Raw genomic sequence first — 51,096 nt, forward strand, 5'->3', positions numbered from 1 at the left:
CGGGATCCCCGGGCGGTCCCGAGCCTGGTCGCGATCGACCTCGACCTGTTCAAGCAGGTCAACGACCGGCACGGCCACCTCGCGGGCGACCGGGCGCTGGTCCACCTGGTCTCGGTCCTGCGCGCCGGCCTGCGCGAGGCCGACACGATCGGGCGGGTCGGCGGCGACGAGTTCCTGGTCCTGCTCCCCGGGACCGATGCCGACCGGGCGCAGGCGGTGGCGGCGCGCCTGCGCGAGGCCCTGCGCCGCGCTCCGCTCAGCCTCGACGACGGCACGGTGCTCCTGCTGTCGATGTCCTGCGGCGTCGCCCCGCACCGGGACGGGATGGGCTTCGAGGACCTGGTCCACGCCGCCGACATGGCGCTCTACGGCGCCAAGCGCGCCGGACGGGAGACGTGGATGCTGTCGGCGTGATCCGCGCCCGGCCGGCGGGCCGACCGGCCCCCGGGCGCGGCCGAGGCGGGCGACGACGAACGGCCGCGCCGGCCGGAGGCCGGGATCATCCGTTCGTCTCATAGTATTTCGTCGTAGGGAGCAAGAGTTGCAGGGGGACGGCCCCTGCTACCGATCCCCGCTTTACCGTTACGAATCTATGCCGTTCGACCTATGGCTAGGCCGTCGCATCGTTAGATGACCGTCATCGAGTCCGCTAAAATCTTATGCACGAGAGGTCGGGCAGCGCCGTCGGTCACGGCCCTGGTCCCAAGAGTCGATCGATGACGGACAGACGGACTGCGTGCCTCGTCGGATTCCTGTCCTTCCTGCTGGCCGCCGGCACGATCCACCTCACCAGCGACGGCCGCGACATCGCTACGGTGTGGCCGGCCAACGCCGTCGTCCTCGCCGCCCTGCTCGACCGCCGCCCCGGGGCGTGGACAGGCCTGCTCGGCGCCGGCTACCTCGCCGGCGTGGCGGCGAACGCGGTGACGCGCGGCCTCGGCGCCGGCCCGCTCCTCTTCGGCGCGTGCAACCTCCTCGAACTCTACGTCGCGGCGAGCCTGCTCCGGCCCGCGCTCGAGGGGGAAGGCCCGTCGAGCCGAGGACCGTCGGGCGACGACCTCCTGGTCACGCCCGCGATCGTCGGCCGCTTCATCGTGGTCTGCGGCCTGGTCGCTCCGGTGCTGAGCGGGCTCGGCGGCGCGGCCACCGCCCGGCTGCTGTTCGGGCAGGATCTGGAAACGGCGTTCCTCACCTGGGTCCTGAGCGACGGGCTCGGCCTCCTGATCTTCACGCCGTTCTTCTTCGCGCTCCTGCGCGGCGACTACCGGCGGTACTTCGCCAGCAAGGACTGGCGCCAGCGCGCGGAGGCGGTCGGGCTCCAGGTCCTGGTCGCGGCGGCGACCTACGGGGCGTTCTTCGTCGCCGTGCGGCCGCTGCTGTTCGCGCTGTTCGGCCCGGTGATGCTGGTGACGTTCCGGGTCGGGCGTCTCGGCACGAAGGCCGCCGTGATGGTGATCGCGGTGATCGGCACGCTCGCGACCCTGCGCGGCCAGGGGCCGATCGCCGCGGTCACGCCGGATCCGCACGAGCAGGCCGCCCTGTTCCAGGGCTTCCTCGCCGTCCTGCTGCTCACCTGCCTGCCGGTGGCGGCGGCGCTGTCCGCCCGGGGCGCCCGGTTCGCCTCCCTGTCGCAGAGCGCCGAGGCCCTGCGGGCGCAAGGGGCCGAGCTGGCGCGGATCGCCGCCACCGACGGCCTGACCGGCGTGCTCAACCGCACCGCCTTCCGCGAGACGGCCCTGGCGGCGATGCGGGATCCCCGGGCGGTCCCGAGCCTGGTCGCGATCGACCTCGACCTGTTCAAGCAGGTCAACGACCGGCACGGCCACCTCGCGGGCGACCGGGCGCTGGTCCACCTGGTCTCGGTCCTGCGCGCCGGCCTGCGCGAGGCCGACGCGATCGGGCGGGTCGGCGGCGACGAGTTCCTAGTCCTGCTCCCCGGGACCGATGCCGACCAGGCGCAGGTGGTGGCGGCGCGCCTGCGCGAGGCCCTGCGCCGCGCCCCGCTCACCCTCGACGATGGCACGGTGCTCCTGCTGTCGATGTCCTGCGGCGTCGCCCCGCACCGGGACGGGATGGGCTTCGAGGATCTGGTCCACGCCGCCGACATGGCGCTCTACGGCGCCAAGCGCGCCGGGCGGGACGCGCGGGCCCGGCAGGAGCACGCCGCCCAGCGCCCCGCGCGCCGACCCCGCCGCGCCGCCCTCAGCGGTCGTGCTTGATGTAGGCGAAGCGCGGATCGGTCGGCGTGCCCTCCAGCGCGCCGCCCTCCAGCCCCGGCTGCCAGCCGACCACCTCCTCGATCTTCTTGGCCAGGGCAAAATCCTTCTCGGTCAGGCCCTTGGCCGAGTGGGTGGTGAGCCGCACCTCGACCCAGGCATAGGAGGCGGTGAGGTCCGGGTGGTGCCAGGCCGCCTCGGCGAGGTGCCCGACGGTGTTGATCACCATCAGGGTGCCCTTCCAGCTGTTCGTCCGGTAGGTGCGGGTGATCCAGCCATCGGCTTCCGTCCAGCCCGGCAGGGCGGCGAGGTGCGCGGCGATCGCCTCGGGGGCGAGGACGTCGTCTTTGTCGTTCGGCATGAGGCACGGTCTCCGTCCCGGCCCGCCGCCCGACGAGGGTCCAAGAGAGGACAAGGGTCCAAGAGAGGACGAGAGTCCAACAGACGGCGGCGGCCGATCCGCCGAGGGTGCGGCCTCGCGCCCCCGCAGGCAAGCGGTGGACGCCGCCGCCCGCGCCGCCTACCTCTGGCGGGGTAAAGACCGGCGGCAGGCAAGACCGGCGACGGGCCGGGCAGGAGGGAGGGGCGCCCATGCTCTCACGGCGTGGATTGATGGCGGCGGCCGGGCTGTGGCCGCTGGCGCCGCTGCTGCCCTCGGCCGCGCGGGCGCAGGGGGCGCCCGCCAGCCTGAAGGTCGGGCTCCTGCCCTTCGGCACCGTCTCCTGGGAGGCGGCGGTCATCAAGGCGGAGGGGATCGACGCGGCGGAGGGCCTCGACCTCGAGGGCGTGCGCCTCGCCGGGAGCGACGCCGCCCGCATCGCCTTCCAGGGCGGCCAGGTCGACACCATCGTGTCCGACCTGCTCTGGGCCGCCCGCCTGCGGGCGGAGGGCCGGGCGGTGAAGTTCCTGCCCTATTCCTCGACCGAGGGCGCCCTGATGGTGCCGGGCGACAGCTCCCTGACCACCGTCGCCGGCCTCGCGGGCAAGCGCCTCGGGGTGGCGGGGGGCCCCCTCGACAAGAACTGGCTGCTCCTGCGCGCACGGGCCCGCGAGAAGGACGGGTTCGACCTCGAGCGCGAGGCGCGCCCCGTGTTCGGCGCCCCGCCGCTCCTGATGCGCAAGCTCGAGACCGGCGAGCTCGACGCGGCGCTCCTCTACTGGACCTTCTGCGCCCGGCTCGAGGCCAGGGGCTTTCGCCGCCTGATCGGCGCCGACGGCATCGCGGCGGCGTTCGGGGTCACGGGGCCGATCGCGCTCCTCGGCTACGTCTTCGACGAGGCGCTGCTGCAGCGCGCGCCGGCCGCGGTCGCGGGCCTTGCCCGCGCCTCGTCGCGGGCCAAGCGCGCCCTGGAGGCCGGGGACGCCGCCTGGGCGCCCGTGCGCCCGCTGATGGCGGCCGAGGACGAGGCGACCTACGCCACCCTCAAGCGCGCCTTCCTGGAGGGCATCCCGCGCCGGCCGGCCGCCGCGGAGCGCGCCGATGCCGAGCGCCTCTACGCGGTGCTGGCGCGGCTCGGCGGCGAGCGCCTGGTCGGAGCCGCCACGACCCTGCCGGCCGGGCTGTACTGGGACGGCGGGCCGAATGGCTGAGCGACACGGCAGCCCCTCTCCGGCGCACGAGGCCACGCTCGTCCCGTCCCACCCGCGACCTCGTCCTGAGATGCGGAGCGATCGCGGATCGCGCAGGCTCGGAGGAGGGCTCAGGAGGACGCTGCGATCCCTGGAGCCCTCCTTCGAGGCTGCTTTGCAGCACCTCAGGATGAGGTCGCGGAGGGGAGGGTCGAGGATGGCACCGGTCGGCTGGCCGATCGTGGGGCGGCTCGCTTGACGGCGCTCCTCGCCCGACTCGCCTCGGCCCTCCTGCTGCTGGCCTGCTGGTGGCTGGCGAGCCGGTTCGTCGATCCCCGCACCCTGCCGTCGCCCGAGGCGGTGGCGGCGTTCGTGGGGCGGGAGGCGGCCTCCGGCGACCTGTTGCGCAACGTCGGCATCACGCTGTGGCGGGTCGTGGCCTCGTTCGTCCTCGCCATGGCGACCGGCGCGGTGCTCGGCATCGCGCTCGGGCGCTCGCGGACCGCCGACCGGCTCCTCGACACGCCGCTGCTCGTGCTCCTCAACACCCCGGCGCTGATCGTCACGGTGCTGGCCTATATCTGGCTCGGCCTGACCGAGACCGCGGCGATCCTGGCAGTGGCGCTCAACAAGATGCCGAACGTCGCGGTGATCCTGCGCGAGGGCGCCCGCGGGCTCGATCCCGGCCTCGAGGAGATGGCGCAGGCCTTCCGGTACGACCGCCGCACCTGGATCCGCCACGTCCTCCTGCCCCAGCTCGAGCCCTTCGCGGTGGCGGCGACGCGCTCGGGGATCTCGCTCGCCTGGAAGATCGTGCTGGTGGTCGAGCTGCTCGGGCGGCCGGACGGCGTCGGCTACGCCATCTCGTACTACTTCCAGCTCTTCGACGTCGCGGCGCTGATCGGCTACAGCCTCGTGTTCAGCGCCGTGATGCTGGCGGTCGACGCCCTCCTGCTCCAGCCCCTCGACGCCCATGCCCGCCGCTGGCGATAAGGTTCCCGCCGCCGGGCTGCGCCGCGAGGCGGCGGCCCCGATCCTCACCCTGACGGTGCGCCGCAAGGTCTACCGCCCGGCCGGTGCCGCGCCGGTCGAGGCGGTGCGCGACCTCGCGGTGTCGGTGCGGCGGGCCGAGACCCTGTGCCTGATCGGCCCCTCGGGGGCGGGCAAGACCACCACCTTGCGCATCCTGCTCGGCCTCGACCGCGACTTCGAGGGCGACCTCGCGACCGCGCCGGACCTGCGCATCGGCATGGTGTTCCAGGAGCCGCGGCTCCTGCCCTGGCGCAGCGTCGAGGAGAACGTGCGCCTCTCCCTGCCGCGGGCCGAGCGCGGCCGCTCCCTCGACGCGCTGTTCGACGAGCTCGGGCTCGCCGAGTGGCGCGACCGCTACCCGCGGGCGCTCTCCCTCGGCATGGCCCGCCGGGTCGCGCTCGCCCGCGCGCTCGCCCTGGCGCCCGGCCTCCTCGTCCTCGACGAGCCCTTCGTCTCCCTCGACGACGCGTCGGCCGCGTCCCTGCGGGCCGCCGTGTTCGGCAGCGCGGCCGCCCGCGGCGCGGCGGTCCTGATGGTGACCCACAACGTGCCGGAGGCGCTCGCGGTCGCCGACCGGCTGCTGCTGCTCTCCGGCCGGCCGGCGCGCCTCGCGGGAGAGGTGGCGCTGCCGATCCCGCGGGCGGAGCGCGGCCGCGGCTGGATGGAGGCGACGCGCCGGGACCTCGCGGCGCGCTTTCCCGGGACGGTGGCGGAGGGGTGAGCGGAAGCGGGCGGGGGTTGCATCCCGATCGCTCCTCGGCGATCCGCCCGGCTGCTACGACTCCCGGAAAGCCAAGCCGATTCGGCCGAGCCGTTCAGTTGGCGAAGCCATCCGGCCAAGACGAGTCGAGGAAACGCCCGTGACCCGCCCGATGCCCGCCGACGGGCTCGATTCCGCCGCCGCCTGGCGCCGCCTCGTCGTCTCCGTCCTGCTGACCACCATCGGGGGCGTCGGGATGTGGTCGGTGGTGGTGGTGCTGCCCGCCGTGCAGGCGGAGTTCGGCGCCGCCCGGGGTGCCGCCGCCTTGCCCTACACGCTGACCATGATCGGCTTCGCCTTCGGCGGCGTGCTGATGGGCAAGCTCGCCGACCGGTTCGGCATCCTGGGCCCCCTGGCGCTCGGCGCGGTCTGCCTCTGCCTCGGCTACGGCGCCACCGCGCTCTCGACGAGCCTGTGGCAGTTCGCCCTCGCGCACGGAATCCTGATCGGGCTCCTCGGCTCGTCGGCCGCCTTCGGGCCCCTGATGGCCGACATCTCGCTGTGGTTCGCGCGCCGGCGCGGCATCGCGGTCTCGGTCTGCGCCGCGGGCAACTACCTCGCCGGCACCCTGTGGCCGCCGCTCGTCCAGCACGCGGTCTCGGCCTATGGCTGGCGCGCCACGCAAGCCGGCATCGGGGTGTTCTGCCTCGCCACCATGCTGCCGCTGGCGCTCCTGATGCGCCGGCGCCCGCCGGTCGCGGCGGTGGAGCGCGCCGGGGTCGCGGGGGCGGGCGGGACGCTCGGGCTGCCGCCCAACCTCCTCCAGGGCCTGCTGGTGGTGGCGGGGCTCGCCTGCTGCGTCGCCATGTCGATGCCGCAGGTCCATATCGTCGCCTATTGCGGCGACCTCGGCTACGGCGTCGCCCGTGGTGCCGAGATGCTCTCCCTGATGCTCGGCTTCGGCATCGTCAGCCGGATCGCCTCCGGCTTCCTCGCCGACCGGATCGGGGGCCTGCGCACGCTCCTCGTCGGCTCGGTGCTGCAGGGGGTGGCGCTGCTCCTCTACCTCGCCTTCGACGGGCTGACCTCGCTCTACGTGATCTCGGCCCTGTTCGGCCTCTTCCAGGGCGGCCTCGTGCCGGCCTACGCGATCATCGTGCGCGAGCTGTTTCCGGCGAGCGAGGCCGGCGGCCGGGTCGGGGTGGTCATCATGGCGACCCTGTTCGGCATGGCGCTCGGGGGCTGGCTGTCCGGCGTGATCTTCGACCTCAGCGGCACCTACGCGGCGGCCTTCGCCAACGGCATCGGCTGGAACCTGCTCAACGTCGCCATCTCGCTCTGGCTGGTGCAGCGCCAGGCGGGCCAGGCCCGGCCGGTCCCGGCCTGACGCGGCGGCGGGATCCGGTCCGCCCGGATCCCGCGCCAGGTCCGGGAACAGTCGAGGGCCGGCTCGTCTGGTGCGCCGGCCGCGGGATACCGGCATGGAACCGGGACGGAACTCTCGGGGACTTGCGCGGTTCGAGGTCCAGCCCAGTCGATCGCGACCGGGGCGACAGTCGAGGGCCGGTCCGGCCTTGCCGATGCGTAAGTTGCGCGACCGGGTGCGGAATGTCACCGCGGCGTCGCACCGCCGTGTTTACCGTTTTGTGGATCGACGCGCCTGGGCGGCGCAACTCTTCGGGCGCTCGCGACTTATCCATGGCAAGAGAGAGCGGTCAGAGAGCGAGCGGTCCAGGGCCACTCCGCCCGACATTGCCGCTCGGCATTCAACCGATGGGATCACCGACCATGCGCGCGCGCCCCTGCGCCCGACTGCCCCTGCTCGCCGTGCTGGCCACCCTGGCCGCGGGCGTCGCCCCGCTCGGCGCCGTCGCCGCGCCGGCGGTCGACAAGGCGCCGAAGGCCGCCACGGGTACCACCCGCGACGTCGCCGCCACCGCGAGCGTCACCGCCCCGGAGGCGGACGACGCCCAGTGCTTCACCGCGCGCCGGAAGCTCTTCGTCGACGGCGAGGGCTGGATCGTGCGGCGGATCACGACCTGCCGGTGACCGCACGCGCCTGAACGGTGCTGGGGGCCCGTCTCGGGGAGGCGGGCCTTTTTTTCGTGGAGGGGCCGTTCCCTTGCCATCGCCGGTCCCGGCTTTCGCGCGACGGTCTCGAACCCCTCCGAGGCGTCCCGGGGCCGCGCAGTCGGGAACCCGGGACGATGTCCGAGGACGGGAGCGGCGTCGGTTCCCCTTGCGGGGATGTCCCGAAAGCGGGAGGGGCGCCCGCAGCCTTCGCCGCGGACGCCCCTCCCGTCGCATCATCCCCGACGTCAGTGCGCGGCGGTATCCCGCTCGTCGAAGATGTCCCGGTCCTTGGTCTCGGGCACCAGCAGCAGGCCGAGCACGAAGGTCATCAGCGCGATGACGATCGGGTACCAGAGGCCGTAATAGATGTCGCCGGTCTGGGCCACCATCGCGAAGGCGGTGGCGGGCAGCAGGCCGCCGAACCAGCCGTTGCCGATATGGTAGGGCAGGGACATCGAGGTGTAGCGGATCCGGGTCGGGAAGAGCTCGACCAGGGCCGCGGCGATCGGGCCGTAGACCATCGTGACGAAGAGCACGAGGACGAAGAGCAGCCCGATCACGCCGGCCACCTGCGGCCGGAAGATGTCGAACGGGTTCGCCATCTTGACGACCTGGGCGTCGCCCGCCTTCGGGTAGCCCGCCGCCTGAAGCGCGCCCGCCGCCGCCTTGTTGAACTCCGCCGCCGGAGCGCCCGCCGCGAACGGGACCTCGGTGCCGTTGATCCGCACGACCGTCGGCTGGCCGGCCGGCGCGGCCTCGGTGGTGTAGCGCACCGAGGACTTGGCGAGGTAGTCGCGGGCGAGGTCGCAGGGCGCCGAGAACACCCGGGTGCCGACCGGGTTGAACAGGCTGCCGCACTGGGCCGGATCGGCCACCACGGTCACCTTGACGTTCTCGATCGCCTTCTCGAGGGCGGGGTTGGCGAGCGTGGTGATCTGCTTGAACACCGGGAAGAAGCTCAGCGCCGCGATCAGGCAGCCGGCCAGGATGATCGGCTTGCGGCCGATCTTGTCCGAGAGCCAGCCGAAGACCACGAAGAAGCCGGTGCCGAGCAGCAGCGCCCAGGCGATCAGGAGGTTGGCCGTATAGCCGTCGACCTTCAGGATCGATTGCAGGAAGAACAGGGCGTAGAACTGGCCGGTGTACCAGACCACGCCCTGGCCGGCGACGAGGCCGAGCAGCGCGATCAAGGCGATCTTGGCGTTGCGCCACTGGCCGAAGGCCTCGGTCAGCGGGGCCTTCGAGGTCTTGCCCTCGTCCTTCATGCGCTGGAAGGCCGGCGATTCGCTGAGCTGCAGGCGGATCCAGAGCGAGATGCCCAGCAGCAGCACCGAGACCAGGAACGGGATGCGCCAGCCCCACTCGGCGAAGGCGGCCTCACCCGTGAAGGACCGCACCGCCAGGATCACCACCAGCGACAGGAACAGGCCCAGCGTCGCCGTGGTCTGGATCCAGCTGGTGTAGAAGCCGCGCCGGCCGTGCGGCGCGTGCTCGGCGACGTAGGTCGCCGCCCCGCCGTACTCGCCGCCGAGCGCCAGGCCTTGGGCGAGGCGCAGCACGATCAGGATGATCGGCGCCGCGATGCCGATCTGCGCGGCGTTGGGCAGGATGCCGACGATGAAGGTCGACAGGCCCATGATCAGGATGGTGACGAGGAAGGTGTACTTGCGCCCGACGATGTCGCCGACGCGCCCGAACACCAGGGCGCCGAACGGCCGCACCAGGAAGCCCGCCGCGAAGGCGAGCAGCGCGAAGATGTCCCGGGTCGCCGGCGGGTAGGACGAGAAGAACTGCGCGCCGATGATGCCGGCGAGCGAGCCGTAGAGGTAGAAGTCGTACCACTCGAACACGGTGCCGAGGGAGGAGGCCAGGATGACCTTCTTCTCCTCCCGCGTCATCGGGCGCGCGGCATCGCCGCTTTGCCCGAGGGCGGCTGAGCTTGCCATGGGGTGTTCCTCCTGTGAGGGCGTTTCCTGTGACGGACGTCACGCTTCGCCCGCGCGAGTCTTCGCCGCGTCGGGACCGTCGCGTGGAGGGTGAACCGGGTATCGGGCGGCGCCTTCTCCGCCGGGCGGGGGGATTGAGACCGCCCGCTCGCGCGTGATCCGCCGCCGGAACAAATCGTTAAGCGAGCCGTGGGCCGGCGCCCATCCGACAATTCGTCGTGAGACTTAGGTCGTGCGACTTCCGTCGGGGGCTCGACATGGTCGATCAAACCACCTGAACGACAGCTCAACGCAATGATGAATTTTCGGAGGCGGGTGCAAGCATTTAATTTACATCGCCAGGGCATTTCCCGACAAATCGGACACCGGTTTGTCGGAGAAAATGCGGCAAAAAATATCTAGATTATCGTCCGGTCGCGATACGATCGATCAATACTCTAGATAGTGACATTCTTAGGATAGCCAAGCCTACGTCGGATAGAATTTATGGCACCTTGCTCGTCTTCGCGAAATATTGGCATTGCCAATTCACGATTTTGAGCGCGCTGAAAATTCTTCCGCTTTATATTACGCATCTCTGGATCCTCTATGAGTGCTATAACTTCAAAATCTCTGCGGTCCATTTGCCTCTGTTCCATTTGCAATAAAAGAGCCTCATTTAATTTATCGTTTGAGTTTACAAAATAAATCGCCCCCGTTCGAGCTTTTTTTCGAACTCTGGGCGTGGTTTTATAATTATATCCGGCGGAAAATCTTTGAGATCCTTACTAATTGGCTCATCTTCAACGATATTTGCTGCCTTTCCCAAGGCGATGACAAGCGCGCGCGTTGCATCTTCTCTGAACGTCGAGCGAATGACATCGCGCGTCAGCAACTCCAAATCACGCACACGAATCATACTTGAAATAAAATCAATTACCCGAAGCGGTATGTCTGCGTCAAAAAACTCTCCTGTACGAATTTCATAAGTATCACGATCCCAATATGCATTTCCCGATAAAAGAATAGCATCCAGAAGCTGACCACGCGTGCCCTGATCTATCGCGATGTCTTTTGCGATCAAATGCGCGAGATAACCACCATCATCTTCAATAATATATTTTTCTCCATCTGCGTGAGTAAGATAGAAGCTGATAGGGTCGCCTAGACTATCCTCGAAAGCTGAACTTATGGCATAGCCAGTTGGAACGGGATGGACAGAAATGCCACCGCAGAAAGTCGTGCAAAGTGTTTTTTTCAGATCTTCAGGGCGCATCGAGGTCCAGAACTCCTTGCTCCTCTCTCACGCAGAAGAACCGCTTTGCGGCTTCCCAGAAAGTCGTTTCAGTCCAGGCATTTGTCCGCCGGTGCCGTGCCCCGATAGGCGGGATGCGAGCGAGATTATCAAGCCCAGTCGCTCCCGTCTCTAGCCTCCTCGGTCGCAGTGAGCATGCACATGCAAGCCAGGATGGCTTGCATGTGACTCGAAACGGGCGACAACGGAAAATCCGTCGACCGTTTCACGGATAAGCTTCGCGTTCCAATTTCCGCGGCCAGGGTTGCATTCCGCCAGCAAAATATAAATCTCGCCACCCGAAACAACTTTTGAAGATCGCCATTGCCACCCCGCGCGGATCGGCTTTGTTTTGGCATAGATCGGCGCATATCGTGGCTGAAGGTCCTTTGCTGACCATTGCCCGGCAGATTCTGTAATTTTTTCCTTTTTTACCAAACGTCTTATGCGCATGTTTCATTCCATCCCCGCGCAGATGTGCGAGACTAGATCGTGAAGTTTTTTATGTCATCATTTTTTCGCAGATCGGAGCCGATGCGCAGTCCGAGGAAAAGGCGCCGTTTTCCTCAGCTAGCAAAAATTCGGTTTGGTCGGAACCAAATGCCCACATTATCAAGCTGATCGAGTGATCATCTCAGGCCTCCGTACTCTGCCACGGCTGGCGCGGCTCCCCCACGGGAACGAGGATGGCACCCCGGCATTGAACCTGCGAGTGCCGGGAGCCGGGAAGACACACCATGCGTCGCGACCTGATCGTCCTCACCCTCGCCGCCGCGGCCCTCGCGGGGACGGGCGCTGCGGCGCAGCCGCTCGGCGGCGCCGGCCGGGCGGGCGCCGGGCAGCCGCATGTCGGGCCGCAGGGCGGCCGCGCCGCGGTCTATGACGTGCGCGGGCGGCACGGGCGTATCGGGGCGCTGCGCGAGCGGGGCTTCGCGGGCAGGGGCTATGCCGGCCGGAGCTTCGCGGGTCGGCGGTTCGCTGCCTACGGCGGCACCACCTTCGCCGGTCCTCTCGGGCTCTACGGCGCCAACGGCGTGCTGGAGCCCGGTCTCGTCGCCGAGCCCTACTTCAAGCTGCCGCGCCCGAGCGAGCTCGTCCCGTCGGCCTGGGGCGAGGGGACCTACGGCATCCCGACCGTCGCCGGCATCCCGCCCCAGCCGAAGGCCGATCCGGTGCTCTACGTCATCAACGGCGGCGAGCGGCGGGTCGGGGGCGCGCGGGTGATCTCGGTCGACGCGCCGCGGCGCTGACCCGCGACCTTCTCTCGCAGGAACCGGAGCGGGAAGGACCCTTCGGGCATGCGGGCGGGCGCTCGCCTGCCCGGCCGCGATTTGTTATGCCGTGCGGGTGATGCCGACCTCGCCCCCCACGCCGTCGAACCGGACAGCCTGCCGGTTTCCCGGCCGGACGCCTCCCGTCGGGAGCGGACGGCCGCGCGCATGAGCGGGGCGGAGCGAATCCTGGCCGAGACGGCGGAGGCCGACGAGGCCGCCGCGTTGCGCCGGGAGGTCGGCGCCCTGCGGCGCGCCCTGTCCGAGCGCGACGCGTTCCTGGCCGGCGTGGCGCACGAGCTGCGCAACCCGATGACCCCGATCCTCGGCCAGGTCGAGCGCCTGCGCGCCGCCGCCGAGCGCGACGCGCCGGAGGGCCGGGTGGCGCAGGGGCTGGCGCAGCTGCACTGGCTCGTCGAGCGCTACATCCGCCGGGCCACCACCCTCCTCGACGTGTCGCGGGCGCAGGCCGGGCAGCTCGCGCTGCTGGCCACGCCCGTGCCGCTGGCCGAGGTGGTGGACGAGGTGGTGGAGAGCCTGCGGCCGATGGCGGCGCATGCCGGCAGCGCGATCGCGGTCGCGGTGCCGGACGACCTCGTGCTGTCCTGCGAGCGGCTCGCCCTCGACCAGATCCTCGACAACCTGATCACCAACGCGATCAAGTACGGCGACGGCGGCGCCATCGCGGTGGCGGCGGCGCGGGACGGCGCGGTGGCGCGGATCCGGGTGAGCGACCGCGGCGTCGGCATCCCGGCGGCCGACCAGGGCCGGATCTTCGAGCGGTTCGAGCGCGCGGTGGCCGATCCCGGCACGGCGCCGACCGGCTTCGGGGTCGGGCTGTGGCTGGTGCGCCGCCTCGCCGAGGCGATGGGCGGGAGCGTCGCCCTCGAGAGCCGCCCTGGCGAAGGCGCGACCTTCACGGTAACGCTTCCCCTGCACGGGTAGGCGATCACGGCGGGGATCGACGATCCCGCGCGGGGTCGATGAGTTCCACACGAGGCCGAGAGCGCGGATGACGGGGGCGGGACCGAGCATGGGGCAGGCCGGGGCCTATGGCGGGCTGGAGCGGGTTCCGACGGGAATCGCCGGCCTCGACGAGATCCTCGGCGGCGGGCTGTTTCGCGGCGGCGTCTACATCGTCCAGGGCACGCCGGGCTCGGGCAAAACCATCTTCGGCAACCAGGCCTGCTACACCCATGCGGGCGCCTCGCCCGCCTACGAAGATATGGGCGCCTCGCCCGCCTACGAGGATAGGGGCGCCTCGCCCGCCACATGCGATCCGGGCGCCGCGCCCGAGCATCGGGCGCTCTACGTCACGCTGCTGGCCGAGAGCCACGCGCGGATGCTCGGCCACATCGCGCCGCTCGGCTTCTTCCGGCCCGACCTGATCCCCGACCGGATCACGTATCTCAGCGCCTTCCGCACCCTGCAGGACGGGGGACTGGCCGGCCTCCTGACCCTGCTGCGGCGGGAGACCTCCCAGCGCGAGGCGAGCCTCGTCGTCCTCGACGGGCTGGTGGCGGCGGAGGAGACCGCCGCCTCGACCCTCGAGTTCAAGACCTTCATCCACGAATTGCAGACCCAGGCCGCCGCCACCGGCGCCACCGTGCTGCTCCTCACCAGCGCCTCGGCCGGGGCCGATCTGGTGGCGGCCGAGCACACGATGGTGGACGGGCTCATCGTCCTGTCGAGCCGCCTTGCCGGGTGGCGGGCCGAGCGCGAGATCGAGGTGCGCAAGTTCCGCGGCGGCGGCTTCCTGCGCGGGCGCCACGCCTTCCGCATCACCGACGACGGGGTCCGGGTGTTTCCCCGCATCGAGGCGCGCCTGCGGGTGCCGAGCCGGCGCGACCCTGTCGAGGGGCCGGCGCTGACCACCGGCCTGCCCCCCCTCGACGCGATGCTGGGCGGCGGCCTGCCGCACGCCTCCACCACCCTGGTCGGCGGTCCCGCCGGCATCGGCAAGACCACGCTCGGCCTGCAGTTCCTCGGCGCCGACCCGGAGGCGCCGGGCCTGCTCTGCGGCTTCTACGAGAGCGAGGCGGCGCTCCTCGCCAAGGCGCGGGCGCTCGCGCTGCCGGTCGCCGGCCTGATCGAGCGGGGCCGGGTCGGGGTGATGTGGCAGCCCGCCACCGAGGGGCTGATCGACGAGGTCTGCGACGATCTCCTGCGCGATATCCGGAACCGGGGGGTCCGGCGCGTGTTCATCGACGGTCTGGACGCGATGAGCCGGATCGCAGGGGATCAGGACCGGATCGTCCGCATCTTCGCCGCTCTCACGGCGGAGCTGAGGGCGCTGGGCGTGACGGCGATGTACACCCGAGAAACCGATCTGCGCGGCACCTTCGTCGATGCGCCCTCCGGCAGTGGCTCCCTGCGGCAGACCTCCAGCGTCGCCGAGAACGTGGTGCTGATGCGCTCCTGCGCCCTGCGCTCCGGCCGCCACCGCCTGATCGCCGTTGCCAAGGTCCGGGACGCCCGGATCGACCCCCGCCTGCGCGTCTTCGACATCCGCCCCGGCGGCCTGGCGATCGACGACGGCCCCGATCGCGCCGAGGCGATCCTGGCCGACCGGGACGCCCCGAGCCGCGGCGGGGAGTAGGCCCGTGGCGAGGGTGCTCATCGTCGACGACGAGTTCGGCATCGCCGAGCTGCTGGACGCGGTCCTGTCCGACGACGGCCACGCCGTGGCGACCGCCGCCAACGGGCGCCAGGGCCTCGCCCGCGTCGCCGCCGACCCGCCCGACCTGATCTTCCTCGACTTCATGATGCCGGTGATGGACGGGCCCGCGATGCTGGCCGCCCTCGCGGGCGACCCGGGCACGCGGGGCATCCCGGTCGTGCTGATGAGCTCGATGCCCGAGGAAACCGTGCGCGAGCGCGCCGGCGGCCACGCCGCCTTCCTGCGAAAACCGTTCCGGCTCAAGCAGGTGCGCAACCTCGTCGCGGCACTGGCACCGCGCGACGAATAGTTGACTCAGTCAATCGATCGGACGATCCTGCCGGCCTGAGCGGAGGCGGGCGGCGATGCGGGACGAGGGTGGGGACGTCGACGAAGCGATGGTCGGGGCGGTGCGGGCCTTCGGCCGGTTCTACACCCGCCAGATCGGCCTCCTGGAGGAGGGGCTCCACCGCAGCGCCTTCTCGCTCACCGAGGCGCGGGTGCTCTACGAGCTCGCCCACCGCGATCACCTGACCGCCTCGGTCCTCGGCCAGGATCTCGGCCTCGATGCGGGCTATCTCAGCCGCCTGCTCAAGCGCTTCGAGGACCAGGGCCTGGTGACCCGCCGGGCCGCGCCGGAGGACGGGCGGCGCCAGGTCCTGGCCCTGACCGAGGCCGGACGGGCGGCCTACGCGCCGCTGGACGCGGCCTCGCGCGCCGAGGTGCGGGCCCTGCTCGCCCGGCTGCCCGCCGCCGACCGGGCGCTCCTCGTCGGCGCGATGGCGCGGGTGCGCGGCCTGCTCGGCGACCCGGCGTCGGACGCGCCGACGATCCTGCGCGACCTGCAGCCCGGCGATCTCGGCTGGATCGCCCACCGCCAGGGCCTGCTCTACGCCGCCGAGTACGGCTTCGACACGGGCTTCGAGGCGCTGGTGGCCGAGATCCTGGCCGGCTTCGTGCGCGACCTCGACCCGGCCCGGGCCGCGGCCTGGATCGCCGAGCGGGACGGCGCGGTGGCCGGCAGCGTCTTCCTGGTGCCCGCGGGCGGCGCCGAGGGGGTGGGCAAGCTGCGCCTGCTCTACGTCGAGCCCTCGGCCCGCGGCCAGGGCCTCGGCCGGCGCCTGACCGATTCCTGCATCGCGGGGGCCCGGGAGCGCGGCTACCGGCAGCTCACGCTCTGGACCAACGACGTGCTGACGAGCGCCCGGCGGATCTACGCGCAGGCGGGCTTCCGCCTGGTCGAGGCGGCGCCGCACCGCTCCTTCGGGCAGGACCTGGTGGGGGAGACCTGGATGCTGGACCTGTGAGGGCGTACCCTCATACGAAATCCGATCGATTGCTTCGCGATGCGGATTTCAGCTTCGCTCAAGCGCCGCGCGGGCTGGTGATATGGGATCCGGAAGCAATCTTCCGGATCCCATATCACACCTTCTCCAGCGCCATCTCCAGGAAGCCGAGCGCGTCCTCGACGGCGCAGCGGCGGACCTCGGAGCGGCCGAGGTCGCCGTAGCGGCGCTCGATGTGTCGGGTCGCCCGGCCGGCGGCGACGAGGCCGAAATGGACGAGGCCGATGGGCTTGGCCGCCGTCGCGCCGGTGGGACCCGCGATGCCCGTGATGGCGAGCGCCACGTCGGCGCGGGAATGGGCCAGCGCCCCCTCGGCCATCGCCCGCGCCACCGGCTCGCTCACCGCGCCGTGGGCCGAGATCAGGTTGAAGTCGACGCCGAGGATCTCGGCCTTGGCCTCGTTGGAATAGGTGACGAAGCCGCGCTCCACCACCTGCGAGGAGCCCGCCACCTCGGTGAGCAGGGCGGCCACCAGGCCGCCGGTGCAGGATTCCGCGGTGACGAGGCGGGCCTGGCGCTCGCGATAGGCGGCGATCAGCACGCTCGCCCGGGTGATGAGGGCGGCATCGAACATCAGGCGCGCGCCTCCGGCAGGCGGATGGTGGCCGCCGCCTGGGCGGCGAGGCCCTCGGCCCGGCCGACGAAGCCGAGCTTCTCCGTCGTCGTCGCCTTGATCGACACCGCCGAGAGCGGCACGCCGGCGATCTCGGCGATCCGGCTGCGGATCGCGTCGCGGTGGGCGCCGATCCGGGGCGCCTCGGCCAGCACCGTGATGTCGAGGTGGTCGATGACGCCGCCGCGCTCGCTCACCCGCCGCACCGCGTCGGCGAGGAACTGGTCGGAGGAGGCGCCGCGCCAGCGCGGGTCGCTCGGCGGGAAGTGCACGCCGATGTCGCCGTCGGCGAGCGCGCCCAGGATCGCGTCGGTGAGCGCGTGCAGCACCACGTCGCCGTCCGAATGGGCGAGCACGCCGCGATCGGCCGGGATGCGCACGCCGCCGAGCCAGACGTGGTCGCCTTCCGTGAAGGCGTGCACGTCGAAGCCGGTGCCGAGGCGGGTCAGGAGGGTCATGGCGGAGTCGCTCTCGGAGGGGGGCGAAAAGGCGCGGTCGGCCTCGACGAGGTCGGCGGCCTGGGTGATCTTGCGGTTGCGCAGGTCGCCGGGGAAGACCGCCACCGGCAGGCCGGCCCATTCGGCGAGCGCCCCGTCGTCGGTGAAGCCGTCGTGCCCCTCCGCCGCGGCGCGCGCGTGCGCCTCGGCGAGGAGCGCGAAGCGGAAGGCCTGCGGGGTCTGCACCGCCCGCAGGGACTCGCGCTCGGGGGTCGCGCGCACCCGGCCGTCCGGCTCGACCACCTTGATGGTGTCGCTCACCGGCACGCCCGGCACGGCGGCGCCGTGGTCTTGCGCCGCCGCGATCGCCCGGTCGATCAGCGCGTCGTCGACGAAGGGGCGGGCGGCGTCGTGCACCAGCACCAGTTCCGGCGCGGCCTCGCGCGCCAGCGCCGCGAGCCCGGCCCGGACCGAGGCCTGCCGGGTGGCGCCGCCTTGCGTCGGCCGGGCGAGCTTGGCCTGCGCCGCCGGCGGCAGGTCGCCCAGGCACTCGTCGTAGAAGGCGGCGGCGTCGGCCGCGATCACCACCTGGATCCGGCCGACGCCCGGATGGGCGGCGAGCGCCGCCAGGGTCCGGGTCAGGACCGCCTGGCCGCCGACGCGGCGGTACTGCTTGGGCGTGTCGCCGCCGACGCGGATGCCGCGCCCCGCGGCGACGACCACTGCGGCGATCTGGGGAAGTGTCAAAGAGGTCGCTCCCGGGATTGCCCGCTCCTTAGCGACGCGCACCCGTCGACGCAAATGCACTGGGGGAAGGGCGGTGCCGCGCGGGAATGGGACATCTCACCGTCATCAGGCCGGATCGGGCTGCAGGCCCGCCGGCCCCGCGCTGCGGGGTTGCGTGGGGCGCATGCAGAACCGGAGACGGCGCGGCGCCCGGCCGACGGTTCGGCCCCGGGATGCTGCCCTGCACTGCAGCAAAGTCCGGGGTTACGGCGCTTCCAATTCCGCGCCATGCCCCGCTATCCTGGGCCGGGCGATCCGATCCGACGTTAGGGAAGGTTTCGCACGACGCCCGCCGGCCCCGCGGAACCGCGGAAGGGACGGCCCCGACGCAAATCGGACGCGAATCGCCGGTCGGGGAGGGAACGCGCTTGCGTCCGACCGGGTTTTGGCTATTTGCTGAGCACAATGACGACTGACCATTATTTGAGCGCCGAGGGGCCGGGGGCGGCCACGGGGGTGCGGCCGGCAGCGCTGCCACGGATGGCGGCGCACGATGCTGCGCCGCACGCGCAGGGCGCGCTGCTGGCGCCGCTCTCCGGCGTCACCGACCTGCACATGCGCCGCATCGCCCGCCGGCTCGGGGCCACCGCGACGGTGTCCGAGATGGTGGCGGCGGAGGATTTCGCCCGCGGCACCGAGGAGGCGCGCCTGCGGGCCGAGGGGGAGGGCGTGCTGCCGCACGTCGTCCAGCTCGCCGGCTGCGACCCGCGCTGGATGGCCGAGGGCGCGCGGCTGGCCGAGGCGAACGGCGCCGACGTGATCGACGTCAACATGGGCTGCCCGGCCAAGGCCGTGACCGGCGGCCAGGCCGGCTCGGCCCTGATGCGCGACCTCGACCATGCCGAGCGCCTGCTCGCCGCGGTGCGCGGCGCGGTGTCGGTGCCGGTCACCGTCAAGATGCGGCTCGGCTGGGACGACGCCACCCGCAACGCCCCCGACCTCGCCCGCCGGGCCGAGCGGCTCGGCTACGCCGCCGTCACGGTGCACGGCCGCACCCGGCAGCAATTCTATACCGGCCGGGCCGACTGGGCGGCGATCCGCCTGGTCCGCGAGGCGGTGGCGATCCCGCTCGTCGCCAACGGCGACGTGGCGAGCCTCGCGGACGCGCAGGCCTGCCTGGCGGCGTCGGGCGCCGACGCCGTGATGGTCGGCCGGGCGGCGGTCGGGCGGCCCTGGCTCGTCGCCGCCATCGCGGCGGGGCTCGCCGGCGAGACGGTCGCGGAGCCGGACGACGCCGCCAAGGCCGAGCTCGCCGCCGAGCATTACGACGGGCTCATCGCCCTCTACGGCGCCCGGATGGGCGTGCGCCACGCCCGCAAGCACCTCGCGGCCTATGCCGACCATGCCGGCGGGCTCGGGCCCGACGAGCGCATCCGGCTTCTCACCACCACCGACCCGGCGGAGGCCGCGCGGCTCCTGCGGCGCGCCTTCGAGGGCCGGTCCGCGCAGCCCGCCGCACGGCCCGAGCCTCGGGCCGCACGGTCCGAGATTCGGGCCGCATAGGATGAGCGATGCACCCCCTGCCGCCCGCACCCGGAAGGCCTCGCTCATGAGCGACCCGACGAGCGAGATGATCATCAACGCCCTGCCGCTGCCCGTCCTGACCATCGGTCCGGACGAGCGGATCCTCCAGGTCAACATGGCGGCGGAGCACTTCTTCGACTACTCGCGCCGGATGATGCAGCGCCAGCGCCTGCGCGACATCATCCCGTTCTCCTCGCCGATCATCGCGCTCGTCGACGAGGTGCGCCGGCGCCGCGCCAGCGTCAGCGAGTACCGGGTCGAGCTGGCCTCGCCGCGCACCGGTGTCGAGCGCAGCGTCGACGTGTTCGCGACCCATCTCGACGACGACCTCGTGGTGCTGATGCTCCAGGAGCGCACCATCGCCGACAAGATGAACCGCCAGCTCACCCACCGGGGCGCGGCCCGCTCGATGGTGGCGCTCGGCGCGATGCTGGCCCACGAGATCAAGAACCCGCTCGCCGGCATCCGCGGCGCCGCCCAGCTCCTCGAGCAGTCGGCCGCCGAGGACGACCGCCTCCTGACCCGGCTGATCTGCGACGAATCCGACCGGATCGTGCGCATCGTCGAGCGGATGGAGCTCTTTGGCGACGAGCGCCCGGTCGAGCGCGGGCCGGTCAACGTCCACGGCGTCCTCGACCAGGTGAAGCGCTCGGCCCAGTCGGGCTTTGCCCGCCACATCCGCTTCGTCGAGACCTACGATCCCTCGCTGCCGCCGGTGCTCGGCAACCGCGACCAGCTGGTCCAGGTCATCCTCAACCTCGTCAAGAACGCCGCCGAGGCGATCGGCGCCGACGCGGTCGACGGCGAGATCGTCCTCTCCACCGCCTTCCGCACGGGGCTTCGCCTCCAGGTGCCGGGCTCGCGCGAGCGGGTGAGCCTGCCGATCGAGGTGGCGGTGCGCGACAACGGCCCGGGCGTCACGGCCGAGCTGCTGCCGGACCTGTTCGACCCCTTCGTGACCACCAAGGCGCAAGGGTCGGGCCTCGGCCTCGCGCTGGTCGCCAAGATCGTCGGCGACCACGGCGGCATCGTCGAGTGCGATCCCGCCCCCCGCCGCACCGCCTTCCGCGTCCTCCTGCCGATGTCGCATGCCCGCGACGGGCGCGAATCCTCCGCCGAGACCGAGTGAGCGCCATGCCGAACGGACACATCATCGTGGCGGACGACGACGCCGCCATCCGCACCGTGCTCAACCAGGCCCTGTCGCGCGCCGGCTACGAGGTCCGCTCGACCGGCAACGCCGCCACCCTGTGGCGCTGGGTGGCGCAGGGCGAGGGCGACCTCGTCATCACCGACGTGGTGATGCCCGACGAGAACGCCTTCGACCTCCTGCCCCGCATCAAGCGGGTGCGGCCGGACCTGCCGATCATCGTGATGAGCGCGCAGAACACCTTCATGACGGCGATCCGGGCCTCCGAGCGCGGCGCCTACGAGTACCTGCCAAAGCCCTTCGACCTGAAGGAGCTGACCGCGATCGTCGGCCGCGCCCTGTCGCGCCCGCGCGGCGCCGCGGCGCCGGGGGCTCCGCCCGAGAACGAGGACATCCCGCTCGTCGGCCGCTCGCCGGCGATGCAGGAGATCTACCGGTCGCTCGCCCGCCTGATGCCGACCGACCTCACGGTGATGATCACCGGCGAATCCGGCACCGGCAAGGAGCTGGTGGCGCGCGCCCTCCACGATTACGGCCGGCGCCGCTCGGGCCCGTTCGTGCCGGTCAACATGGCGGCGATCCCCCGCGACCTGATCGAATCCGAGCTGTTCGGCCACGAGAAGGGCGCCTTCACGGGCGCCACCGCGCGCTCGGCCGGCCGCTTCGAGCAGGCCGAGGGCGGGACCCTGTTCCTCGACGAGATCGGCGACATGCCGATGGAGGCCCAGACCCGGCTCCTGCGGGTGCTGCAGCAGGGCGAGTACACCACCGTCGGCGGCCGGGTGCCGATCAAGACCAACGTCCGCATCATCGCGGCGACCAACAAGGACCTCAGGGTCTCGATCCAGCAGGGGATCTTCCGCGAGGACCTGTTCTTCCGCCTCAACGTGGTGCCCTTGCGCCTGCCGGCCCTGCGCGAGCGCTCCGAGGACGTGCCGGACCTCGTGCGCCACTTCTTCGTGCTGGTCGAGCGCGAGGGCCTGACGCGCAAGCAGCTCGACGGCGACGCGATGGAGAAGCTCAAGCGCTACCGCTGGCCCGGCAACGTGCGCGAGCTCGAGAACCTGGTGCGGCGCCTCGCGGCGCTCTACCCGCAGGAGACGATCACCGGCCCGGTGATCGAGGCCGAGCTCGACACCCTGCCGCTCGCCGCGCCCGCCCAGGGCGGGACGGGGCGCAAGGGGAACGGGGAGGCGGAAGGCCTCTCGGCGGCGGTGGAGCGGCACCTGTCGGAGTATTTCTCCAACTACCGGGACACGCTGCCGCCGCCCGGCCTCTACCACCGGGTCCTGCGCGAGATCGAGGGTCCGCTCATCGGCGCGGCGCTCGCGGCGACCCGCGGCAACCAGATCCGCGCCGCCGAGCTGCTGGGGGTGAACCGCAACACCCTGCGCAAGAAGGTCCGCGACCTCGACCTGCAGGTGTTCCGCACCCCGCGCTGACGGCGGCCGGGCGAGGCCGGAGGCGGAACCGGGGGGACAACCCGCCTGGTCCAGCGCGGCATTCCGACGCAACTTCTTGTCCCCCGACGATGAGGGGGGTACCAAAGGCCAAGATGCGGGATAATCCGGCAAGGCCGGATCGTTGCGGCGCCGGTTCGAGGGTACTGTCCCCCGTATCGGCCCCTCCGAGTACAGGCGCTTCCCCCCGCATGGCTCGGACGAAATCTTGCCGCCGCGCCTGCGCCCTGAGTTTCCGATGCGTCAGGGTGGGTTCTGGACAATGGAAGATCGTCCATACCGGACATATTGATCAGTCGATCCGGCAGGCTGCGCGCGGCTGACGTCTCGTTAGATCTAGCGAATGCCGCACCGGACCGTGATCGGAGGCGGCCGCGGGCGAAATCGCAGCGGGATGACACGATTTCGAGCGATCAGCCGCGGTCGCCGTGGTCGGCCCGGCGGCGCCTGGATTGGGTCTCTGCGCGGGGTTTGGCCAGAAGACGAACTATTGTTTTGTAGTTTTTACCAATTGTTAAGTGACGCCCCCGCGCCGGTCCGGCGGTGCCCGCCCCCCTCCGGGAGGTCCGGACCGGGCCGGGCGACCGGCCGCGGGCGGCATACCAAGCCCTTGTCCCCAAAGATCTTTCCTTCTTCGCCGTGGCGGCTCGCGCAAGCCTCCGCGGCGGCCGGCAGCGGAGTCCCGCGGCGGCGGACCGCCCGGCACCCGCCGCTACGGAAAAAGACGGTCAAAGCAGAACGATCCTTTATGTTGACCGAGACAGCTTGCAGTTGACGCAGACCGGCGTAACATCCATCACCTCGGACAGGGGGCGGCATTTCTAGAGGACCACATGAGTACACATGACCACGGCGAAGAGCCCCAGATGATCGGATTGGTGTCCGATATTGTGTCGGCTTACGTGTCGAACAACAGCGTGCCGGTGAGCGAGCTGGCGAGCCTGATCCGCAGCGTCCACGAGGCGGTCGCCCGCCTCGGCACGGCCGCCCCGGCGGAGCCCGAGCGGCTGACCCCGCCGGTGCCGATCAAGAAGACCGTCTCGCCCGACTACCTGATCAGCCTCGAGGACGGGCGCCGATACCGGACGCTGAAGCGCCACCTGGCTGGCCGCGGGCTCACCCCCGAGCAGTACCGTCAGAAGTGGGGCCTGCCGCCGGACTACCCGATGGTCGCCGCCAATTACGCAGCCCAGCGCTCCGAGCTCGCCAAGAGCATCGGGCTGGGCCAGAAGCCGGTCGTCCGTCGTCCGCGCTCGACCCAGGCCGCCTGACGACGCGCAGCCCGGTCCCGATCCCGCAGCGGGCCTGATCCCCGAGGACCGATCCCATACGGGCCGATCCGGTGGCTCGACCCCGCGCGGACCCGACGCCGCCGGCGGCCCTTATGACCGCCGCGGCGGCATCCGTATTAATTTCGCCACACTGTAGTGGCCTTGCACCACGGATGCTGTTCACACGACGCCCCCGGGCTCCGGCGCCCCCTTCCGGTCCGGCCGGCCACCTCGCCGGACCGCTCCCGCCCGGATCGGTTCCGGACGCCGCGCCGCGGGGTCCGGGCTGGTTCGGGGCGCTGGCGGTCAGCGTCGCCCTGGCGCTGGCGCTCGTCACCTTCCTGATCCTGGTCGGCGCCACCGCGATCGCGCCGACCCACACCGTGGTGGTGGCGCTGCTGCTCAGCAACGTCGCCCTGGTGCTGCTGCTCGTCGTGGTCATCGCCTGGGAGGCGCGGGTCTTCCTGCGGGCCCGGCGTACCAACGCGGCGGCCGCCCGGCTCCACACCCGCATCGTCGGCCTGTTCAGCCTGATCGCGACCCTGCCGACGGTGCTGCTCGCCGTGGTGGCGTCGATCACGCTGGAGCGCGGCCTGTCGCCCTGGTTCTCCGACCGGATGCGCAACGTCGTGCTGATGTCGGTCGACGTGGCCGACGCCTACCTGACCAACCAGTGCCAGAGCCTCGCCCGCGAGGCGCGGATCCTCTCCGACGATCTCACCCGGGCGCGGCCCGCCTTCGACGTCGAGCGGGCCTGGTTCGAGAGCTTCATGACGGCGCGCGCCGCCTCGCTCGGCCTGCCGATCGCCCGGATCATGCGCTCGCCGACCGAGACCGTGGCGCGGGCCAACATCGACATCCTGAAGGACCCGCCGCTGCCCTCGGCCAGCGACTTCGAGGAGGCGGCGAAATCCCCCGATGCCACCTGCCTGCTGCCGCGGGAGGGGCGGGTCTTCGGCACGCTGATGAAGCTGCCGGCCTACGACGACGCCTTCCTGCTGGTCGAGCGCGAGGTGACGCGGCTCGCCGTCGAGTTCCCGGGCGTGTCGCGGGCCGCCGCGACCGAGTTCCTGACCATCGATGCCGGGCGGCGCAGCGTGCAGATCGCCTTCGCGACGATGTTCGCGCTGATCGCGCTGATCGCGCTCCTGTCGGCGGTGTGGTTCGGGCTCAACTTCGCCAACCGCTTCGTGACGCCGATCCGCCGGCTGATCAACGCCGCCGACCAGGTCGCGTCGGGCAACTACTACGCCCAGGTGCCGTTCCGGAAGACCGAGGGCGACCTCCAGCACCTCGGCGAGAGCTTCAACAAGATGACCCAGGAGCTCAGCCGCCAGCGCGCCACGCTGATCGAGCAGAGCGAGCAGATCGACAGCCGCCGCCGCTTCACCGAGGCGGTGCTCGCCGGGGTGCCGGCCGGCGTGATCGGCGTCGACGGGCGGGGCGTCATCACCATCGCCAACCCGTCCGTCGAGCGGATGCTCGGGCGCTCCGTCGCCGACCTCGTCGGCGAGCCCCTCGAGGCGGTGATCCCCGAGCTCGGCGGCCTGCCGGGGGATTCCCGCGCCCGCCCGACCCAGCAGCAGATCCAGATCGCCCGCAACGGCCGCGAGCGCACCATCGACGTGCGCACCACGAGCGAGCAGTCGCAGGACGGCGACCGCGGCTACGTCGTCACCCTGGACGACATCACCGACCTCGTCACCGCGCAGCGCACCTCGGCCTGGGCCGACGTCGCCCGCCGCATCGCCCACGAGATCAAGAACCCGCTGACCCCGATCCAGCTCTCGGCCGAGCGCATCCGGCGCAAGTACGGGAAGGTGATCACCGCCGACAAGGAGATCTTCGAGCAGTGCGTCGCCACGATCGTGCGCCAGGTCGACGACATCAAGCGGATGGTGGACGAGTTCTCGTCCTTCGCGCGGATGCCCAAGCCCGCCATCGCCCGCAACGACCTGACCGAGATCGTCAAGCAGAACCTGTTCATGATGCGGGTGGCCCATCCCGACGTGGCCTTCACGCTGCAGGAGGGCGAGGCCCGGGTCAGCGCCGCCTTCGACACCCGGCTCCTGTCGCAGGCGATCACCAACATCCTCAAGAACGCCGTCGAGGCGGTGCAGGCGGTGCCCGAGGACGTGCGGGGCGAGAGCCTGGTCGCGGTGCGCCTCTACGAGGAGGGCGAGGCCGCGGTGATCGAGATCACCGATACCGGCAAGGGATTCCCGCAGGAAGGGCGCCAGCGGCTGCTCGAACCCTATATGACCACCCGCGAGGGGGGCACGGGCCTCGGATTGGCGATCGTGAGCAAGGTCTTGGAAGAGCACGGCGGCGGCATCGAGCTGAACGACAATCCGCGCGGGCGCGGCGGCCAGGTGCGGATGCGCGTCCTGCGGGAGATGCGCCGCGACGCGCCGACGGAGGCCGGCACCGCCCGGCCGGCCCAGGTCCCGGAGACCCCCGCCACCTCCCCGGAGCCCGCCGCGTGACGCCCCGGCCCGCGCCGGGAGCGCCGGACCACACCCACCGATTCGACAGCCCAATTCGATACAGCACCGGGAGCGGGGCCCTCAGGCCCGCCGCCCGCGTCGCGGGGAGGCCTTGAAGCCATGAGCGCCGACATTCTGATCGTCGATGACGAGGCCGACATCCGTGAGCTCGTCGCCGGCATCCTCGACGACGAGGGCCACCGTACCCGTACCGCCGGCTCCTCCGACGAGGCGCTGGCGGCGATCGAGGCGCGCCGCCCGCACCTCGTCTTCCTCGACATCTGGCTCCAGGGCTCGCGCCTCGACGGGCTCCAGGTGCTCGACGTGATCAAGGCCCAGGCCCCGGACCTGCCGGTGGTGATGATCTCGGGCCACGGCAACATCGAGACCGCGGTCTCGGCGATCAAGGCGGGCGCCTACGACTTCATCGAGAAGCCGTTCAAGGCCGACCGGCTGATCCTGGTCGCCGAGCGGGCGCTCGAGGCCTCGCGCCTCAAGCGCGAGGTGCGCGACCTCAAGGCGCGCTCCGGCCAGGCGAGCCGCATCGTCGGCGCCTCGGTGGCGGCCAACCAGCTGCGCCAGACCGTCGAGCGCGTGGCGCCCACCAACGCCCGGGTGATGATCGCGGGCGCGCCGGGCTCCGGCAAGGAGCTCTCGGCCCGCACCATCCACGCCGCCTCGTCGCGGGCCAACGGCCCCTTCGTGGTGATCAACGCCGCCACGATCACCCCCGAGACGATGGAGGCCGAGCTGTTCGGCGTCGAGGCGGCCGACGGCAGGCCGCGGCGGGTGGGCGCGCTCGAGGAGGCCCATGGCGGCAGCCTCTACATCGACGAGGTCGCGGACATGCCGCGCGAGACCCAGAACCGCATCCTGCGGGTCCTCGTCGACCAGAACTTCCAGCGCGTCGGCGGCACCACCCGGGTCCATGTCGACGTGCGGATCATCTCGTCCTCCTCGCGCGACCTGGCGGAAGAGATCGCCGGCGGGCGCTTCCGCGAGGACCTCTTTCACCGCCTCAGCGTCGTGCCGATCCGGGTGCCCTCGCTCGCCGAGCGGCGCGAGGACGTGCCCGAGCTGATCACGTTCTTCATGGAGCAGATCTCGGGCGCCACCGGCCTGCCGCAGCGGCGCATCGCCGCCGACGCCATGGCGGTGCTGCAGTCGCACGACTGGCCCGGCAACGTCCGCCAGCTGCGCAACAACGTCGAGCGGCTGATGATCCTGACGCAAGGGGATCCCGAGACCGAGGTGACGACCGAGATGCTGCCGAGCGAGGTCGGCGCGCTGGTGCCCACCACCCCGAGCGGGGCGGGCGGCGAGAAGCTGATGAGCCTGGCGCTGCGCGAGGCGCGCGAGATCTTCGAGCGCGAGTACTTGGTGGCACAGATCGCCCGCTTCTCCGGCAACATCTCCCGCACCGCCGAGTTCATCGGCATGGAGCGCTCGGCCCTGCACCGGAAGCTCAAGTCCCTCGGCATCGGCGCCTGAGCGCGTCGCGGTCGCGCCGGCCCGCTTTTGACGGTGCCAAGCCCCGGGCGTTCTGCTAGGCGGGCCTGTGGCCGGGACGCGACGGGGCGCGGGCAAAGGACGGTTGCGGCGGTTCGGCGGCCCGGGGAGCTTTCCCTGCGGCCAGTCTGCACTTGCGCCCGGGCGAGCTTCACCGTGATAATGGGGCGGCCGGTTCCCGGGGCGGCGCGCCGCGCCTCCCGCAGCACAACAACACGGACCGACCCGTCAACAGGGACTGGCAGCGGGTTCAAAGGACAAGAAGAATGGCGGGCGAACGCGCTCAGAATCTGCAGGACACCTTCCTCAACCACGTTCGCAAGAACAAGATTCCGCTGACGATCTTTCTGGTCAACGGCGTGAAGTTGCAGGGTGTCGTGACCTGGTTCGACAACTTCTGCGTGCTGCTGCGGCGCGACGGGCACTCGCAGCTCGTCTACAAGCACGCGATCTCGACCATCATGCCGGGCCATCCGGTGCAGCTGTTCGAGCAGGGCGAGGAGGGGGCCGAGAAGGCCTGATCCCGCCGCCGGCTCGCGGCCAGCACCCCGCGCGGCCGGGCCTCGCCGGCCCGCCGCCGCGCCTCCGTGCCGCCCGAGCGGCACGCCGACTTCATCCAGGCCGCCGCGTGCGGCCTGTTTTTCGTCGGGCGCACCCCCGCCGGCGCTTGATTCCGGCCCCGCTCCATCCAACCTCTGTCCGATGGACTCCCGGCCTTTTTCGGGAGCAGCCGGAGACACGATGGAACCGCGGACACCGGGCGAGATCCGCCTGCAACGCCAGGCCGAGCCGGAAGCCGCGATCGCGGCCGAGACCCGCACGCTGGTGATCGGCCCCTACCAGACCCGGCGCGACGCCGGAGCCGAGCCCCGGGCGCCGCTCGCCCGCCTCGACGAGGCGGTGGGCCTGGCCGCCGCGATCGAGCTCGACGTCGCCGACCGGCTCCTTGTCACCGTGCAGCAGATCCGGCCCTCGACCTTCCTAGGCAAGGGCCGCGTCGAGGAGATCGCCGGGCGGATCGAGGCCGACGGCATCCGCCTCGTGGTGATGGATTGCGCGCTCTCGCCGGTGCAGCAGCGCAACCTGGAGAAGGCCTGGGGCGTCAAGGTCATCGACCGGACCGGCCTGATCCTGGAGATCTTCGGGCGGCGCGCCTCGACCCGCGAGGGCACGCTGCAGGTCGAGCACGCGCACCTCGCCTACCAGCGCAGCCGGCTGGTGCGGTCCTGGACCCACCTCGAGCGCCAGCGCGGCGGCTTCGGCTTCCTCGGCGGCCCGGGCGAGACCCAGATCGAGGCCGACCGGCGGATGATCCAGGAGCGGATGACCCGGATCGAGCGCGAGCTCGAGACCGTCACCCGCACCCGCGGCCTGCACCGCCGCTCCCGGCGCCGGGTGCCGTACCCGATCGTGGCGCTCGTCGGCTACACCAATGCCGGCAAGTCGACCCTGTTCAACCGCCTGACCCGGGCCGAAGTGCTGGCCGAGGACATGCTGTTCGCCACCCTCGACCCGACGGCGCGCGCCATCAAGCTGCCGCACGGCGAGACCGCGATCCTGTCCGACACCGTCGGCTTCATCTCCGACCTGCCGACCATGCTGATCGCCGCCTTCCGGGCGACGCTGGAGGACGTGATCGAGGCCGACATCCTGCTCCACGTGCGCGACATCGCCCACGAGGACGCGGAGGCTCAGGGCGCCGACGTCGCCCAGGTGCTGACCGAGCTCGGCATCGAGCCGAACACCGACCGGGTGATCGAGGTCTGGAACAAGGCCGACCTCCTCGACGAGGCGGAGCGCGAGCGCCTGCTCAACCTGAGCCGGCCGAACGGGGGGCAGAGCGCGGGACCGGTGCTGCTCTCGGCGCTCACCGGCGAGGGCATCGACCGCCTGATGAGCCGGATCGAGGCCCGCATCGCCGAGGCGCGCACCAGCTTCGCGGTGATCCTGGAGCCGGCGCAGGGCGCCGAGCTGCACTGGCTCTACGAGAACGCCGAGGTCCTCGACCGCCGCGAGGACGGCGAGGGGGCGACCCACCTCGTGGTCCGGATCGCCCCCGAGAAGGAGCCGCGCTTCCTCAACCGGTTCGGCGGGGCGCGGCGGTTGCGGGGGGGCGGGTAGGAGAAGCCCGCGAGGCCCTCACCGTCATGCCGATCCACCGCCTCGCCATTGCCGGCTACCGCTCCCTGCGCGACATCGTGCTCGGCCTCGACCGGCTGACCGTGGTGACGGGCGCCAACGGCAGCGGCAAGTCGAGCCTCTACCGCGCGTTGCGGCTCCTCGCCGAGGTGGCGCAGGGGCGGGCGATCCCGTCGCTCGCCCGGGAAGGCGGCTTCGCCTCGGCGCTCTGGGCCGGGCCGGAGACCTTCGGGCGCCGGGTCCTCGACGGCTCGCAGCGGGTCGAGGGCACGGTGCGGCGCCGCCCCGTCGAGCTGAAGCTCGGCTTCTCCGACGACGATGTCGGCTACGCCATCGCCCTCGGCCTGCCGCCGCCGTCCTTTGCCGGCACGTTCTTCTCCCACGATCCCGAGATCAAGGCCGAGAGCGTCTGGAACGGGCCGATCGTCGGGCGGGCCAACGTCTTCGCCGAGCGCCGCGGACCCTTGGTGCGCCTGCGCGACGGCACCGGCACCTGGACCGAGGCGCTGGGCGACCTGCCCGCCTACGACAGCCTGATGACCCACGGCGCCGATCCCCGCGACGCCCTCGACGTGCTGCGCTTGCGCGAACGGATGCGGGCCTGGCGCTTCTACGATCATTTCCGCACCGACCGCGACGCGCCGGCCCGCCGGCCGCAGATCGGCACCCGCACGCCGGTGCTGGCCGGCGACGGCGCCGATGTCGCGGCGGCGATCCGGACAATCATCGAGATCGGCGACCGGGACGCCCTCGACGCGACCATCGCCGAAGCCTTTCCGGGGGCGGAGCTGTCGGTGGCGAGCGGCGAGGACCACTTCACCCTCGAATTCCGCCAGCACGGATTGCTGCGCCCCTTGCGCGGCGCGGAGCTCTCCGACGGGACGCTGCGCTACATCCTGCTCGCCGCCGCGCTCCTGTCGCCGCGCCCGCCCGAGCTGATGGTGCTCAACGAGCCCGAGACCAGCCTGCATGCCGACCTCCTGGCGCCGCTGGCCGCGCTGATCGCGCGGGCGGCGGAGGGCACGCAGGTCCTGGTGGTGTCGCATGCCGCCGCCCTGGTGGCGGCCCTGGAGCGGGAGGGTGCGGCCCGCATCACCCTGGAGAAGCGCCTCGGCGAGACGCTCGCGCCCGACCACGACCCGCCGTCCTGGACTTGGCCCAAACGATAGTCCCGGCCCAAGCGGTAGGCCCGGTCCATGGCGCGGGTCACGCCGCCGCGAACCGGCGCCCGCGCAGATGCGCCGCGAGCCGGCGCCGGACGAGGCAGAAGGTGGCCGAGACGACCAGGCAGTAGAGGCCCAACCCGACGACGATCCCGGAGAACGGCACGCCGGCATCGATCAGCAGCCCCGACAGGAAGGGACCGAGCGCCGTGCCCAGCACCATGATCGCCACGATGGCGCCGCGGATCGCCCCGAGGTGGCGGGTGCCGTAGACCTCCGGCCAGAGCGCGCCGAACAGGGTGAGCGAGATCCCGTCGGTGACGCCGTAGAGCAGCATGAAGGCGAAGGCGGACCACGGCGCGGAGACCCCGCCGAGGACCAGGCAGGCGAGGCCGAACGGCACCAGGTAGACCGGCAGCAGCGCGAGGGCCGAGAACCGGTCGACCAGGCGACCGGCGGCGAGCAGGCACAGGAAGGTCGCCACCGCGTAGGGCGGGAAGGCGGCGGCCAGCACCTCCGGCGACCAGCCGCGGCTCTCGGCGAGATGCGCCTGGTGAAAGAAGATCGTGTTGCTGATGAAGGAGGGCGGCAGCATCGCGGCGAGCAGCCCGTAGAGGTAGGGGTCGGCGAGGGCCTGCGCCCGCGTCGCGCCCTCGCTCGGCCCGGCGCGCTCCGCCGCCGCGGGCACCCGCTCGCGCCGCACGAGATGACGGGCGAGCGGCAAGGCGACGACGAGGAGGCCCGCGACCCCGAGCCAGGCGCCGCGCCAGCCGAGTGCCGCCGCGGCGGCCACGAGGGCGAGCGGCAGGCAGGCCTGGCCGGCATTGAGCCCGGTGGCGGCGAGCGACACCGCCCGGCCGCGCTCGGCCGAGAACCAGCGCCCGAGCAGCGTGTAGGCGGTCTGCAGCATCAGCCCCTGGCCGGCGAGGCGGAGCAGAAAAAGCGCGGCGGCGAGGACGGGGAGGTTCGGCGCGAGCGCGAGGAGCGCGGCGCCGGCGGCGAGCAGGCCGGCGGCGAGGCTCACCACCCGGGGCGCCGGCCAGCGGTCGATGAGCCCGCCGAGCCCCGCCAGCGCCAACGCGGCCGCCAGGGTGACGCCGGCATAGAGCGCCCCGAACGTCCCGTCCGACAGCCCGAACTCCCGCCGGATCGCCCCGCCCGACAGCGCGACCACGAAGGTCTGGCCGAAGCAGCTGCAGAACAGGAGCAGGAACCCGGCCGCGAGCCAGCGCAGATTGGCCGTGAGGAAGGGGGGCATGGAGGTGGGGTAACGGTGGGATGGACCGACCGCAACGACGATCTCCTCAAGGCGGAAAGATCGTGCGGTCCTGGTGGCCTACAGAATCGGCACCCTTCATTTTCGCTGCTCCGAGGCCTATCGGACGGAGTCCACCGAATCCCCCATCCATGACCTCATCCTGAGGTGCTGGCGTTCGGAGATCGCTGAGCCTTGAAGGAGGGCTCCAGCCATCACTCAGGCTTCTGGAGCCCTCCTTCGAGGTCAGTCGATCTTTGATCGACTGACACCTCAGAGACTGTTTGAGTATGATATTTTAAATCAAGACTTGAGGGATTCATGATTACCCTACCCTCTCACCTCATCCTGAGGTGCGACCGAAGGGAGCCTCGAAGGAGGGCTCCAGAAATCGCCGAGATCCCTGGAGCCCTCCTTCGAGGTCAGTCGATCGTTGATCGACTAACACCTTAGGATGAGGCAGAGGGTAGGATAAATCATAGTTATTTTAATTTTTTTAAAATTCAAAACCGCCCAACCAGTTTATCAGGATGAGATTGCGAATTGGAAGATGACGATACAGATGATCCGTCGCTTCAAAAATCAAACAGGATCTCGCATAGACTTAAACTCTAAGGATCACCCCATGTCGGTCGAACTGGAAACCGAAGAACTGCTCCCACTACTCCATCCCGGAGAGGTTTTACGTCAGGATTTCAGGGTACCGCGAGGCGGCATAGAGGCGCGCGGCTCCGGCCCAAGGGGCCGCGCCGCGCGCCGCAACCCTCACTGCGAGCGGCGGCCGAACGAGATCGCGTAGGCCTGGACCCGGGCGTCGATCAGCGGGTCGTCCGAGACCTCCACGCCGTCCGGCAGGTTGTTGGGCATGAACAGCAGCGCCTTCTCGGCGGTCTCGCTGTCGGGCACCGCCTTGGTCAGGGTGAGCGTGCCGAGATCGACGAAGCGGCGGTCCTCCGGCCAGGCCACGGTCGCGTCCTTTGTCGAGTCCCCGGGTTGGGCGATCTGCGCCTCGACCCGGAAGGCCACCGGGGCCTTGGCGAGGCGGGCCGGCATCTCCTCGACGAGGTAGTTCGGGCCCTTGGCCTTGGCGTCGTCGGCGCTCAGGATCTCCTCGCCGGCCACCGGCACGATGCGGTAGCGGAAGGGGGTGCGCTTGCCGGCGGCGTCGACCAGGATGAAGGCGTTGACGCCGTTATAGACCTGGCGGCCGAAGCTCGACGGGGTCTTGGCGGTGGCGAGCGCCTTCGGGGCATTCGGGTGGGCGGCCATGAACTGCTCGACCGGGGTCGGCTTGGCGGTGCCGGGGCCGCTCTTGGTGATCGCCACCAGGAGGTCGCGGAACTCCTCGCCGGTGGCGACCGGGAAGGTCTTCAGCGAGTTGGTGACGACGTCCATCTCGGAGCCGTCGGCGGGCTTGAACTTGATCGACAGGCCGTGCGGGTTGGCCTCGGGGGCGCCGTCGGGGATCTGGGGCAGGCCGGTCGCGTCGGAGAAGCGCACGGTCACCGGCACGGCGGCGCCGGAGAAGACGCCGGCCTTGCTCAGGGTCTTGGCATCCACCGACGGGGTGAAGCTGCCCTCCACCACCACGCCCTTGGCGTGGTTCGAGCGCTTGCCCGGATGCTCGCCGAAGATCTTGGTCATGGCCGCGATGGTCTGCTCGGCCGTGGAGGCGTCCTGCGCCGAGGCGGCCGGGACGGCGGCGAGCAGCAGGGCGGCACCGAGGAGCGTGCGCCGGATCGGGGAACGGGTCATGATCGGTCATCCCTTCGCGGGGCCGATTCGGCCCGGCGCGACATGACCCGAATATTCGATTGCGCGCAAGCGATCGGCGTATCAAAAATTCGTCAGGTTCCAGACCGGGGTGCGCTGCCCGGAAGCCGCTTGTGCATGAAGGTGCAGGGCTCCGGCACGCCGTCGGGCGAGCAGGCGTAGTCCGGCACCACGCCGGTCACGGCGTAGCCGAGCGAGCGGTAGAGCGCCTCGCCGGCATCGTGCGAGCGGGTGTCGAGGACCAGGAGCGAGCGCCCTTCCGCCCGGGCCACCGCCTCGGCCTCGTTCATCAGCGCCCGGCCGAGGCCGCGGCGGCGCGCCCGGGGGTGGACCAGCACCTTGGTGATCTCGGCCCGGTGCCGGCCGTTCGGCGGGCCGGCGAGGCCGACCTGGGCGCTGGCGACGACGCGCGTGCCGTCCCGCGCGACCAGCAGCCGGCGGGCGCCGCTGCGCAAAGCCGGCAGCCCGTCGCGCCAGAATCCTTCCGCCTCGGACAGGGTGAAGGGCAGCACGAAGCCGATGCTGGCCCCGTCGAGGACGCAGGCATGGAGCAGAGCCGCGAGGTCGGGCAGGGCGGCCTCGGCCGCGTCGGCCGACAGGGTCTCGATGGGGGGCATGGTCTCGAATCCTCTCACGGCCGGCCGATCGCGATCAGGTAGCGGGCCTCGTCCGGGCCCGGGCTGGTGAAGCGGGAGGCGCCGGCGAGGCGGTAGCGCAGGCAATCGCCGGGCAGGAGCGCATGGACGACGCCATCGAGGGCGAGGTCGAGCCGGCCCGCCAGCATCCAGAGGTGATGCTCGAGCCCGCCGACGGGCGGGGCCGCGTAGGCGATGCTGGCGCCGGCCGGCAGGGTGCCGTGGACGAGCTCGACGGAAAAATCCCGGGCCGGGGGCGAGACGCCGCGGCGGCGAAACCCCGTCTCGGGATCGACCCAGACCGCCTGCGCGGCGTGGCGCACGACCTCCGCCGGGTCGGCCTCGATCTCGGCGAGCAGCCGCGACATCGGCCGGCCGTAGACGGTGCAGAGCCGGCCGAGCAGCGAGGCGGTCGGGCTGGTCTCGGCCCGCTCCAGCCGCGACAGGGTGGGGCGGCTGATCCCGCTCGCGGTCGCGAGGGCGTCGAGGGACAGGCCGTGCTCCTGGCGCAGGGCGGCGAGCCGGGCGGCCAGCCGCCGGTCGATTTCCGCGGCCTCGCCGGACGCGGCGCGCGGGTCGGGCACGGGTTCGAGCGGAAGATCGTCTCTCATGAATGAGAGATTTTCTCACAACCGATCGACGGTCAAGCCCGATCGCCCGACGGTGCTTTCATGGAGAGGGCTCAGCGCTCCCGCCGCTTCACCGCGACCCAGGCCTCCTCCATCGCGGCGAGGCCGGCTTGCGCCAGGGGGCGGCCGTCCTTCGTCACCTCCGCCTCCATGGCGGCGAAGCGGCGCTGGAATTTCAGGTTGGCGCGTCGCAGCGCCTCCTCCGGATCGACGCCGGCATGGCGGGCGAGGTTGGCGACCGAGAACAGGAGGTCGCCGATCTCCTCGGCCACCGCCTCCGGGCCCTCGCCGGCCAGCGCCTGCACGACCTCGTCGGTCTCCTCCCGCACCTTGGCGACGACCTCGGCGGCGTCCGGCCAGTCGAAGCCGACGGCGGCCGCCTTGGCCGAGATCTTTTCCGCCCGGGCGAGGGCGGGGAGCGCCAGGGGCACGCCGTCGAGGGTGCCCTCCGGGGCGGGCGGGCGCCCGGCGGCGGCGGCGCGGGCCGCCTTGGCGCGCCGCTCCTCGGCTTTGATCGCCGCCCATTGCGCGTTCACCGCCGCCGGGTCGAGGTCCTTCGAGTCGCCGAAGATGTGGGGGTGGCGGCGCACCATCTTGTCGGCGATGGCGGTGGCGACGTCGTCGAAGGCGAAGGCACCGGCCTCCTCGGCGATCCGGGCCTGGAACACGACCTGGAACAGGAGGTCGCCGAGCTCGTCGCGCAGCTCCTCCGGATCGCCGGTCTCCACCGCCTCGGCGACCTCGTAGGCCTCCTCGATCGTGTAGGGGACGATGCTGGCATGTGTCTGCGCCAGGTCCCACGGGCAGCCGCCCTCCGGGTCGCGCAAGGCGGCCATGATCCCGAGAAGCCGCGCGATCGGGGGGGTACTCATGCTCGCTCAGCCATCCGTCCGCGCCGCTCCGGGCGGCGCCTCGCCCCGCTCATAGGCGCCGGCAGGCCCCCGGGGAAGCGCCCGGTGGGGGGAGGGCAGGGCCCTGCAGAACCTCGCTTATTCCGTAAATTCCTACTACCTCGGCGATTGTATCCGATCGGCGCCGAAGGCGCCCCCGATCGTTCTTCAAAACGAACCATGTCTCGGGCCTATAGGTGACTTATCAGTCATGGATTCTCAGAGAGTCAGTTATGTGGATTATATGGAGGAGCGAATTTCCTCGCCGCGACAAGGGTTTGCGGGGTGGTTGCGCATACGGGTCTGCGTGGATCGGCATCGGACTCTGCGTGGAGCCGCATCGGATTCTGCGGGGATTCCGGGGGTTCGCGCATCGGATTCTGCGTGCCCGCGCATCGGATTCGGCGTCGGGCCCCGGCCAAGTCCCCGGAATCCGGCCGGTTTCGATTGGCCCCCGCGTATCGAACTCTGCGCGGCCGGGAGATCCGGGAATCGACCCCGTATCGAACTCTGCGCCGCTCCTCCACCGGTGCTCCACCGGGATCCGCCCACCCCGCCCACAGGCTTGCCCGCCGGCCCGGCCACCGCCGATCCCCAGGACGGTGCACAGGGCGGTACACAGGGCCTTGCACAGCCGGGCCACAGGGCCGCGGCGGCGGGGAGGGCGAGGACGCCGGAGCCCTCCGCTCGAGCCTCCACGGCCTCTCCACGGGCCTTCGGCGGCCGCTTCGGCGGGCCGGTGCCGGATTCGGCGCGGGATAACGGGGACGAGTCGCGGGAATCTTGGGATAACCCGTCCCGGGCAACGGAATCCCGGGAGCCGAATCGTGCATGACGGTTTGGACCACGGGCCGGCGAGGACGGCCGCGGAACCCGAAGCGGGCGTCAGGCAAGACCGGCAGGCATGAGCATCGAGGCCAAGATCGCGGCGATCCACGACGAGGACCTGCTGGCCGAGCTGGAAGCGGCCCGGGGCGGTTTCCTGTACGCGGTCATCGTCGAGCACATCGCCCACCGCCAGGCCCTGCGCGACGCCGAGCGGGCGGAGGCCGGCCGCCGGCAGGAGACCCGCGCCGCCATGGGGCGCGACCAGCGCCGCCGCGACGCGGTCCGCCTGGTGATCGAGGCCGAGCCGGTGACGCCGGACACGATCCAGCACATCCATTCCGTGCTGGCGCTCTGCGGCCTGCCCTACCGCGACCCCGGCGACGAGCGGGAATTCTTTCGCGAATACGGCCGCAACACCCTGAGCCTCCTGGCCGGCCGGCTGAAGAACCCGACGACCGGCCAGATGGAATTGCAGGGGCTGCCCTACGGCCCCAAGGCCCGGCTGGTGCTGCTGCACCTGTGCACCGAGGCGGTGCGCCAGCGCAGCCCGACGGTCGAGGTCGCCGACAGCCTGTCGGGCTTCATGCGCGAGATGGGATTCGCCGTCACCGGCGGCGAGCGCGGCACGATCCGGCAGTTCAAGGAGCAGCTGCATCGGCTCGCCGCCTGCACGATGCAGATCGGCCTGTGGGACGGGCAGTCGCGCTCCTCGACCCTCACCATGCCGCCCTTCCGGCAGCTCGACCTCTGGCGCGCCGACGGGCAGGACGGGATCGCCTGGTCGAAGACGGTGCAGTTCCACCAGGACTTCTACGACAACCTGGTCCAGCACGCCCTGCCGGTCGACATCCGGGCCGCCCGGGCCTTCTCGGGCTCGGCGCGCAAGCTCGACCTGCTGTTCTGGGTCGGCTACCGCCTGCGCAGCCTGCAGCGGCCGCTTCGCCTGACCTGGGACACGGTGCACAAGCAGTTCGGCGCCGACAACGCCTCCCTGCGCAGCTTCCGCCAGGCGTTCAAGGCCGACGTGGCCCACGTCAAGGAGGTCTTTCCGAAGCTCCCGCTCAGCCTCGACGAGGCCGGCCTGCAGCTGATGCCGACCGATCCGGGCCTGCTCCTGGTGCCCCCCAAGGCCGCCCGCCGCAAGGCCGCGTCCGCCGGGGCAGGGGCCGCCTGAGGGTCCGCAACTCGCCGCCGTCCAGCGCGCCCCGGGCGACGATCCTCGGCAACGGCGCTCGTCCGCTCCCTTCACGAGGGGGAGGCCGCCCGGGCCGCGACGGCGATCGGCCCTGCGGGAGGACGCGGGTGGTGGTCGAGGCGGACATGTCCCCGAGCGACGCGGCGGGGGAACCCCGTTCATCCCAAGCGGGACGTCCGCCCGCCATCGTCGCGCCGAACCGTTCCACCGGGGGGCGGGACGGGGGAGGGCGCTTCCATTCTCTCCGGGTTGCGGTCTCCGGACGACCCTGCCCTCACCGGTGCGACGAGATCCGCGCGCGAACCCCCGTCTTCCCTTGTTTCATGGAATGTTTCGCATTCATTCCAAACTGCCCGTCGCTCCCATTCCCGCCGCCAACGGCGCCCCTTGTGGCTATACAGGACCGGAGAAGGGGTGCCGCCGCGGCGGCATTCCCGTGGAAGCGGCCGAACGGCGGCTTGCGCTTTTATGGAATATTCCTATTCTCGCTATTCCTGGAGAGAACCATCGTCTCCCAGGGAATATTCCAAGAGGTACCCATGTTCCTGTCGGAGGCGGAGGCGGAGGCCCGGTTGGACGACCTGCGGCGCCAGCGCGCCGCCCTCGACCGGGCGATCGCCGAGCACGAGCTCTACCTCGATCTCGGCCGCCGGCTCGCCCGGCCGGGCATCGCCGATCCCGTCCCGGCCCAGACCCAAGGCCCCGTTCCGGTCGCGCAGCCGCGCCCGGGGCCCGCACCGGCCGCGTCCGCGCCGGTCGCGCCCATGAAGCCTACCTCGCAGCCGACCGCGGAGCCGACCGCGGAATCCCCCGCCGCCGGCAGCGCGGCCCGCCGCGAGGGGCGCCGGCTGATCGAGGCTGCGGAGGAGATCCTGTCCGCCGCCGGCCGGCCGATGCATGCCGCCGAGATCTGGGAGCGGCTCGCCGCCCGCGGCCTGACCCTGCCGGGTCACGATCCGGTGGCGGCGCTCAACACCCGGCTGTGGAAGCGCGCGCAGGGCGGCGCGGTCTTCCGCCGGCTCGGCGACGGGGTCTACGGCCTGGCTCCCTGAGGCCCCGCCCGAACCGGTTCCGCTTCGGTCGGATCCATACGGGATCCTTATGCGGCGCCCGCGCCGTCCGCCTCGAATCCCTATGGGGCGAGGGACACCTTGAGGCCGCGGCCCCAGGACGGCCGCGCGAACCCGATCCCGTCGATGCCCCGATCCCTGGACGTTTCCGCGCCGGCCCCGGTCCCGGCCCGTCTTCCGCTCGATTTCCTCGTCGGCCAGAGCGCCGAGGGCCACTGGCTCGCCGTCGAGACCCACGGCCTGTGCGGCGGCATCTTCCGCACCCGCCGGGACGCGCTGACCTACGCCGCCGCCGAGACCGGCCGCCGGCCCGACGCGGTGCGCCTCGCCAGCGCCCCCCTGGCCCTCGTCCCGTGAGGCGTCCGACCGCACCCTGTCGCCTCGGCGGCGCGCTCACCGCCCTCGTCACGCCGTTCGCGGCCGGCGGGACCCGGCTCGACGAGCGGGCGCTGGGCGACCTGGTCGCCTGGCAGGTGGCGCAGGGCAGCGAGGGCCTGGTGGTCGCCGGCCTCACCGGCGAGGGGCCGACCCTGACCGAGCCGGAGCGCGCCCGGGTGCTGCGGATCGCCCTCGAGGCCGCGGCGGGGCGGGTGCCGGTGATCGCCGCCACCGGCAGCAACTGCACCCGCACGAGCGTCGCCCGCACCCGGGACGCCGCCGCGGCCGGCGCCGCCGCGACCCTGGCGGTCACGCCCTACTACAACCGCCCGACCCAGGACGGGCTCTACTGGCACTACGCGGCGATCGTCACGGCGGTCGACCTGCCGCTCCTGGTCCAGACCGTACCGGCCCGGACCGGGATCGACCTCGCGCCCGCGACCCTGGCGCGGCTCGCCGCCCTGCCGCGGGTCCGGGGGATCCTGGATTCCACCGGCGACCTCGCCCGGCTCGCGACGATCGGGCGGGCCGCCCCGGACCTCCTGCTCCTGTCGGGCGACGACGCCACCGCCGCCGCCTTCACCATGCTGGGCGGGCAGGGCTGCGTCTCGGTCCTCGCCAACCTGGTGCCGGGGGCGTGCGCCGCCCTGCAGCGCGCCGCCCGGGACGGCGACCACGCCCGCGCCCGGCTGATCCAGGCCGGGCTGATGCCGCTGGTCGCGGCCCTGTCCGCCGAGAGCGATCCGGGCCCGGTCAAGCTCGCCCTCGCGCTCCTGCGCCCGGACGTGGCGCCGGACCTGCGCCTGCCCCTGGTGCGGCCGCGGCGCGAGACCGAGGCGGCACTCGCCGCGGCCCTGACGGCGGCCGCCGCCCTCGACCCCGCCCCGGCCGGGGCGGTCGCCTGAGGCCGGGCCGATGCGGCCCGGGCGTGCCGGGCTTCATTTTTCAGGTGTTTGGCCTCGTCAGCCTCGGGCTTGCGCGTCCTGCACGAAGGCGGCCCGCGCCTTCGCGTCGGGCGCGCGGTCCTGCGCGCGGCACCATTCCAGGAAGGCCTCCGGCTCGATCCGCACCCGCCGGACCTCGACGCCGCTGCGCGCCACCTCGCGCTCGACCTGCGTCGCCGACATCAGCCAGGTCGCGTAGCTCCCGGGCAGGCCGGAATCCGCCATCGCCTCCAGGATCCGGGGATAGTCGCCCGGCTCGTACCAGGCGATGCCGACGCTGCGCGGACGATCCATCGCTCGGTTCCTCGACCCCAGGCATCCCGCGCCACCGCGGCCCGGCGGCGGACAGTGTCGCCGACCTGCCGGTACCGCAACAAAAAAAGGCCGCCCTTGCGAGGCGGCCCGAAGTCTAGGGAGGAAACGCCCAAAGAGGGCTGCACCGCCGCGACGCCATCGCGGCGGTACGGCGCCCTTTTCTCATGGTGCGGCGCACAACACAATCGATCGCATTGCACAACGGCCATGCTCGCGGCGCATGACGTAAGGGAATAAGGGGTGGGCCGGTCCGGGCTCCCGGGGGGGGGCGGCAAACCGCCCCGCGCCCCCGAACGTCCTTGCCCCCCGGCGGCGACCTGCTAGACGACTCGTCTCCCTCGTGGACGTACCCTGTGGCGCTCCGGCTCCGCCGACAGGCTGGACCGTGAGGGGGCTCGCGACGACGAGTTGGCGGTGGACCAGTTCTCCCCGCCAGCCTGTGAGGCTCAGTGGGCCGGGTGGTCGCGGGAGGGTCGGCGCAGCGGGGAACAGGAACCGCGTCGCCGGCTGATGGCCCACACATTCGCCCCCGAGCGGCGGGCGTTCCGGCGGGCCGGGCCGCCGCATGGCCGGGCCGCCGGCGGGGTAGCGCGCCGCCGCGCAAGTTCAAGAATTCCGCAAACCGCCACGCTTCGCTAACCATGCGCCGGATTTCGCACCGGAGCCTTCGCATGGGAGACCGCATGGGAGCGCGCGTGAGAACGGCGGCGGGAGCCTACCGGATCCTGGCCCCGGCCTCTCGCTGGACGGACCGGTCCTGCGAGGGGCGCCGCGGCGGCGCGCGCGACGAGCCGCGGTTCGGCCAGGGGGCCCCGGCCCCCGGCGGGACGCGGCAGGGGCCGAAACGGGAGGCGGCCGAGATCTGGTCGCAGCAGGACCGCCGCGGCCTGACCGCACGCGAGCTGATCCGCCTGGCCCAGGCGGTGCGGCTGCGCGCCCCGGCGCCGCGGGACCCGTCGGCGGGGCGGTGACGCGCCCGACCCCGGTCGCGCCTCAGGCCGTCCGCGCGGCGGCCTCCCGGGCCGTGGCGCCCGGCGCGTCCTCGCCCACCATCGCGTCGGCGAGGGCGACGCTCCACGATCGCAGGTTGCCCGCGTCGAGCGTCATCATCCCCGACACGGACTGCAGCTTCACCAGCCGCACGGTGTGGCGGCCATAGGCGGCGTTCCTTCCCTCGTCGTCCTTGGCGGCCTTCGTCTCCCTCTCGAGGGCCTCCAGGACCTTCTGCATCGCCTGTATCCCGTGGAGCGCGGCCACGTCCTTGAATTCCTTGGCGAGGTCGGGGTCGTCCTTGAACAGCGTCTCGACGGCTTTCCGCGCGGGGCCGTCGGTCGTGATGGCGCCGCTGCCGTCGAGCTTGAACGTCATCGGGCCGTCGGTCGCGATGTTCGCCCGGGCCATCGCCCCGCCGATCCTGTCCGCCAGGGCCTTGGTGCGCTCCCGCACGAGGTCGTCGAGCGAGGTCGCGCGGGACACGCCCGGGCCGCCGGATTCGGCGAGCCGCGCCTGCGCGGCGGCGCTGAGCACGACGATTGCGGCGGCCCCGAGCCCGGTCGACGGCCTCTTGCCCGCCTCCGCGCCCGGCTTCGCCGCCCCCGCCGCCTGCGGCGCGAGGACGGCGCCGCCGGAGACCGAGTTCTTCGAGGGCGCGACGGACGCCGCCTGCGCCGTCCACGGGGTCGCTGCTGTCGTCACCACGGTCCCGAACTCCCGCCGGATGCCACGCGGCGACCATGCCGGAATGACGTTACGACAGAATTAAGTGTCCGGATGAAAAGTGTGCCGATAACCGGTCGGCAGCGAATGTCGATGGCGCCGAGATGGCGGCGTCATCCTGGCGGTCGCATCGATCAGGTGCTGACGTTACTCGGAAGAGTCTCGGACGGTCCGGCGACGCGGGGTCCGCCCGCGCCGCCGGCGGTCTCCGGGAAGGCCCGCCGTCAGGCCGGCTCGTCGCGCAGCAGGTGGTAGAGCAGGATCGCCGCCGCGGTGGCGGTGCCGATGCCGCCGAGGGTGAAGCTGCCGAGGCGCACCGTGAAGTCGCCGGCGCCGAGCACCAGGGCGGTGCCGACGGTGAGCAGGATCCGGGTGCGCGAGAAGTCGACCCGGTTCTCGACGAAGATCCGCCCGGCCGCCGCGGTGATCAGCCCGAACACCACCACCGACAGGCCGCCGATCACCGGGCCGGGGATCACCAGGATCGCCGCGCCGAATTTCGGCGACAGTCCGAACAGGATCGCCACCACGCCGGCCAGCGCGAAGACCAGGGTCGAGTAGATCCGGGTCACCGCCATCACGCCCATGTTCTCGGCGTAGGTGGTCACGCCGGTGCCGCCGAAGAACCCCGACAGCATCGTGGCGAGGCCGTCGCCGAGGAAGGCCCGGCCGAGATACGGGTCGAGGTTGCGCCCGGTCATCGCGCCGATCGCCTTCACGTGGCCGAGGTTCTCCGCGACCAGCACCAGGGCGACGGGGGCGACGAGCCAGATCGCCGAGGGCTCGAAGACCGGGGTCGTGAAGTGCGGCCAGCCGAACCACGGCGCGTCGGCGATCCGCCCGAGATCGAGGGGTTTCGCCAGCCCCAAGCCGTTGGCGAGCACCCCGTAGAGCAGGGTGGCGGCCACCGCCCCGATGAGGAGCGGCAGGCGCCTTGCCGCGCCCGGCAGGTAGGCGGCCGACAGGCCCACCGCCAGGATCGTGAACAGCCCGATCCCGGTGTCGAGGCCGGAGCCCGAGATGCCCTTCACCCCGATCGGCGCGAGGTTGAGCCCGATCGCCGCGACGATCGCCCCGGTCACCGCCGGCGGCATCAGCCGGCCGATCCAGGCGTCGCCCGCCCGCATCACCGCGATCCCGATCACTGCGTAGACCGCGCCCGCCGCCACGATGCCCCCCAGCGCCACCGGCAGGTTGGGGTTGGGGCCGCTGCCGGAATAGCCGGTGGCGGCCACCACCACGGCGATGAAGGCGAAGCTGGAGCCGAGGTAGCTCGGCACCCGGCCGCCGACCACGACGAAGAACAGCAGCGTCGCGATGCCGGAAAACAGGATCGCCAGGTTGGGGTCGAACCCCATCAGCAGCGGGGCGAGCGCGGTGGAGCCGAACATCGCCACGACGTGCTGGAGCGCCAGCACCACCGCCTGGACCCCCGGCGGGCGCTCGTCCGGCAGCACCACCGACCCCCGGGCGAGCCGCCAGCGCGGAAAGCCCCGCGCGTCCTCCCGCTTCTCCGCTTCCATGGTCTCCCCCCTGATCTTCGTGTCCAGGGAGGGCCTTAGAGCATTTTACGCGCGAGGGGATGCGGGTTCGTCGCCGGCTGTGCGCCGACGGCGCTACAGCTTCCAGCCGACCGAGACGCCGAGGGCGGTCTCGGCGAGCGCGATGTCGGCCTCGCCGCCGCCGTAGGAGACCGGGATCGAGCCCCGGCCCTTCGCGGTGTTGCGGGGCGCGTGCATCACGAACCCGGTGATCTCGGTTCCGGAGGCCGTGGTCCAGGTCGCGCCGGCGGTGACGTGGTGGGTCACCACGCCGGGGGCCAGGATGTTGAGGAGGGTCTGCGAGGGGCGGACCGGGTTCTGCGCATAGCCGTAGCCCGCCCGCAGGGTCAGGCTCGGGTTCACGGCGTAGCGCAGCCCGAGCTTCACCACGGAGATGTCGCGCCAGCCGAAGCCGGGGCCGTCCGCGGCGCCGAAGGGCCGGCCGGCGAGCAGGGGTGCCAGCGGCGTCCCGATCGAGCGGACGCTGGAATAGGCGATGCGCTTGACGTCGACCGCGACGGTCAGCGCCTTGCTCGCCCGCACCGCCAGGCCGGCGCCCCAGGAGGCCGGCACGTCGAAGACGCCGCGCTCGGCGAACAATCCCTCGTAGCGGTGGAAGCCGGTCGCCAGGACCTCCGACTGGTAGAACGCCCCCAGGCTGACGGGGCCGAACCGCCCGAGATAGCCGACCCGCACGCCCGCGCCCGTCGACCAGTCGGTGCCCCGGTTGGTGAACCGGGCGGGATCGGCGGAGGCGACCGCGAAGGGCTGCAGCCCCGCCGCCTTGAAGCTCTGGAGGAGCCCGAGCGGCGAGACGCCGAGGCTCTGGCCGGAGGCGACCTCCACGGCCAGCGTCGGCGCGACGAAGACCTGCTTGAGGTCGACCCCGGCATGGCCCGTCGCGCCGAAGGCCGCGAAGGGGTTTTGCTTGTAGACCGTGTTCATGCCGCCGTTGCCGTAGACGGCGAGCCCGAGAGCGAGCCCGCCCGGGAGCGGGCGCACGATGCCGAATTCCGGCATGACGAAGGGGTTGAGGCCGTTGCCGCTGGAGCGCCCGTCCAGCCCCGCGCCGTTGCCGGAGATCGCCGCGGAGCGGTCCGGCACGAAGACGTCGGCGCCGATGTCGAAGCGGTAGCCCAAAGCCGTGGCGGCGGCCGGGTTGGCGCCGATCGACAGGGAATCCTGCGGATCGGCGATCGCGGCGCCGGCCTGGCCCTTGGCCTTGGCGCCGAGCCCGTTCTGGAAGTAGCCGTCCGTCGCGTGGGCGATGGTGGCGAGCGACAGGGAGTGCAACAGGGAGGCCAGCACGGCCAGATGCAGCGACGGTTTCGTCATGGCTTCGTCAACGCCCCGACAGGATCGCGCACGGCCGGCCTCCCGCGGCCTGACCGGATCGTTGATGATGTGGTTGGTGGAGAAAGACTATTATTGGCCGTTCGTTACGGCAACGCTTCATGATAAAACGCTTTGCTTTATTTCAGCGAATTTCGGCGCAGATGTCCTGTTGCGTTGCGATTCGGCAGAATGAACGGGTCGAAGGGGCGTCGATGTCTTGCGGCCGAGTTTGATTCCGCTGCGTCATGGGCACGGTCCCGCGCCGGGCAGGGCGGCCCGCAGGCCTGTGGATCCGCGCTCCCTCGTCCGCCGTCCCCTTGCTCCCTGTCCCGTGGCGGGCGTGACCCGGTGCGGGATCTGTTGCAGTCTCGATCTCCGGTCGTCTTGGGCGGAACGAGCCTCCCTCCGCACCCTGGATCGTCGCGGGCAGCCGGTGCACGGGCAGCAGGTGGATGACGGTATGACCCCTCCGGACGACACCCCGACCGACCTCGCCGTCATGATCTCGGGCGGCTTCGCGCTGGCCTACGAGGCGGCGCTGCCGGATTTCACCCGGGAGACCGGGCTCGCGGTCCGGACGCTGTCCGGCGCCTCGCAGGGGCAGGGGCCGCGGACCATCCGCCACCAGCTCGCCCATGGCGCCTCCGTCGACGTGGTGATCCTCTCGAACGAGGGGCTGCACGAGCTGACGCAGGAGGGCCGGATCCTCGCCGGGTCGGCGGTCGAGCTCGCCACCGCGCCGCTCGCCGCCGCGGTGCGCACGGGCGCGCCCGAGCCCGCGATCGACACGGTCGCGGCGCTGACCCGTACCCTGGCGCAGGCCCGCCGCGTCGTGATGCCGGGCAGCACGAGCGGTCTGTTCATCCGCGACACGGTGTTCCCGCGCCTCGGCCTCACCGACACGGTGCGGGTGACGATGTTGGCGCGCGGCACCGAGTCGGCGGCCGCCCTGGCGGCGGGCGAGGCCGACCTCGCCCTGGGGCCGGTCAGCGAACTCGTCGACGTGCCGGGCATCACGGTGGTCGGGCCGCTGCCCGACGCGGTCCAGCTCGTCCAGACCTTCACCGCGGCGATCGTCGCGGGCTCGGGCGCCGTCGGATCGGCCCGGCGGCTGATCGCCTACCTCGCCTCGGACCGGGCCGCGGCGGCGATCCGACGGACCGGGATGGAGCCGGTTGCCGGGCGCTGAAGGGGGACCGCGCCGGGGCGCGGCCCTCCGACCCTCGTCAGGCGAGGGCCGCGCCCCATTTGGCGGCGTCCGGCGCCTTCTCCTTGTAGATCGCCCCGGACGCGTCGACGTGCAGCTCGGTCCAGGCGCCGTCGTCCCGGCGGGCCAGCACCTCGACGTGCTTGGGCTTGAGCCTGGGCTCGCCCGTCGGCGTCCACCCGGCCGCCGTCACGGCGGCGAGGGCGGCGGCGGGATCGACCGGGGCGTCCGACCGGGACTTGCCGGGGTGGTTCGGCTTCTTGTGGTGGATCTCGACCGGGGCGCGGCCCGGCGTGGCGATCCGCGCGACCTTGATCTCGGAGGGGCGGCGCTCGCCCTCCAGGGTCACCGCCAGGCCGGCCGCGAGGGGGAAGGCCTCCGCGCCCTTGGGCCCGAGATCGGCGAGGTGGACCGCGCCGTCCGCCTCCAGGGTGAAGCGGTGCGCGAAGACGTGCTGGATCGTGCCCGAAAGGGCGGTGGTGTCGTGGTGCGGCATGATCTTCTCCGAAGAGCGCCCAACCGCAGGCGCGACCGGGAGGTGGGGGCGGGCGGGATCGTCCGCAAGGTCGTCCGCGGGATCGATCGGCCATCGGCTCTGCCGCGAGGGAGACCGGCCGCGGTCAGGCCTCCCGGCAGGCGCAGGCGAAGATCTCCGCCCCGAAGGCCTGCGCCAGGGCGAGGCGCCCGCCCGGGGTGACGGCGACGGCCCGGCTGCCGGCGCTCCGGCGCAGCCAGCCTCGGTCGAGGCCGGTCGCCAGCAGGGCCGCCCCGAGGGTGCCGGCGAGGTGGGGCCGGCGCTCGCTCCAGTCGAGGCAGGGGCGGCAGAAGACCCGCCGGCGGTGGCCCCGGGCCGCCCCGTCGAGATCGACCCCGAGCCCGCGCAGAAACACCTCGCCCTGCGGCGTGAGCGCGCCGCCGTCGGCCCCGAGCTCGACCGCGCCGCGGGCGACGAGGGCGTCGGTCATCGCGACGGCGAGCCGCCCGGCGAGGTGGTCGTAGCAGGTGCGGGCCTCGCGCAACGCCGCGTCCCGGGGGCCGGTCGGCCGCGGCGGGGCGGCGGCCGGGACCGCCGCCACCGCCATCACGCCCTCGAGCATCCGGGCCACCGCCGGGGCGGCGAGGCGGTGGTAGCGGTGGCGGCCCTGGCGCTCGACCGCGAGGAGCCCGGCCTCGACCAGCTGCGCGAGGTGGCCGCTCGCGGTCTGGGGCGTGACGTTCGCCGCGCGGGCGAGCTCGGCCGCGGTCAGCGCGCGCCCGTCCATCAGCACCGCCAGCATCCCGGCGCGGGTCGGATCGCCGACGAGGGCGGCGGTGCGGGCGAGGGCGGCGACGGTCACCATGGGGGTCTCCTCGGGTCGGCGCCGCGGCGGGCCTCCCTTGTAGCGCGGGCGAGCGCCCGACGCTTCGGCCGGCGCCGAAGCAGCGCGGCCGGCGGACCGGCGACACCGGGCCGATGCAACCGCCGGACCCCGCCGATGCCGCTCCCGATCCTGCCGCAACTGATTCGCCGCCTCCTCGCCGCGCTCGGGCCCGCACGCCCCGGCGCAGGCCCGCCCGGGGAGGGCGCGCTCGCGCGACACCTGCGGCAGCGCCGCGACCGCGCCAGGTTGGACGGGCTCGACGACAGGTTGCTGCGCGACGTCGGCCTGCGCCGCGAGGGCACGCGCGCCGGCATCGACTTCGTTCCCCTGTCCTCGGCCGATCCGCGGGCCTCCCCGCGGCGCGGCGCATCGTCGTGAGAACGGCCGGAGCCGGAATGACGCGGATGCGTTGCGGTTTCGCTGCACCGCAATGCCGCCTTCGACTGGCCATGATCGGGCCGTGATCCTGCCGTGGTCCCGGACGCAGCTCGCGGAAGCTTCGTGCGCCCCCCGGCGGTGTTTCCCCGTTGCATCACGTCGCCACGATCTTGCTGCCGAGCTTGGCAATTGGTTTACGAAGCGTATCCGTGCCCCGCCTTCGCCACATTCCGCCTAAAGCTAGGCTTTGAGCGCGGCCGTTCCGGTCCGCTCGGCCGATGCACGAGAGGGGCCTGCATGACCCGGAACCGGACTTTCCCCATCACCGCCGCCCTCGCGGCGCTCGCCGCGGCGCCGCATCTCGGCGGCTGCAGCCTGGTCCCCCACGGGGTCGAGACGACGGGAAGCCTTCCGGACCGCAAGCAGCTCGCCGCCGTCACGCCCGCCGACCGGGACTGCCTCGCCCGGGCGATGTACTTCGAGTCCAACCGCTCGAGCGAGGAGGGCCTGCTCGCGGTCGGCACCGTGGTGATGAACCGGCTCGAGGCCCCGGCCTACCCGAACTCGATCTGCGGCGTCGTCGGCCAGAAGCGCCAGTTCGCCGCCGGCGTGCTGCACAAGCCGATGCGCGACCGCGAGCGCGAGAAGGCCCAGCAGGTCGCCGACGCGATCCTGGCCGGCGAGCGCCACGAGAAGGTCGGCGGCGCGATGTTCTTCCACACCGCCGGCTACACCTTCTCCTACCGCAACATGCACTACGTGGCGCTGGCCGGCGGCAACGCCTTCTACGAGAAGCGCCCGTGGTACGACCGCGAGGGCGCGACGCCGCGCCAGTCCCTCGCCCGGGTGCAGCTCGCCCAGGCCTCGCAGGGGCACGTCTCCCAAGGTCAGGTCTCGCAGGACCGGCTCTCGTCGGCCGGCGGCGCCCGCTGGACCGCGCAGGCGACCCGCAGCGCCGTCCGCGCCGCGCAGCAGACCCCGCTCGCCGAGCTCGGCCCCGCCCGCAACGTCTGCCGCGTCGCCGCCGCCGAGACCGGCCGCAGCCCGGGCTGAAGCGGCCTGACGCGAAGACCCCCGTCGCCCCCCGCCGGACCGGCGCGGAACGCAACGGCCGCGCTGCCGTTACGTCTCCCACGGACGACCGGGGAGGACGATTGTGGCGTCAGGAGCAGGAACGGCGCGGGTCGCCGGATCGGGCGTGGTGCGCACCGACGTGCCGGCGCGGATGGACCGGCTGCCCTGGAGCCGCTTCCACCTGATCCTGGTGATCGCGCTCGGCGTCACCTGGGTGCTCGACGGGCTCGAGGTCACCATCGTCGGGGCGATCGGCCCCGTGCTGCAGGACAAGCGGGCGCTGGGCTTCACCCTCCAGGAGATCGGCGCCTCGGCCTCGTTCTACGTCGTCGGCGCGGTGGTCGGCGCCCTGGTGTTCGGCTGGCTCACCGACCGGTTCGGCCGCCGCCTCGTCTTCTACGCCACCCTGCTGATCTATGTCGGGGGCGTCATCGCCAGCGCGCTCGCCTGGGATTTCTGGAGCTTCGCGCTCTTCCGCCTCGTCACCGGACTCGGCATCGGCGGCGAGTACGCGGCGATCAACTCCGCCATCGACGAGCTGATCCCGGCCAAGTACCGCGGCCGGGTCGACCTCATCGTCAACGGCAGCTTCTGGCTCGGTGCCGCCGCGGGCGCGGGCGCCGCGCTCCTCCTCCTCGACCCCAACCTCCTCGACCCGGATTTCGGCTGGCGCCTCGGCTTCGGCATCGGCGGCGTGCTCGGCCTCGGCATCCTGTTCCTGCGCCGCCACGTCCCCGAGAGCCCGCGCTGGCTCGTCACCCACGGCCGCGAGGAGGAGGCCGAGCGCACGGTGGCCGAGATCGAGCGCCGCATCGAGGCCGAGACCGGGCAAAAGCTCCCGAAGGCCGAGGGCATCCTGGAGGTGCACCCCAAGAAGAGCTTCGGCTTCGGCGAGATCTTCGCCTCGATGGTGCACAAGCACCGCGGCCGCAGCATCCTCGCCCTGGTGCTGATGGTGGCCCAGGCCTTCCTGTTCAATGCGGTGTTCTTCACCTACGGGCTGGTGCTCGCGAAGTTCTACGGCGTGCCGGAGAACAAGGCCGGCATCTTCCTGGTGCCGCTCGCCATCGGCAACTTCCTGGGGCCGCTGCTGCTCGGCCACTTCTTCGACACGATCGGCCGGCGCCGGATGATCGCCGGCACCTTCGCGGTGAGCGGGCTCCTGCTGCTCGCCACGGCTTTCGCGTTCGGCCTCGACCTGTTCACCGCCTGGACCCAGACCTTCGCCTGGATCGCGATCTTCTTCGTCGCCTCCGCGGCAGCGAGTTCCGCCTACCTCACGGCGAGCGAGATCTTTCCGCTCGAGACCCGGGCGCTCGCCATCGCGGTGTTCTACGCCCTCGGCACGGGTGCGGGCGGCGTGATGGCCCCCTGGCTGTTCACCCGCCTGATCGAGTCGGGCCAGCACTGGGCGCTCGCCGGCGGCTATGTCGGGGCGGCCGCGCTCCTGGTGATCGCCGCCGTGACGGAGTGGCGGCTCGGGGTCGACGCGGAGGGCAAGTCCCTGGAGAGCATCGCCGATCCGCTGTCGAAGGCGGGGTGAGGGGATGCGGGGCGCGGCGGTCCGCCTTCCGCGTCCCCGCCGCGCGGGGCCGGGGCGGGTGCCGGGCCCGTTTGACGAAAATCGAAGACTGTTGTTCCGCTCTCATGTCATCCTGAGGCGTCAGCCGATCTTCGATCGACCGACAGCTCGGGATGAGGTGGAAGGGCGGGATATCTCGATCTCACCGCCGGCATTCGCTCGTCGGACCCGCTCGTACAGGCTCCGAGGCGATGAGCGGGGTAAAAATTTCCTGTCTTGGTCGGGCCGGCTCTCAATGCAGGGCCGGCCGCTCCGCCTCGGCCGGCGGCGCCACCGTGTCGAGCAGGGCGGCGCGGATGCGGGCGAGGCGCAGCTCCGCCGCCTCGCGGGCGGCCTCGGCGGCGGCGGTGGCGCGCTGGGCCTCGGC

General features: G+C 72.0%; 47 protein-coding genes. 30 read left to right on the forward strand and 17 right to left on the reverse strand.

From position 1 onward, the window contains the following. Nucleotides 1-414, forward strand: a 414-nt coding sequence (locus tag HPY23_RS20370) for a GGDEF domain-containing protein (RefSeq protein WP_200649670.1), incomplete at its 5' end; no start/stop codon positions are given. Nucleotides 415-716: 302 nt separating this feature from the next. Next, nucleotides 717-2,219 carry a GGDEF domain-containing protein gene (locus HPY23_RS20375; RefSeq protein ID WP_175539858.1) on the forward strand — a complete coding sequence of 501 codons (1,503 nt, stop codon included), beginning with the start codon at nt 717-719 and terminating at the stop codon, nt 2,217-2,219. Here the strand turns inward: HPY23_RS20375 and HPY23_RS20380 are convergent. Beyond that, nucleotides 2,203-2,577 (reverse strand): 4a-hydroxytetrahydrobiopterin dehydratase, encoded by a 375-nt coding sequence (locus HPY23_RS20380; protein WP_060847721.1) that lies wholly within the window; start codon nt 2,575-2,577, stop codon nt 2,203-2,205. The two genes, HPY23_RS20375 and HPY23_RS20380, sit on opposite strands and share 17 nt — an antisense overlap. A 230-nt stretch (nt 2,578-2,807) precedes the next feature. On the opposite strand from HPY23_RS20380, the gene HPY23_RS20385 reads away from it, so the two are divergent. The 5 genes from HPY23_RS20385 (at nt 2,808) to HPY23_RS20405 (ending at nt 7,566) form a co-directional block, all read left to right on the forward strand. Next, nucleotides 2,808-3,806: an ABC transporter substrate-binding protein gene (locus tag HPY23_RS20385; protein ID WP_091882532.1), complete on the forward strand. Its 999-nt coding sequence runs from the start codon at nt 2,808-2,810 to the stop codon at nt 3,804-3,806. 234 nt (nt 3,807-4,040) lie between these two features. Continuing rightward, nucleotides 4,041-4,778 carry an ABC transporter permease gene (locus HPY23_RS20390; protein WP_091882535.1) on the forward strand — a complete coding sequence of 246 codons (738 nt, stop codon included), beginning with the start codon at nt 4,041-4,043 and terminating at the stop codon, nt 4,776-4,778. Continuing rightward, nucleotides 4,759-5,538: an ATP-binding cassette domain-containing protein gene (locus HPY23_RS20395; protein ID WP_091882539.1), complete on the forward strand. Its 780-nt coding sequence runs from the start codon at nt 4,759-4,761 to the stop codon at nt 5,536-5,538. Before HPY23_RS20390 ends, HPY23_RS20395 begins: the two co-directional genes overlap by 20 nt. A gap of 151 nt (nt 5,539-5,689) precedes the next feature. Continuing rightward, nucleotides 5,690-6,904 (forward strand): MFS transporter, encoded by a 1,215-nt coding sequence (locus HPY23_RS20400; protein WP_060849446.1) that lies wholly within the window; start codon nt 5,690-5,692, stop codon nt 6,902-6,904. A gap of 401 nt (nt 6,905-7,305) precedes the next feature. Next, nucleotides 7,306-7,566, forward strand: coding sequence for a hypothetical protein (locus tag HPY23_RS20405; protein WP_060847716.1), 261 nt, complete (start codon nt 7,306-7,308; stop codon nt 7,564-7,566). Nucleotides 7,567-7,835: 269 nt separating this feature from the next. Here HPY23_RS20405 and HPY23_RS20410 read toward each other — a convergent pair whose 3' ends face one another. From HPY23_RS20410 to HPY23_RS20420, 3 genes are all read right to left on the reverse strand, one after another. Next, on the reverse strand, nt 7,836-9,488 hold the full coding sequence (locus HPY23_RS20410) for an MFS transporter (RefSeq protein ID WP_060849445.1): 1,653 nt from the start codon (nt 9,486-9,488) through the stop codon (nt 7,836-7,838). Between the two features lie 724 nt (nt 9,489-10,212). Beyond that, nucleotides 10,213-10,791, reverse strand: a complete 579-nt coding sequence (locus HPY23_RS20415; protein WP_091882542.1) for a DUF1828 domain-containing protein — start codon at nt 10,789-10,791, stop codon at nt 10,213-10,215. A gap of 150 nt (nt 10,792-10,941) precedes the next feature. Then, nucleotides 10,942-11,262, reverse strand: coding sequence for a hypothetical protein (locus HPY23_RS20420; RefSeq protein WP_139234874.1), 321 nt, complete (start codon nt 11,260-11,262; stop codon nt 10,942-10,944). A 284-nt stretch (nt 11,263-11,546) separates the two neighbouring features. Between HPY23_RS20420 and HPY23_RS20425 the strand changes: the two genes are divergently transcribed. From HPY23_RS20425 to HPY23_RS20445, 5 genes are all read left to right on the forward strand, one after another. Further along, entirely contained in the window at nt 11,547-12,059 is a 513-nt protein-coding gene (locus HPY23_RS20425) for a hypothetical protein (RefSeq protein WP_091882545.1), read from the forward strand. 189 nt (nt 12,060-12,248) lie between these two features. Continuing rightward, nucleotides 12,249-13,025 carry a sensor histidine kinase gene (locus HPY23_RS20430; RefSeq protein WP_091882548.1) on the forward strand — a complete coding sequence of 259 codons (777 nt, stop codon included), beginning with the start codon at nt 12,249-12,251 and terminating at the stop codon, nt 13,023-13,025. A 67-nt stretch (nt 13,026-13,092) separates the two neighbouring features. Next, nucleotides 13,093-14,679, forward strand: a complete 1,587-nt coding sequence (locus HPY23_RS20435) for an RAD55 family ATPase (protein ID WP_091882551.1) — start codon at nt 13,093-13,095, stop codon at nt 14,677-14,679. Nucleotides 14,680-14,683: 4 nt separating this feature from the next. Further along, nucleotides 14,684-15,049, forward strand: a complete 366-nt coding sequence (locus HPY23_RS20440) for a response regulator (protein WP_091882555.1) — start codon at nt 14,684-14,686, stop codon at nt 15,047-15,049. A gap of 55 nt (nt 15,050-15,104) precedes the next feature. Further along, nucleotides 15,105-16,046, forward strand: a complete 942-nt coding sequence (locus HPY23_RS20445; RefSeq protein WP_082742564.1) for a bifunctional helix-turn-helix transcriptional regulator/GNAT family N-acetyltransferase — start codon at nt 15,105-15,107, stop codon at nt 16,044-16,046. A gap of 115 nt (nt 16,047-16,161) precedes the next feature. On the opposite strand, the gene HPY23_RS20450 is transcribed toward HPY23_RS20445, so the two are convergent. Together HPY23_RS20450 and HPY23_RS20455 are read right to left on the reverse strand one after the other, a co-directional pair. Then, the gene (locus tag HPY23_RS20450; protein ID WP_060849443.1) at nt 16,162-16,662 is read right to left on the reverse strand and encodes a CinA family protein; all 501 of its coding nucleotides are present in this window, start codon (nt 16,660-16,662) and stop codon (nt 16,162-16,164) included. Then, complete coding sequence (locus tag HPY23_RS20455; protein WP_210344501.1) at nt 16,659-17,882, reverse strand: bifunctional 2-C-methyl-D-erythritol 4-phosphate cytidylyltransferase/2-C-methyl-D-erythritol 2,4-cyclodiphosphate synthase; 1,224 nt, start codon at nt 17,880-17,882, stop codon at nt 16,659-16,661. Before HPY23_RS20455 ends, HPY23_RS20450 begins: the two co-directional genes overlap by 4 nt. 444 nt (nt 17,883-18,326) lie before the next feature. On the opposite strand from HPY23_RS20455, the gene dusB reads away from it, so the two are divergent. The 9 genes from dusB (at nt 18,327) to HPY23_RS20500 (ending at nt 30,629) form a co-directional block, all read left to right on the forward strand. Then, complete coding sequence (gene dusB, locus HPY23_RS20460) at nt 18,327-19,424, forward strand: tRNA dihydrouridine synthase DusB (protein WP_175539859.1); 1,098 nt, start codon at nt 18,327-18,329, stop codon at nt 19,422-19,424. Between the two features lie 46 nt (nt 19,425-19,470). After that, complete coding sequence (locus HPY23_RS20465; protein WP_091745038.1) at nt 19,471-20,574, forward strand: two-component system sensor histidine kinase NtrB; 1,104 nt, start codon at nt 19,471-19,473, stop codon at nt 20,572-20,574. 5 nt (nt 20,575-20,579) lie between these two features. Continuing rightward, nucleotides 20,580-22,037, forward strand: coding sequence for a nitrogen regulation protein NR(I) (gene ntrC, locus HPY23_RS20470; protein ID WP_048429567.1), 1,458 nt, complete (start codon nt 20,580-20,582; stop codon nt 22,035-22,037). Nucleotides 22,038-22,888: 851 nt separating this feature from the next. Further along, nucleotides 22,889-23,326, forward strand: coding sequence for a Ros/MucR family transcriptional regulator (locus tag HPY23_RS20475; RefSeq protein ID WP_060847709.1), 438 nt, complete (start codon nt 22,889-22,891; stop codon nt 23,324-23,326). A 173-nt stretch (nt 23,327-23,499) separates the two neighbouring features. Beyond that, on the forward strand, nt 23,500-25,812 hold the full coding sequence (locus HPY23_RS20480) for a sensor histidine kinase NtrY-like (RefSeq protein WP_060847708.1): 2,313 nt from the start codon (nt 23,500-23,502) through the stop codon (nt 25,810-25,812). Nucleotides 25,813-25,932: 120 nt separating this feature from the next. Beyond that, nucleotides 25,933-27,303, forward strand: coding sequence for a nitrogen assimilation response regulator NtrX (ntrX, locus tag HPY23_RS20485; protein WP_060847707.1), 1,371 nt, complete (start codon nt 25,933-25,935; stop codon nt 27,301-27,303). 284 nt (nt 27,304-27,587) lie between these two features. Beyond that, nucleotides 27,588-27,842, forward strand: a complete 255-nt coding sequence (gene hfq, locus HPY23_RS20490) for an RNA chaperone Hfq (protein ID WP_048429571.1) — start codon at nt 27,588-27,590, stop codon at nt 27,840-27,842. A gap of 220 nt (nt 27,843-28,062) precedes the next feature. Next, nucleotides 28,063-29,442 carry a GTPase HflX gene (hflX, locus tag HPY23_RS20495; RefSeq protein ID WP_060847706.1) on the forward strand — a complete coding sequence of 460 codons (1,380 nt, stop codon included), beginning with the start codon at nt 28,063-28,065 and terminating at the stop codon, nt 29,440-29,442. A 26-nt stretch (nt 29,443-29,468) separates the two neighbouring features. Continuing rightward, on the forward strand, nt 29,469-30,629 hold the full coding sequence (locus HPY23_RS20500) for an AAA family ATPase (RefSeq protein WP_060847705.1): 1,161 nt from the start codon (nt 29,469-29,471) through the stop codon (nt 30,627-30,629). A 37-nt stretch (nt 30,630-30,666) separates the two neighbouring features. Here the strand turns inward: HPY23_RS20500 and HPY23_RS20505 are convergent, their stop codons facing one another. The 5 genes from HPY23_RS20505 to mazG all read right to left on the reverse strand — a co-directional run bounded on the left by HPY23_RS20505 (nt 30,667) and on the right by mazG (nt 35,787). Next, nucleotides 30,667-31,881: an MFS transporter gene (locus HPY23_RS20505; protein ID WP_091882561.1), complete on the reverse strand. Its 1,215-nt coding sequence runs from the start codon at nt 31,879-31,881 to the stop codon at nt 30,667-30,669. A gap of 762 nt (nt 31,882-32,643) precedes the next feature. Continuing rightward, complete coding sequence (locus tag HPY23_RS20510; protein ID WP_091882564.1) at nt 32,644-33,633, reverse strand: catalase family peroxidase; 990 nt, start codon at nt 33,631-33,633, stop codon at nt 32,644-32,646. Between the two features lie 92 nt (nt 33,634-33,725). Further along, on the reverse strand, nt 33,726-34,268 hold the full coding sequence (locus tag HPY23_RS20515; RefSeq protein ID WP_091882567.1) for a GNAT family N-acetyltransferase: 543 nt from the start codon (nt 34,266-34,268) through the stop codon (nt 33,726-33,728). A 14-nt stretch (nt 34,269-34,282) separates the two neighbouring features. Next, nucleotides 34,283-34,897: a helix-turn-helix domain-containing protein gene (locus HPY23_RS20520; protein WP_091882570.1), complete on the reverse strand. Its 615-nt coding sequence runs from the start codon at nt 34,895-34,897 to the stop codon at nt 34,283-34,285. A 71-nt stretch (nt 34,898-34,968) separates the two neighbouring features. Continuing rightward, nucleotides 34,969-35,787, reverse strand: coding sequence for a nucleoside triphosphate pyrophosphohydrolase (gene mazG / locus HPY23_RS20525; protein ID WP_091882573.1), 819 nt, complete (start codon nt 35,785-35,787; stop codon nt 34,969-34,971). A 922-nt stretch (nt 35,788-36,709) separates the two neighbouring features. On the opposite strand from mazG, the gene HPY23_RS20530 reads away from it, so the two are divergent. The 4 genes from HPY23_RS20530 to dapA all read left to right on the forward strand — a co-directional run bounded on the left by HPY23_RS20530 (nt 36,710) and on the right by dapA (nt 40,181). Then, a complete protein-coding gene (locus HPY23_RS20530; RefSeq protein ID WP_060847701.1) occupies nt 36,710-37,807 on the forward strand; it encodes a replication protein RepA in 1,098 nt (365 codons plus the stop codon). 560 nt (nt 37,808-38,367) lie between these two features. Next, a complete protein-coding gene (locus HPY23_RS20535; protein WP_091882576.1) occupies nt 38,368-38,880 on the forward strand; it encodes a winged helix-turn-helix domain-containing protein in 513 nt (170 codons plus the stop codon). 144 nt (nt 38,881-39,024) lie between these two features. Then, on the forward strand, nt 39,025-39,255 hold the full coding sequence (locus HPY23_RS20540) for a hypothetical protein (RefSeq protein ID WP_048429614.1): 231 nt from the start codon (nt 39,025-39,027) through the stop codon (nt 39,253-39,255). Further along, a complete protein-coding gene (gene dapA, locus HPY23_RS20545; protein WP_091882579.1) occupies nt 39,252-40,181 on the forward strand; it encodes a 4-hydroxy-tetrahydrodipicolinate synthase in 930 nt (309 codons plus the stop codon). Before HPY23_RS20540 ends, dapA begins: the two co-directional genes overlap by 4 nt. 57 nt (nt 40,182-40,238) lie before the next feature. Here dapA and HPY23_RS20550 read toward each other — a convergent pair whose 3' ends face one another. Beyond that, a complete protein-coding gene (locus HPY23_RS20550; RefSeq protein WP_091882583.1) occupies nt 40,239-40,514 on the reverse strand; it encodes a hypothetical protein in 276 nt (91 codons plus the stop codon). Nucleotides 40,515-41,218: 704 nt separating this feature from the next. On the opposite strand from HPY23_RS20550, the gene HPY23_RS20555 reads away from it, so the two are divergent. Continuing rightward, entirely contained in the window at nt 41,219-41,506 is a 288-nt protein-coding gene (locus HPY23_RS20555; protein WP_091882586.1) for a hypothetical protein, read from the forward strand. A 22-nt stretch (nt 41,507-41,528) separates the two neighbouring features. Here HPY23_RS20555 and HPY23_RS20560 read toward each other — a convergent pair whose 3' ends face one another. From HPY23_RS20560 to HPY23_RS20570, 3 genes are all read right to left on the reverse strand, one after another. Then, entirely contained in the window at nt 41,529-42,233 is a 705-nt protein-coding gene (locus HPY23_RS20560; RefSeq protein ID WP_091882590.1) for a hypothetical protein, read from the reverse strand. A 242-nt stretch (nt 42,234-42,475) separates the two neighbouring features. Continuing rightward, nucleotides 42,476-43,774: a solute carrier family 23 protein gene (locus tag HPY23_RS20565; RefSeq protein WP_091882593.1), complete on the reverse strand. Its 1,299-nt coding sequence runs from the start codon at nt 43,772-43,774 to the stop codon at nt 42,476-42,478. A gap of 93 nt (nt 43,775-43,867) precedes the next feature. Next, entirely contained in the window at nt 43,868-45,127 is a 1,260-nt protein-coding gene (locus HPY23_RS20570; protein WP_091882596.1) for an OmpP1/FadL family transporter, read from the reverse strand. Between the two features lie 460 nt (nt 45,128-45,587). Here HPY23_RS20570 and HPY23_RS20575 point away from each other — a divergent pair, with 460 nt between their 5' ends. Continuing rightward, nucleotides 45,588-46,316, forward strand: a complete 729-nt coding sequence (locus tag HPY23_RS20575) for a substrate-binding domain-containing protein (RefSeq protein ID WP_091882600.1) — start codon at nt 45,588-45,590, stop codon at nt 46,314-46,316. 37 nt (nt 46,317-46,353) lie between these two features. Here HPY23_RS20575 and HPY23_RS20580 read toward each other — a convergent pair whose 3' ends face one another. Both HPY23_RS20580 and HPY23_RS20585 read right to left on the reverse strand, forming a co-directional pair. Next, on the reverse strand, nt 46,354-46,830 hold the full coding sequence (locus tag HPY23_RS20580; RefSeq protein ID WP_060847692.1) for a hypothetical protein: 477 nt from the start codon (nt 46,828-46,830) through the stop codon (nt 46,354-46,356). 124 nt (nt 46,831-46,954) lie between these two features. Next, complete coding sequence (locus tag HPY23_RS20585) at nt 46,955-47,674, reverse strand: ArsR/SmtB family transcription factor (protein WP_060847691.1); 720 nt, start codon at nt 47,672-47,674, stop codon at nt 46,955-46,957. A 135-nt stretch (nt 47,675-47,809) separates the two neighbouring features. Between HPY23_RS20585 and HPY23_RS20590 the strand changes: the two genes are divergently transcribed. From HPY23_RS20590 to HPY23_RS20600, 3 genes are all read left to right on the forward strand, one after another. After that, nucleotides 47,810-48,073 carry a DUF1127 domain-containing protein gene (locus tag HPY23_RS20590; protein WP_060847690.1) on the forward strand — a complete coding sequence of 88 codons (264 nt, stop codon included), beginning with the start codon at nt 47,810-47,812 and terminating at the stop codon, nt 48,071-48,073. Nucleotides 48,074-48,370: 297 nt separating this feature from the next. Continuing rightward, on the forward strand, nt 48,371-49,126 hold the full coding sequence (locus tag HPY23_RS20595; RefSeq protein WP_091882603.1) for a cell wall hydrolase: 756 nt from the start codon (nt 48,371-48,373) through the stop codon (nt 49,124-49,126). 172 nt (nt 49,127-49,298) lie between these two features. Next, nucleotides 49,299-50,690 carry an MFS transporter gene (locus HPY23_RS20600; protein ID WP_091882736.1) on the forward strand — a complete coding sequence of 464 codons (1,392 nt, stop codon included), beginning with the start codon at nt 49,299-49,301 and terminating at the stop codon, nt 50,688-50,690. Nucleotides 50,691-51,096: the final 406 nt, after the last annotated feature.

Source organism: Methylobacterium ajmalii (assembly GCF_016613415.1).
GTDB classification, from domain to species: Bacteria; Pseudomonadota; Alphaproteobacteria; order Rhizobiales; family Beijerinckiaceae; genus Methylobacterium; species Methylobacterium ajmalii.

Excerpts from the sequence above, each read along its gene's own strand:
- HPY23_RS20515 (WP_091882567.1), bottom strand. The coding sequence starts at position 34,268 with ATGCCCCCCATCGAGACCCTGTCGGCCGACGCGGCCGAGGCCGCCCTG.
- HPY23_RS20505 (WP_091882561.1), bottom strand. The coding sequence starts at position 31,881 with ATGCCCCCCTTCCTCACGGCCAATCTGCGCTGGCTCGCGGCCGGGTTC.
- HPY23_RS20415 (WP_091882542.1), bottom strand. The coding sequence starts at position 10,791 with ATGCGCCCTGAAGATCTGAAAAAAACACTTTGCACGACTTTCTGCGGT.
- HPY23_RS20410 (WP_060849445.1), bottom strand. The coding sequence starts at position 9,488 with ATGACGCGGGAGGAGAAGAAGGTCATCCTGGCCTCCTCCCTCGGCACC.
- HPY23_RS20510 (WP_091882564.1), bottom strand. The coding sequence starts at position 33,633 with ATGACCCGTTCCCCGATCCGGCGCACGCTCCTCGGTGCCGCCCTGCTG.
- HPY23_RS20540 (WP_048429614.1), top strand. The coding sequence starts at position 39,025 with ATGCCCCGATCCCTGGACGTTTCCGCGCCGGCCCCGGTCCCGGCCCGT.
- HPY23_RS20380 (WP_060847721.1), bottom strand. The coding sequence starts at position 2,577 with ATGCCGAACGACAAAGACGACGTCCTCGCCCCCGAGGCGATCGCCGCG.
- HPY23_RS20385 (WP_091882532.1), top strand. The coding sequence starts at position 2,808 with ATGCTCTCACGGCGTGGATTGATGGCGGCGGCCGGGCTGTGGCCGCTG.
- HPY23_RS20530 (WP_060847701.1), top strand. The coding sequence starts at position 36,710 with ATGAGCATCGAGGCCAAGATCGCGGCGATCCACGACGAGGACCTGCTG.
- HPY23_RS20395 (WP_091882539.1), top strand. The coding sequence starts at position 4,759 with ATGCCCGCCGCTGGCGATAAGGTTCCCGCCGCCGGGCTGCGCCGCGAG.
- HPY23_RS20375 (WP_175539858.1), top strand. The coding sequence starts at position 717 with ATGACGGACAGACGGACTGCGTGCCTCGTCGGATTCCTGTCCTTCCTG.
- HPY23_RS20435 (WP_091882551.1), top strand. The coding sequence starts at position 13,093 with ATGACGGGGGCGGGACCGAGCATGGGGCAGGCCGGGGCCTATGGCGGG.
- HPY23_RS20565 (WP_091882593.1), bottom strand. The coding sequence starts at position 43,774 with ATGGAAGCGGAGAAGCGGGAGGACGCGCGGGGCTTTCCGCGCTGGCGG.
- ntrX (WP_060847707.1), top strand. The coding sequence starts at position 25,933 with ATGAGCGCCGACATTCTGATCGTCGATGACGAGGCCGACATCCGTGAG.
- HPY23_RS20585 (WP_060847691.1), bottom strand. The coding sequence starts at position 47,674 with ATGGTGACCGTCGCCGCCCTCGCCCGCACCGCCGCCCTCGTCGGCGAT.
- hflX (WP_060847706.1), top strand. The coding sequence starts at position 28,063 with ATGGAACCGCGGACACCGGGCGAGATCCGCCTGCAACGCCAGGCCGAG.
- HPY23_RS20580 (WP_060847692.1), bottom strand. The coding sequence starts at position 46,830 with ATGCCGCACCACGACACCACCGCCCTTTCGGGCACGATCCAGCACGTC.
- HPY23_RS20445 (WP_082742564.1), top strand. The coding sequence starts at position 15,105 with ATGCGGGACGAGGGTGGGGACGTCGACGAAGCGATGGTCGGGGCGGTG.
- HPY23_RS20425 (WP_091882545.1), top strand. The coding sequence starts at position 11,547 with ATGCGTCGCGACCTGATCGTCCTCACCCTCGCCGCCGCGGCCCTCGCG.
- HPY23_RS20590 (WP_060847690.1), top strand. The coding sequence starts at position 47,810 with ATGCCGCTCCCGATCCTGCCGCAACTGATTCGCCGCCTCCTCGCCGCG.
- ntrC (WP_048429567.1), top strand. The coding sequence starts at position 20,580 with ATGCCGAACGGACACATCATCGTGGCGGACGACGACGCCGCCATCCGC.
- dusB (WP_175539859.1), top strand. The coding sequence starts at position 18,327 with ATGACGACTGACCATTATTTGAGCGCCGAGGGGCCGGGGGCGGCCACG.
- hfq (WP_048429571.1), top strand. The coding sequence starts at position 27,588 with ATGGCGGGCGAACGCGCTCAGAATCTGCAGGACACCTTCCTCAACCAC.
- HPY23_RS20570 (WP_091882596.1), bottom strand. The coding sequence starts at position 45,127 with ATGACGAAACCGTCGCTGCATCTGGCCGTGCTGGCCTCCCTGTTGCAC.
- HPY23_RS20405 (WP_060847716.1), top strand. The coding sequence starts at position 7,306 with ATGCGCGCGCGCCCCTGCGCCCGACTGCCCCTGCTCGCCGTGCTGGCC.
- HPY23_RS20535 (WP_091882576.1), top strand. The coding sequence starts at position 38,368 with ATGTTCCTGTCGGAGGCGGAGGCGGAGGCCCGGTTGGACGACCTGCGG.
- HPY23_RS20555 (WP_091882586.1), top strand. The coding sequence starts at position 41,219 with ATGGGAGCGCGCGTGAGAACGGCGGCGGGAGCCTACCGGATCCTGGCC.
- HPY23_RS20600 (WP_091882736.1), top strand. The coding sequence starts at position 49,299 with ATGGACCGGCTGCCCTGGAGCCGCTTCCACCTGATCCTGGTGATCGCG.
- HPY23_RS20520 (WP_091882570.1), bottom strand. The coding sequence starts at position 34,897 with ATGAGAGACGATCTTCCGCTCGAACCCGTGCCCGACCCGCGCGCCGCG.
- HPY23_RS20420 (WP_139234874.1), bottom strand. The coding sequence starts at position 11,262 with ATGCGCATAAGACGTTTGGTAAAAAAGGAAAAAATTACAGAATCTGCC.
- HPY23_RS20430 (WP_091882548.1), top strand. The coding sequence starts at position 12,249 with ATGAGCGGGGCGGAGCGAATCCTGGCCGAGACGGCGGAGGCCGACGAG.
- HPY23_RS20575 (WP_091882600.1), top strand. The coding sequence starts at position 45,588 with ATGACCCCTCCGGACGACACCCCGACCGACCTCGCCGTCATGATCTCG.
- HPY23_RS20595 (WP_091882603.1), top strand. The coding sequence starts at position 48,371 with ATGACCCGGAACCGGACTTTCCCCATCACCGCCGCCCTCGCGGCGCTC.
- mazG (WP_091882573.1), bottom strand. The coding sequence starts at position 35,787 with ATGAGTACCCCCCCGATCGCGCGGCTTCTCGGGATCATGGCCGCCTTG.
- HPY23_RS20475 (WP_060847709.1), top strand. The coding sequence starts at position 22,889 with ATGAGTACACATGACCACGGCGAAGAGCCCCAGATGATCGGATTGGTG.
- HPY23_RS20480 (WP_060847708.1), top strand. The coding sequence starts at position 23,500 with ATGCTGTTCACACGACGCCCCCGGGCTCCGGCGCCCCCTTCCGGTCCG.
- HPY23_RS20400 (WP_060849446.1), top strand. The coding sequence starts at position 5,690 with ATGCCCGCCGACGGGCTCGATTCCGCCGCCGCCTGGCGCCGCCTCGTC.
- HPY23_RS20500 (WP_060847705.1), top strand. The coding sequence starts at position 29,469 with ATGCCGATCCACCGCCTCGCCATTGCCGGCTACCGCTCCCTGCGCGAC.
- HPY23_RS20550 (WP_091882583.1), bottom strand. The coding sequence starts at position 40,514 with ATGGATCGTCCGCGCAGCGTCGGCATCGCCTGGTACGAGCCGGGCGAC.
- HPY23_RS20465 (WP_091745038.1), top strand. The coding sequence starts at position 19,471 with ATGAGCGACCCGACGAGCGAGATGATCATCAACGCCCTGCCGCTGCCC.